The organism is Chromobacterium sp. Rain0013 (assembly GCF_015291765.1).
GTDB lineage: Bacteria > Pseudomonadota > Gammaproteobacteria > Burkholderiales > Chromobacteriaceae > Chromobacterium > Chromobacterium haemolyticum.
Window position 1 is genome coordinate 4,595,629 of record NZ_CP031514.1, and the last position, 57,671, is coordinate 4,653,299.

Consider the following 57,671-nt stretch of genomic DNA (forward strand, 5'->3'; position numbering starts at 1 on the left):
CGTGCGCTGGCGACGGCTTTCCGACAGCACCATGCCGGCGGATACCGACACGTTCAGGCTCTCCACGGTACCGAACATCGGAATGGACACCAGCACGTCGCAGTGTTCGCGGGTCAGCCTGCGCATGCCCTCGCCCTCCGAGCCCATCACCCAGGCCAGCGGGCCGGCGGCGTCGCAGTGATAGAGGTCGGTGTCCGCCTCCATGGTGGTGCCGGCAATCCAGATGCCGGCGTCTTTCAGGTCTCGCAAAGTGCGCGCCAGATTGGTGACCGTGATATAGGGAATCACTTCCGCCGCGCCGCACGCTACTTTGGACACAGTGGCGTTGAGGCCGGCGGAACGGTCCTTGGGCGCGATCACCGCGTGCGCGCCCATCGCGTCCGCCACCCTCAGGCAGGCGCCCAGATTGTGCGGATCAGTCACGCCGTCCAGAATCAGCAGCAAGGCCGGCTCGCTCAGATTGTCCAGCACGTCGTCCAGGTGCACGAAATTGCGGCTGGCGTCTATGGTGGCCGCCACGCCCTGGTGGCGGGCGTTGCCGGTCATGCTGTCCAAACGTTCCTTATCGACGATGTGCAGCTTGATGCCTTCCTCGGCGGCCTTGTCTATCACCGCCTTGGCGCGGGCGTCGTGGCGGCCGCCGGCCAGCCAGATTTCCAGCAGGCTCTTGGGGTTCTGCCACAAACGGGCATTGATGGCGTGAAAGCCGTGGATCAGGCGTTTGTTGCTCATGGCGATTCTCTAATGACAATCCCGCCATTTTAGAGCGCGCGGCGGTTCAGGGCAAAACCGGCTTGCTTTCAGCTGCCCAGCACGTCCACGCCGGACATCAGCTCCAGTTGCCGCTGCTCGCCCACGGCGACGATGCCGGCCAGCAAGGCAGGCAATTCTGCCGCCGGCACCGGGCGGCCGAAATGATAGCCCTGCAACAAGGCGCAACCCTTGCTGGTAAGGAATTGCGCCTGGCGCTCGCTCTCCACCCCCTCCGCCACCACCTGGAATTGCAGCTTGCGCGCCATCGCCAGGATGGCCTCGGCGATGGCGGCGTTGTCGCCGTCGTCCGGCAAGCCTTCGACGAAGGATTGGTCAATCTTCAAGGTGTCCAGCGGGAAACGCTTCAGATTGGACAATGAGGAATAACCCGTGCCGAAATCATCGATGGACAAGCCCACGCCCAAGGCCTTCAACTCGCCCAGTTGGCGCACCGCCTCCACCGGGTTGAGCATGATCATGCTTTCGGTGATTTCCAGCTCCAGCCGCGCGGCGGACAGGCCCGCGGCCCTCAGCGCGTCCGCCACCTTGAATGGCAGCATCTGCTGTTCAAACTGGCGCGCGGACAGGTTTACCGCCAGCCGCGGCACCGACAAGCCCTGGCGGTCCCAAGCCGCCAATTGGCGGCAGGCCTCTTGCAGCACCCAGTCTCCGATGGGCTTGATCAGGCCGGTTTCCTCGGCCAGCGGAATGAAGCGGCCCGGAGACACCAAACCCAGTTGGGGATGGCGCCAGCGGATCAGCGCCTCCGCGCCCAGCACCTGGCGGCTGACAGCATCCACCTGCGGCTGGTAGTGCAGCTCCAGTTCGCCCCGCTCCAAGGCCAGGCGCAAACCGTTCTCCAACAGCAGGCGTTCGAAGGTCTGGGTGTTCATTTCCGCGGCAAAGAACTGATAGGTGTTCTTGCCCGCCTCCTTGGCGCGGTACATCGCCACGTCCGCGTTCTTGAGCAGGGTCTGGGCGTCGGTGCCGTCGTTGGGGTAGACGCTGATGCCTATGCTGCCGGTAACGTAGACCTCGTGATTTTCCAGCCGCAGCGGCTGGCCCAGCGCCGCCAGCGTGTCCTCCGCGGCAGCCACCAAGGCGGCGGCGTCCTTGAACCCTGTCATCACCAGAGTGAACTCGTCGCCGCCCAGCCGCGCCAGCAGGCCGCGCGCGCCCACCGCCCGCTGCAAGCGCAATGCCGTCTCGCGCAACAATTCGTCGCCGGCCTGATGGCCGAAGGAGTCGTTGATCAGCTTGAAGCGGTCCAGGTCGATGAACATCACCGCAAGCGAGCCGCTGACGCAATCCAGGCTGATGATGGCTTCATCCAGCCGCGCGGTCAGACTGCTGCGGTTGGGCAGCTGCGTCAGCGGATCGTGATTGGCCAGGAACTGCAAGCGTTCCTCGGATTGCTTGCGCAAGGTGATGTCGGAAAACACCGCCACATAATTGCTGAGCGCGCCGCCGGCGTCGCGCACCGCCGAAATCGCCAGCTCCGCCGGATACCACTCGCCGCTCTTGCGGCGGTCCAGCATCTCGCCCTGCCAATGGCCGCCGCCCGCCAGCGCTTCCAGCATCGCCTGCCGGCCCAGCAGCTTCTGATCCCCAAAGATGCGCGACACCTTCCCCAGCGCCTCGGCCTCCGTGTAACCGGTGATCCGACTGAAAGCGTGGTTGACCGCGATGATGCGCGCCTCGGCGTCCATCAGCAGAATGCCTTCCGCCGAGTTTTCAAACACCTTGGCAGCCAGCCGCAGATTGGCGTCCGCCGCCAGCCGTTCGGAAATATCCATCACCACGCCGATGATGGCTTTCTTGCCCTCGTAATCGAACAAGCGGCTGTGAATCTCCACATCCACCACCACGCCGTCCTTACGCACCGCGCGGGTGCCGTATTGCAGCACCGCGATGTTCTCGCGGTAGCGCTTGACGATTTGCTGGCGGATGCGCGCCGCCTCGCCCGGCACCAGCAACAGATCCATCGCCATGCCTTCCAGCTCCTTGGGCTGATAACCCACAATGGCCGCCAGCTTGGGGTTGGCGTAGATCAGCTTCTCGTCCTGCAAGATGTAAATGCCCACCAGCGATTGCTCCACCAGCGCGCGGTAACGCTCCTCCGCCTCCCGCTTGGCCTTTTGTTCCTGGCGGGTCTGAGTGATGTCGGTGTCCACGCTGCCCACCCCGGCCGGGCGGCCATGAGCGTCGAACAGGGGAAACTTGGTGACCAGCAAATGGCTAAGCACCCCATTGAACAGGAAGCTCTCTTCAAACTGGCGCGGCTCCAGGCAGGACAGCACCACCGCGTCCTGCGCGCGGATTTGCGCGGCGTCCGCCGCGTCGAACAGCTCTTCCACCGTCAAGCCCTGCATACCCTGCGGCGAGCGGCCCACCCGACGCGCATAAGCGGCGTTGGCCAACAGAAAGCTGCCGTCCAGCCCCTTCAGCGACATCATATTGGGGCTGTTGTTGACCAGGGATTCCACCCTGGCGCGAAATTCACGCAACGCGCTCTCGTTCTGGCGATGGCCATCGGCCAACACCGATACCAGCAGAGTCGCGCAACTCAAGGCCAAGGTCAGCGCCACCTCGCTGGCGCCGTTGAGCACGCTGGCGTGCATGGTCAACTCCGGCGCCAGCACGTACAGCGACAGCAGACCGAGCACCCAGACGCCAACCAGCGCCGCGCCGCGGAAACCCACGCGGAATGCCGCCCACAACATAAGAGGAAAGAACACCAGTTGGCAGGGCAGCGAATAAGCGAGGCTACTGCCCAACAGGCTAAGCCACGCCACGCTGGCCAAAGCCAGGATCAGGCCGGTTTCCAACACCTGACGCCGCGTCGGCGTTGCGCCGGACGCATACAAGGCCGGCGGCACGCACAAGGACAGGGCCAGACCGGACACGCCCCAAGCCTGCGCCGCCCACGACCACAAACCCTCCATGCCGAACCAGCGCCATCCGGCGCCGGCGGCCAAACCGGCCAGCAGCACCGACGGATAGCAGGCCAAGCGCAGCAGCAGCCGCAATAAGTCCGCCGGCTGACGCACCGCCAGCCCTCCGCGCAAGCCGGCCGCGTACAGACCGGGCGCCAACGCGTACAGGCTGATCAGCAGCAGAGCGGCCCATTGCGGTGACGACCATTGAGCGGCCAGGGCGGCGGCGGCCACCGGCCACCACCAGGACTGCCGCCAGCCGCGACGCAAAAGACGATAACTCCATACGCCGTGAGCCAGAAAGGCCGCCAGCGAAAACCCCAATACCGGCTCGCGCGGCCAGAATGCCGTGCACGCCAAAAACCCGAGAAACACCGCCGCGTCCCGGCAAGCCGATCCGACTGTCACACCACCCCGCCCCCGTTCGCGCCGGCGCTCTGCCGCGCGCCGCAATTAACTTTGCATTAAAAAATCAAATGCATATATGCCAAATGAAAAACAAAACCACCCGACTGACATACAATATATGCAATTGCCGGATGCAGCCAGACAATGCCGATGAAAATATTCACCCCGCCGAACACAAGCCGCGCCGACCTTGCGCAAGCCCAGCGAACGGCGCGCGGCGGACGGCTGCTATAATCCCGAAACCGCCAAGCCCGAAACCGCCAAAACTAGTGAAGCAGCATGTTGGATAATCTCCCGCGGATACCTCCCGCCAGTCAGAAAACTCGTCACGGACGCCTGCCCGCCGGGCTGGACGCCAACATCGTCGCCCGCCTCGCAGCCCAGCGGCGTCCGCTGCTCATCCTCGCCGCCGACGCGCAATCCGCCCAACGCCTGCAAGCCGAGGCCCCATTCTTTGCGCCCTCGCTGCGCGTGGCGCTGCTGCCGGACTGGGAAACCCTGCCCTACGACCACTTCTCCCCCCACGGCGAACTGGTCAGCGAACGGCTGGCCACCTTGTGGCAGATCCATCAGCGCGAATGCGATGTGATCATCGCCCCGGTCGGCACTGCGATGACACGGCTGGCGCCGATAAGCTATTTGCTGGGACGCACCTTTTTCCTGCAAGCCAAGCAGCGGCTGGACGTGGAGCAGCTGCGCGCCAATATGGTCACCGCCGGCTACCACCACGTCACTCAGGTGATGGCCCCGGGAGAATTCTCCATCCGCGGCGGCTTGATCGATCTGTTCCCAATGGGCTCGGCGCTGCCTTACCGCATCGATCTGTTCGACGACGAAATCGACAGCCTGCGCACCTTCGATCCGGACAACCAGCGTACCCTGTACCCGGTACCGGAAATCCGGATGCTGCCGGCGCGCGAGTACCCGGCGGATGAAAGCGGCGTCACCGCCTTCCGCCAGCGCTACCGCGAACGCATCGAAGGCGACCCCAGCAAAAGCCGCATCTATAAAGACGTCTCTCAAGGCCTGTGGCCGGCCGGCATCGAATACTTCCTGCCGCTGTTCTTCGACGACACCGCCACTCTGTTCGACTACTTGGGCGACGACGCGCTGATTGTGTTGCACCATGATGTGCAACACGCCGCCAATGTCTTCTGGCAAGACGTGGAAAGCCGCTACGACATGGCGCGCGGCGATCTGGAACGCCCGGTACTGCCGCCGGCCGACATTTTCCTGCGCCCGGACGAACTGATGGCGCGGCTCAAACCCTACGCCCGCATCGAACTGGCCGGCGACGGCGAACTCGCGGAAGGCTGCGCTCCTCTGCCGGAGCTGGCGGTGGAACGCCGTGCCGAGCAGCCTCTGCATAAGCTGGACGCTTTCATCCACAGCGGCCGTCAGCGCATCCTGATTACCGTGGAAAGCCTGGGCCGCCGCGAAACCGTCCACCAGTTCCTGCAAGAGCACGGCATTAAGCCGCGCCCGGTGGACGGCTGGGCCGAATTCATCGCCGGCGACATGCCGCTGGCGCTCTGCGTGGCACCGCTCTACACCGGTTTCGCCCTGCCCGGCGCCGGCATCGCCGTAGTCACCGAATCCGAGTTGTACCAGCATGTGGCGCGCAGCCACGCCCGCCGCAAAAGCGCGCGCGCCGGTTCCGACTCCATGCTGCGCGACCTGGCCGAAGTCAAGGCGGGGGATCCGGTGGTGCATGAGCAGCACGGCATCGGCCGCTACGTGGGCCTGGTGTCCATGGACCTGGGCGAAGGCGAAACCGAACTGATGCAACTGGAGTACGCGGACAGCGCCACCCTCTATGTGCCCGTCAGCCAACTGCACCTGATCTCCCGCTACGCGGGCGGCGCGGCTGACCAGATCCACCTGCACAAGCTGGGCAATCCAGCCTGGGAAAAAGCCAAGAAACGCGCCGCGGAAAAAGCCCGCGACACGGCCGCGGAACTGCTCAACCTCTACGCGCAACGCGCCGCGCGGGAAGGCCACAGCTTCAGCCTGTCCCATCAAGACTACGACGCCTTCGCCGCCGGTTTCGGCTTCGAAGAAACCCCGGACCAGGCCAGCGCCATCGAAGCCGTGGTTCAAGACATGTGCTCCGGTAAGCCGATGGACCGGCTGGTCTGCGGCGACGTCGGCTTCGGCAAGACCGAAGTGGCGCTGCGCGCCGCCTTCGTCGCTGTCCTTGGCGGCAAACAGGTGGCAGTGCTGGTGCCCACCACTCTGCTGGCGGAACAGCATTTCCAGAATTTCTCCGACCGCTTTGCCGACTGGCCGGTGAAAATCGCAGAACTCTCCCGCTTCCGCAGCGCCAAGGAAAGCAAGGCTTCGCTGGCCGGCCTGGCCGATGGCAGCGTCGACATCGTCATCGGCACCCACAAGCTGGTGCAGCCGGACATCCAGTTCAAGAATCTGGGCCTGGTCATCATCGACGAGGAGCACCGTTTCGGCGTGCGCCAGAAAGAACAGCTCAAACGGCTGCGCGCCAATGTGGACGTGCTGACGCTGACCGCGACGCCGATTCCGCGCACCCTGTCGATGGCGCTGGAAGGGCTGCGCGACTTCTCCGTCATCGCCACCGCCCCCAGCCGCCGGCTGGCGGTGAAAACCTTCGTCAGCCCGATGGCCAACGGCGTGATACGCGAAGCGGTACTGCGCGAACTCAAGCGCGGCGGCCAGGTGTTCTTCCTGCACAATGAGGTGGACACCATAGAAAACATGCGGGAAAAGCTGGCGGAACTGGTGCCGGAAGCTCGCATTGGCGTGGCCCACGGCCAATTGCGCGAGCGCGAGCTGGAACAAGTGATGCGCGACTTCCTGCAGCAGCGCTTCAATGTGCTGCTGTGCTCTACCATCATTGAAACCGGCATCGACATCCCCAACGCCAACACCATTCTGATCAATCGGGCCGACAAGTTCGGCCTGGCCCAACTGCACCAGCTGCGCGGCCGCGTCGGCCGCAGCCATCACCAGGCCTATGCCTATCTGCTGACCCCGGAAGGCATCACCAAGGACGCGATGAAACGGTTGGAAGCCATCCAGATGTCCGAGGAGCTGGGCGCAGGCTTCTACCTGGCGATGCACGACCTGGAAATCCGCGGCGCCGGCGAGGTGCTGGGCGAAGGCCAATCCGGCGAAATGCAGGAAGTGGGTTTCTCTCTGTTCACCGAAATGCTCAAACAGGCGGTGCGCGACCTCAAAAAAGGACGCACTCCGGACCTAGACGCGCCACTGGGCGTCACCACTGAAATCAATATGCACAGCCCGGCGCTGCTGCCGGACGGTTATTGCCCCGACGTGCACGAACGGCTGGTGCTGTACAAGCGGCTGGCCACCTGCGAGAGCGAGCAGGAAATCGACGACATCCACGAAGAACTGATCGACCGCTTCGGCTTGCCGCCGCAAACCGTCAAGACCCTGATAGACAGCCACCGCCTGCGCCTGCTGGCCAAGCCGCTGGGCGTGCAAAAGCTGGACGCCAGCGAGGTGGCCATCCAGGTTCATTTCGTCAAGAACCCGCCGATAGACCCGATGAAGATCATCCAATTGCTGCAAACCAAGCGCAATTACCGGCTGGCGGGCCAGGACAAGCTGCGCGTGGAGGCCGATATCCAGGACGTGGCGCTGCGCGTGGTCAGGGTCAAGGAACTGCTGAAGGAGCTGAGCTCCTGAACATCTGTTTACGATCTGCTACGCGTCGGCGATACGGCGTTGCGGCGGATCGTGAACCAAGCCCCAAAAAGGAAAATTCCGGGCTCTGCCTAAACGCGGACAGGGAAATCCAAAAGCATAACCGGCCAACAAAGCCAACCCGCCGGCATCCGGTTCGGATGAAAGAAGAAAGCGCTTACTTGAGCAATATCAAGACAAACGAGGACAGCGACTCTGAGGGAAAAGGCCTTGTCCCTTGTTTTTACAGGAAAAACTATTGTCACATGATTGAAACGGAAAACCCTGTGGATAACTTTGTTGATAAAACTGTGCAAATATGCTCTCAAGCCAAGCACCAAGCCGTTTTTAGGCTCAGCCCTCCCTGGATAAGAAAACAATCAAGTTATTGATTTTATTGAATTTTTTAGAGATATCAAACGCTACGCAAGCCAAGACTCAACTCGCTTTAGCTGAAAATATTTTCCACCCCCCGCTGTGGATCACTTGACAACCATGTTTTTTACCACACCCCAGAACGACGTCATCAGCGTCTCCTCCCTCAACCGCATGGCGCGCGATCTGCTGGAAAGCGGACTGCCGCCGATGTGGATAGGCGGAGAGATTTCCAACCTCACCCTGGCCGCGTCCGGACACGCCTATTTCTCCTTGAAAGACGGCGGCGCCCAAGTGCGTTGCGTGATGTTTCGCGGCAAAGTGTCGCAACTGCCCTTCCGCCCGGCGGAAGGCATGCAGGTGGAGCTCAAGGGCACCGTCACCCTGTACGAGGCACGCGGCGATTTCCAGATCAACGTCGATCAGATGCGTTCCGCCGGCCTGGGCCGTTTGTACGAGGCTTTTGAAAAGCTCAAGGCCAAGCTGCAGGCGGAAGGCTTGTTCAACCCCGCGCACAAGCGCCCGCTGCCGCCGCACCCCGCCGCCATCGGCATCGTCACCTCGCCGGCCGCCGCCGCCTTGCGCGACGTGGTCAGCACCCTGCGCCGCCGCATGCCCGGCATTCCGGTCATTCTCTACCCGGCCCAAGTGCAGGGGGAAGGCTCCGCCCAGCAAGTGGCCGACGCCATCCGGCGCGCCGGCGAGCGGCGCGAAGTGGACGTGCTCATCGTTTGCCGCGGCGGCGGCAGCATCGAAGACCTGTGGTCGTTCAACGAAGAAATCGTCGCCCGCGCCGTGGCCGCCAGCCCCATTCCCACCGTCAGCGGCGTCGGCCACGAAACCGACTTCACCATCTGCGACTTCGTGGCCGACAAGCGAGCGCCCACGCCCACCGCCGCAGCGGAGCTGGTCTCCCCCAGCCGCGAGCACCTGAGTACTCAGCTCGAAACCGCCAAGCGCGGGCTGGAGCGCGCGCTCGGCCGCTTGCTCACCGACAAGTCTCAGCAACTGGACTACCTTGCGCGCCGGCTAGCTCACCCGGGCGAAAAGCTGCAACGCCAGCGCGAGGCGCTCCAGCGTCAGCAAGAGCGGCTGCAACGCCGGCTGAGCGGTCTGTTTGAACAACGGCGCTGGGCGCTGCAACTGGCGGACAGCAAGTTGCAACGCCGTCGGCCGGACCTGGCGCATGCAGTCCAAGCCATGGACCGTTTGCAAACCCGGTTGCAACGCGCGCGCCAGGACCTGCTCAACCGGCAAACTCAGAAGCTGGACACCCTGGCCGCCACCCTGCTGGCGCTCAACCCTGAAGCGGTGCTGGCCCGCGGCTACGCCATCGTGCAAAAACAGGACGGCACCGCGGTCAAATCCCCGGAAGAGCTGCGCAACCGCGAGCGAGTCTCCCTGCGCCTGGCCGAAGGCAGCACCGAAGCGCTGATCGATCATCCGCAAGGCGCGCAGCCCAGCTTGTTCTGAGAACCTGTTCTAAGAGCCTGTTCACGATCTCGCGAGCAAGAGCGAGACAAGGCGAAAACGAGCGAAAAAGCGGAATGTACGAGTGGTACATGAGCATTTTGAGCTTGTTTTTAACGCCGTATCGCCGCAGCGCAGCAGATCGTGAACAGGTTCTAAGACTCGCTCTTGCTAGCGAGACTTTGCACAGGCCCTAAGTCCTAGCGCCGTCAACGCGGCCAAAAGCGAATGGGGTAATGACCCCATTCGTGACCGCGCCGGTGCCGCTTAAAAATATCCCAGCGGCCGCTCGGCCAAGGCGAGCAGCACGTCTTCCCACAGTTCCGGCGCGCATCGCGCCATCCCCACCGCCTTGCCATGCGCTTGCAAAGACTGTGGCAGGGGCATGAAACCCAAACGCTGATAAAACCGCCATTCAATATCCGCGAACAACAAGAACACCTCTACCCGGCAATGCCGCCGATATCCTGCGAGCAGGCCGTTCAAGGCCAGGCTGGCACAACCCTGGCCACGCCATTCAGGCCCCGTGGCCACCGACCCCAAACCCAATGTCACCCGTCCCGCCAGTCGCGGCAGCTGATAAGCAATCGCCGAACAGAGCAAGCCGCCGCCCGCGTCCGCCAACACATGCCAGCGGCCGCGCTGGTATTTGCGCGAATCGCGACACAAACGCAGGTAGTCGGCCTCGGAGCATCCCTCGCCCCAGGCATCCTTCCCCATCAGGTAAACCGCCTCCATCTCCGACATGGCGGCCGACCGCAAGGTCAAACCGTCGCGGCTCTGTGCCGGCAAGGCCGGCGCCGGGCGTAGCCAGTCAAACGCCATCCGCCCACCTCCCCATCTAAAAACCCACGAAGAATGACTTTGGATTTTCATATCCGCCATATTTACGCAAGGAAGCTTGAACTGTGCTAGCATCCGGCGCGGCAAAACGCCCATACGCGTCCCGCCCATCCATCTTGAGCCTGTTCTAAAGTCTCGCGAGCTAGGGCGAGACGAGGCGAAAACCAACGCCCCTTTCTATCCATCCCGCCGAAGCGCGGCTGACTTTGAACAGGCTCTTACCGCCGTCAGGGAAGCTTCATGTCGCCAGTACACAAATGGGAAATCACCGTCGCCGCCGGCGGCTATTACCCCGATCTCGCCCACAACTTCTTCGGCAACGACATCGATCTGGGCTATGAAAACGATCACATCGGCATGCAGTTCTACGCCTATTCCCGCCATATCGACGACCTGGACGATCCCGAGCACGTATCCCAACGTCTCTACAGCCTGCAGCTGCTGCTCAACGGCGCCCTGCGCGCCACCACTGGCGATATCAACAGCATGCCGATCCAGTTTCTGGGTTTCAGCGCCTACGAGGACGGCGGCTTTCACTCCATCAGCGCTCAGCAGATAGAAGAAGACCCGTTCAGCCGCAACCCCAGAATCGACCAGGTCCACACCCGTTACGAAAACCCGCGCCAACGCTACCCGTCCTACCTACTCTACCTGTGCAAGCGAGATCCCGATTTACGCGACCTGCTATTCCTGCTGGGCCTGATATCCACCTGCACCACGCTGGAAAAAGTGCTGACCTGGGGCACCTTGTACAAGATACTGGACAGCGTCAAACACCATGCCAAGTCCATAGGCGCCGCCATTGACACCTTCGCCGACCCGGAGCAGCTCAGCCTGTTCACCGCCGCCTGCAACAACACCAGCATCCTCGGCATCTACGCCCGGCACGGCGCCTCGGAAAACCCGCCGCCCAAGCGCGTGATGACCGACATCACCGAAGCCAGCACGCTGATCGCCGGCATGACCGCGCGCTTTTGCCGCAGCTATATCGCGGCGAAACACCCTTGAACCGGTTCACGATCGTTTATCAGTGCCTTGAAGCGTTGCGCAGAACATCTTGGGTCCGACACGTCCAGGGGCCAAATGTTGGCTAGCCAGAAACTTCGCTAGAGCGCCTTGTCCATCTCCCGGCAGTCCATTTCCACGCCATCGGCCAGCGGCTGGCGCGCCGCCGCGCCCAGCCTATACCCCATGGCCAGGTAAAAGCCCAATGCGTTCAGCGATGCCTTGAGCGTGACGCGGGCACAGCCGGTTTCCCTCACCGTCTCTTCCGCCGCGCCAAGCAAGCGTTGGCCCAAGCCCAGGCCGATGCAGGCCGGGTCCACGTACAACGCCTGCAACAAACCCTGTTCCGGCGCGCAGATGGCGAAACCGCCCAAGCGCCCCTCGGCCGCAGCCAGCAGCACCCGACGTTCCGGAGTGGCAATCGTCTGCCGCATCCACGCGGCGCGCGCGGGACTGGGCGGCGGCGACCAGGCTGCGCGCACTGACGACGAGTAGAACGATGGCGCTATCGCCTGCACCGCGCGGAAATGTAGCCGGATCAAACCTTCGGCATCCTCCGCCAGCGCGGAACGGATTTGAAACAGCGACGGTGATTCGGAGTGAAGCAAGGACATGGCGATACCGGGAGCGAATGAGCGATGAACCTCACCCTAAGGCAAGCCGCCACATACGGCAACGCCACTTGCATTGTCTCCCCCTTGCCACCGGACGCTTGCGGCAATGACGTCTGCGTTTCTATGATTAGCCGGAGCAAGGACCCCATCCCCATCAAGGAGCCCGGACATGCAACAAGCGCACAGCGCTTTTGAACAACTGCTGGCGGCTTATGGCGCCGCGGTGTTCGCCAAGGATGCCGCGGCGTTCGCCGCCCTATACAGCGACGATGTGCATGTGTTCGATATATGGGAGCGGGATTCTCTGCGCGGCATCGCCGCCTGGCGCAGCATGGCCGAGCAGTGGTTTCAGTCACTGGGGGAGAACAGGGTTCAAGTCAGCGCGCAGGCAATCGAGTCCTGTGAAAACGCGGAACTGGCCATAGGCCACGCGCTGCTGACCTATACCGCCCTGTCGCCGACGGGGGAAACGCTCAGGTCGCTGAGCAACCGCATCAGCATGGGCTTGCGTCGCGAGCAGGGCCAGTGGAAGGTATTTCATGAACATAGCTCCTTGCCGGGGCGACAGGAATAAGCCCGCGGCCGCGCATGGCCACCGTCTGCTCTTTAGCACAGGAGCCAAAACATTTTCCTGGTCTAGGTTTAGTGGGCGCCGGGCGCCACCTATTCAATACGAATAAGCGCCCTCGCATCCTCTATCACCGGTTTCATTAGCCAGGAGAAAATCATGGCGCCGTTTCCTACCAAAGTCAGCCAGGTCCGCATTTACCCCTATATCCCGAATTCGCTCATCGTCGTGCCCGCGGTGTTCACCGGCGGCGCGGGCACCTACTCGGTGGGCACCCTGGGAAGGAATGTGTTTTACAACCTCGATCTGACTTCGGGCGAGCCTCAGCACGGCGGCGTCCATTCGGGCAACCGCTACTACGCCATCTGCACCAATCCGGAAGGCAGCGAGTTCACCACCATGTGGCTGACTTGCCTCCAGGGCGGAGAAACGCCCAGATTCGGCCGCACCATCACCCATGGCCGCCCGCGGCCGCAGGTGCGCGACGACGCCGATCTCCATGAGGATATCGCTTACCAGATCCACCTGAACGACGTGTCGGTCAGCGCTTACATCCCGCCCAACGAGCCGCTATCGATTCCGCTGATTGAAAACGGCAAGGGCATCGCCACCTTTGCCGGCCTGCTGCCCGGCGGCATGTGGTCGGTGACCGTGGCAGGCGGGGAGCGGCCAAACCACCTGCAAGAAGGCATGACCGTCACCATCGCCGGCACCAATGTCGCCACCGGCAAGCCCTTCCACATTCCAGCGGTCTTCGAGACCAAGGAAACCGGCGATCCCGCCGAGTTCGTGGAATGGCGCGTGCTGCGGGAACTGTAAGCGGACGAAACGGCCGGCTGTCCGCCGGCCGCCTTTGACGTCTCTTTGCGGACGGCAGCTTAAGCTGTCGTCCGCAACGGTTTCCAAAGCGCTTACTTGACTTGCAGCAGGTCCGCCAGATGGACGTCCACGCCGCCGGCCGCGCCCACCGCGTTGACGTGGTCGAAATAGTCGTACCAACCGCTGGCGCGAATGCCTGCCAGCATCGCCTCACAGGCCTCTTGGTTCGGCAGGCTCCACACCCCCAGAAAACGATAGGGCGCAGCCTGATCGGCGTCGGCGGCGATCTGGCTTAAAGTCAGCAATTGAATACCCAGGCCGGGCAGCGCCTCCATATTGGTTTTGATCTGGTCCAGAAAGTCGGTGCGATGCAAAAAACTCAAAGCCAGCCAAGCCGGCTTTGGACTGTACAGTTCCACCAGATAGTGCGCCATTGAGGATCTCCATGAGTATGAACAACCGAAGCCGCGTTCTGCGATTAAGCCCCGCTCAGCTTCGCATGTCATTGCGTCTTATTGCCAGCTGAAAAACTTTGATGTTATAAAAAGCATCCGACCGCTCCCATTAAATTTTCGGTGAGCGGCTCACAGCCACCGCGGCTACCGCCGCGTCAGCCATATCCCCAACAAGAGCATTCCGCGCGCCTTGTCTGCCTGGCAGCAGCCGAGCGTCAGCGGCATTGCCACCGCAGGACAAAGATTCATCATGCAGTGTAGACACGCCCTATTCCTGTCGCTGGCCGCCTTGAGCGCGAGCCTGACGGCGGCTCCCCTGCCTTCTTACGACTTCGCCTTGAAAGATCCGTGGGACGCTCGCGTCAAGCCGTCAATGAAGCCGACGGATAAAAAGAACAAGCCGCTCAAGTTCAAAAGCGCGGTGCAGTTGAAAGACCTGGACGCCGGCCCGGATTTTTCGGTCAAAGCGGATCTGAACACACCCAGCTTGCGGGAACGGATGCAAAGAGAGCAGATGCAGCATTGCATCGGCATCAACCCGCCTCCGGGCTGCCCCAGCGTCGGCTTCAACCCGCTGCCGCGTTGCTTCGGCCAGAGCAACTGCGAACAACACGCGCCCCCGCCGGCTTATCCGCTCAGCGGCCCCACCCGGCAGCAGCCGGGCGATTACTCGCTGCGCGGCAGCTGGCTGCCGCGTTGAGACGCAAAAAAACCCGCTCCTTGCGAGCGGGTTTTTCATTGCGGCTGGAAACGGGCAAACGTCAGCGGGCGTTTTGCGCCAGCCGCGCCACTTCCTCGGCGCTGCGCTTGTGGTAGCCCAGCAGATAGTAGGCCACCACAAGGAAGGCCAGCCAACCCGGGCCAATAATCAAGGCGATGCGAGTGTCCGGGAAGTAAGCCATCAAGCCCACCACCAGGATCAAGAACCCCATGGCGATGTAAGAACCATACGGCCAGAACGGCATCTTGTAGGCCAGCGCCGCCAACTGCTCGCGGCTCAGAGTGCGGCGGAAGCGCAGCTGGGCCAGCAAAATGATCACCCAGGTCCAGATCGCCCCAAAGGTGGAAATCGCGGTCAGCCAGGTGAAAACCTCCTTGGGCGCCAGGTAGTTGAGCAGCACGCCCATCAGCAGCGCGAATACCGACATCAGCAACGCGAATACCGGCACGCCCTGGCGCGACACCTTGGCGAACACAGGCAGCGCCTGCTGTTGCTGAGCCAGGTTGTACAACATGCGGCCGGTGCTGAAAATCCCGCTATTGCACGAAGACAGCGCGGCGGTGAGCACCACGAAGTTGATGATGCCGGCGGCGGCCGGGATTCCCAACTGCTCGAAAGTCAGCACGAAGGGGCTGCCGCGGGTACCCAGTTCATTCCACGGGTAAATGGCCAAAATGACAAACAGCGCGCCGATGTAGAAGATCAGAATGCGCCAGAACACCGAATCCACTGCGCGTGCCAGCGCTTTCTTGGGGTTTTTGGCTTCGCCGGCGGTCAGTCCCAGCATTTCCACGCCCAAATAAGCGAACATCACCATTTGCAGCGACATCAGCACGCCGCTGAAGCCGTTGGGCATGAAGCCGCCGTGACTCCACAGATTGGAGATGCCGGTGGCCACTCCGCCATGGCCCAGACCGAACACGATCATGCCCAGGCCGCCGATGATCATCAGCACAATGGTGACGATCTTGATCAGCGCGAACCAGAACTCGAATTCGCCATAGGCCTTGACCGCGATGAAGTTAACGCCGCCCATGGCCACCAGCGCGGCCAGAGCCCAATACCAGGCTGGAATGTCCGGGAACCAGATGCCCATGTAGACCCCGACGGCGGTGATTTCCGCCATGCAAGTCACCAGCCACAGGAACCAATAGTTCCAGCCGGTCAGGTAGCCGGCCAAGGGGCCGAGGTAATCCAGCGCGTAACGGCTGAACGACCCGGCCACCGGATTATGGATGGCCATTTCACCCAGCGCTCGCATGATCAGGAAGATGGCAAAGCCGCCTAGGGCGTAAGCCAGCATGATGGCGGGGCCGGCCATTTTGATAGCGGTGGCCGATCCCAGAAACAGGCCGACGCCAATGGTGGCGCCAAGAGCCATGAGGTTGATATGCCGCTCTTCCAGTCCCCTGTGCAGGGAGTCCTGAGCAGGTTGCATAGTTGCTCCTTTAACTGTCTTTGTATTGCGTAAGGGTTGTGGCCTTGGCGCTTATTAACCCGGTTACGATCTGCTGCGCTTCGGCGAGACCGCGTTGAAAACACCCTAAAAATGCTCATGTACCACGAGTACATTCCGCTTTTTCGGACGTTTTCGCCTTGTCTCGCTCTTGCTCGCGAGACCGTAAACACGTTCTTTAGAGCCAGTTCACGATCTCGCGAGAGCATTTCGAAGAGGCACTCACGGTGTAACGCTCCGCAACACCCAGCTGGTCGTAAACAGGTTCAAAGGCAGCGCCGCCGCCGATGTTATGGCTTGGGATTGTCGTTGTGGCCCATAACACATGGGGCAGGAGATTACCTCAAGACCTTTGTCATGTCATGTTTCAGAATATAGCTACGCGCAAAAGGCATAAACACGGCGCTTAATGCCGGCTCTCCCGCATCCGTGCCAGCAGCCCCCAGCGCCCTCCCCTCCGCCGATCTTGATCGGCGGCATCCCACAGTCCGGCCAAGGCCAACAGGTGCTATCAATAAAGCGTTGAATCGGTTTATCGAGCCGGGAGCATGCACCTATGCGGCACCACAGCATCAGCCTGAAGCTCAACCTGGCCTTCATGCTCATCATGTCCGCCCTGCTGGCGGCGTTCGGCGCGCTGGACTACTGGCGCACCCAACAGGAGTTGCACCAGACGCTGGACAGCGAAATCGCCGCGATCGGCGCACGGCTGGCGGCAAACCTGGCCGGGCCAATGTGGAATTTCGACAGTGCCCAAGGCTTGCGGGTACTGGAAGCGGAGATGGGAAAACGCGCCCTCCGCGGCGTTTTCGTCCGCGACGCCAACGGCGCGCCGTTCGCCGGCTACCGCCGCGAGGCCGACGGCTCGCTGCTTCGCGTCGGAAAGCCGGCCTCTGATGCGGATATGACCCGCGAACGCATCGTGGTCTTTCACGACGGCGCGACCGCGCGCACTGTCGGCAAACTAAGCCTGCAAGTGTCTACAGAAGAAATCCGCGAGAAACTGCACGCTGTGCTGTGGCGGGTATCGGCGGAAATCCTGCTGCTGGATCTGGTCACCGTCATGGTGCTGTCCCTGCTGGTGCGCCGCCTGCTGCATCAGCCCATCCGCGAAGTGAGCCAAGCCCTGCACGCCATCGCCGATGGCGATCTGACCGCGCCGCCGCGCTACACCAGCCAGGACGAGCTGGGCGACCTGGCAGAATCCACGCGCCGGCTGGTGGCTAAGCTGGCCGGCATTCTGGGGCATATCGACGCCTTCTCCTCTGACCTGGCCAACGCCGCGCGTCAGATCAGCCAGGCGGTGGACACGCTGAGCCAGCAAGCGGCAGAGCAGGCCAACAACATCGACAAGAATAGCGCCAGTCTCGAACAGATCTCCGCCTTCGTGTGGAAGAACCGGGACGATGCCCGCACCACGGACCAGATGGCCAGCGACAGCAGCAGACACGCGTTGGCCGGCGGCCAAGCGGTGGACGAAACCATTGCCGCGATGTGGGACATCGCCAACAAAGTGCTGATCATCGACGATATCGCCTATCAAACCAATCTGCTGGCGCTGAACGCGGCGATAGAGGCCGCCCGCGCCGGCGAGCACGGCCGCGGCTTCGCGGTGGTGGCTGGGGAAGTGCGCAAACTGGCGGCGCGCAGCCAGCAGGCGGCCAAGGAAATCAGCCAGCTGACGCAAAGCAGCGTGCGCCGCGCCGAACACGCGGGCGAACTGTTCAACCAGATGTTGCCGGCGATACAAAGCACCGCCAGCTTCGTGCAGGAGATCAATCAATCTTCCAACCAGCAAGCGCTGCAGGTGGAACAGATCAATCAGGGGGTCAGCGAAATCAGCCGATCGATGCAAGCCAACGCCGCGGCGTCGGAACAACTGACCGCCACCGCGCGCGGCATGAGCGAGCAGGCGGTGGAGTTGGCGCAGACCATAGGCTATTTCAAATACTGAGCCGGCCGTTGCGCAAAGAAAAAACCGCCGGGCTGACGCGCGGCGGCTTGACGGACGGCAGCGGGGCTCACACCGCCTTAAGCTTGCCCTTGGCCGGGCGCGCCTCGGGCTTGGCTTCCGCGCCCGCCTCTCGCTCCCAACTCTCCTTGTAGGCGCGGCCGTAATAGCTGTCCAACAGCAGCTGTTTCAGTTCGCTGATCAGCGGGTAGCGCGGGTTGGCGCCAGTGCACTGGTCATCGAAAGCAGCCTCCGCCAGCAAGTCCACCTTGGCCAGGAAGTCAGCCTCGGCCACACCGGCGGCCTGAATGGACGCCGGAATGTCCAGCGTGCGCTTGAGCGCGTCCACCCATTCGATCAGCTTCTCCACCCGGTCGTGGTCGCGGTTGGCCTCCAGGCCCAGGTGGCGGGCGATTTCAGCATAGCGCGCCACACTCTTGGGCCGGTCGTACTGGCTGAAGGCGGTCTGCTTGGTGGGCACATCGGCGGCGTTGTAGCGAATCACATTGCTGATCAAGAGCGCGTTGGCCAGGCCGTGGGCCAAGCCGAATTCGGCGCCGATCTTGTGCGCCATCGAATGGCAAACGCCGAGGAAAGCGTTGGCGAAGGCGATGCCGGCGATGGTGGCGGCGTTGTGCACCTGCTCGCGCGCCTTGGGATCGCCCGCGCCGTTGCGATAGGCGGACGGCAGGTAATCCTTCAACAGCTTCAGCGCCTGCAAAGCCTGTGGGTCCGAATACTCGTTGGCCATCACCGAAACGTAGGCTTCCAGCGCATGAGTCACCGCGTCGATGCCGCCGAAGGCGGTCAGCGACTTGGGCATGTTCATCACCAGGTTGGCGTCCACGATGGCCATGTTCGGCGTCAGTTCGTAGTCGGCGATCGGGTATTTGACCCCGGTGTTCTCATCGGTGACCACGGCGAACGGCGTCACTTCCGAACCGGTGCCGGAGGTGGTGGGCACCGCCACCAACTCCGCTTTGCGCCCCAGTTTAGGGAACTGGTAAATCCGTTTGCGGATGTCCATGAAGCGCAGCGCCAAGTCTTCGAAATGCACTTCCGGATGCTCATACATCACCCACATGATCTTGGCCGCGTCCATCGGCGACCCGCCGCCCAAGGCCATGATCACGTCAGGCTTGAAAGCATGCGCCAGGTCCGCGCCCTTGCGCACCACCGCCAACGTCGGATCGGCCGGCACCTCGAAGAACACCTCCACCTCCAAACCCATTTTCTTCAGCAGGCGGATAGGCTCGTCCACGAAACCATTGTCGAACAGATACTGGCCGGTGACGATCAGGCAGCGGCGTTTGCCGGACAGGTCTTCCAGCGCCACCGGCAGGCAGCCGCGGCGGAAGTAAATGGACTTGGGCAGCTTATGCCACAGCATGTTTTCGGCCCTCTTGGCCACGGTCTTCTTGTTGATCAAGTGTTTGGGGCCTACGTTTTCCGAGATCGAGTTGCCGCCCCAGGAGCCGCAGCCCAGGGTCAGCGAAGGCGCCAGGCTGAAGTTGTAAAGGTCGCCGATGCCGCCTTGCGACGACGGCGTGTTGATCAGGATGCGCGCGGTTTTCATCTTGTCGCCAAAGTAGCGGATGCGTTCCCCTTGCAAGTCCTGATCGGTGTACAGCGCCGAGGTGTGGCCGATGCCGCCCATCGCCACCAGCGCCGCGGCCTTGTCGCAAGCGTCGATGAAGTCGCTGGCGCGGTACATCGCCAACGTCGGCGACAGTTTTTCATGGGCAAAGGCTTCGGCGGCGGATACATCGCTGACTTCGCCGATCAACACTTTGGTGGCCGGCGGCGTTTCGATGCCGGCCATCGCGGCGATCTTGGCCGCGCTCTGGCCAACGATGGCGGCGTTGAGGCCGCCGTCTTGCAGAATCACTTTGCGCACCGCCTCCGCTTCGCGTTTGGACAGAATGTAGCCGCCGTGCTTGGCAAAGCGTTCGCGCACCGCCTCGTAGATTTCGTCGACAATGATGACGGACTGCTCCGACGCGCACACCACGCCGTTGTCGAAGGTCTTGGACATCAGGATGGAGGCGACGGCGCGCTTGATGTCGGCGGTTTCGTCTATCACCGCCGGAGTATTGCCGGCGCCCACGCCGATAGCCGGCTTGCCTGAGGAGTAAGCGGCGCGCACCATGCCCGGCCCGCCGGTGGCCAGAATCAAGTTGAGGTCAGGGTGGTGCATCAGCTGATTGGACAAGGCTACCGAAGGCTCGTCTATCCAGCCGATGATATCCGGCGGAGCGCCGGCCGCCACCGCCGCCTGCAACACCAAGCGCGCCGCTTCGCAAGTGGAGCGCTTGGCGCGCGGGTGCGGCGAGAAAATGATGCCGTTGCGCGTCTTCAAGGAAATCAAGGCCTTGAAAATGGCGGTGGAGGTGGGGTTGGTGGTGGGCACGATGCCACAGATCAGGCCGATCGGCTCGGCGATGGTGATGGTGCCGAAGGTGTCGTCCTCGGCCAGCACGCCGCAGGTTTTATCGTCCTTGTACTTGTTGTAGATGTATTCGGAGGCGAAGTGGTTTTTGATCACCTTGTCCTCCAACACGCCCATGCCGGTTTCCGCCACCGCCATCTTGGCCAGCGGTATCCGCGCGTCCGCGGCGGCCAGCGCCGCCGAGCGGAAGATGTGATCCACCTGCTCCTGGCTGAAGCCCGCAAACACGGCTTGTGCTTTTTTCACCCGCGCCACCAGCGCGTCCAGTTCCAGTTCATTGCTAACGGTCATTTCAAGTCTCCCAAACAGTTAAACCTGTTGCGGCGAGAGAATGACTAATTGGTGACAATTTATTTTCATTTATGAAAATACAATCTAGACAATATTATTGTCCATTCACCGCTCATTCTCATCGCTTAAAAACTTTTTTGTAGCAAGCGCATTACATCAATACGCTTTCAGCGCGGAAAAACCCTGTCGCTCGCAAACGCGAAACCGTAGCGGCGGCATCAATAAGCTCATGCTAAGCGAAAAAACGATATTCGTTTTTGCGCATTGCCAAACAAATACGGATTAAGCGGAGAAAAAATGTCTCAGCCGGAATCATGGAGGGAAATCAGCGCACGCCGGCTGTAATGACGGCGCTACCGCGCCCGCGCCGCGCAAATAAAATGGCCGCCTGACGGCGGCCATGACGGCGAAGCGAAAAAGCTGCGCGCGGCTATTTCATAAAGCTGTACTTAAAGAACTGGCCGGCGCGAGTCATTTCGCGGATCTTGGCCGGATCTGTCTCGCCGTTCAGATTAGTGATCACCAGCTTGCCGTAGCCTTGCTTCAGATCGTTGCGGAAATCGTAGAACGCGCCCAGCACCGCCAGCTTGCCCCCCTCCACCTCCCCGGCGAAGGTCATGATCGCGGTTTCCACCTGGTTGTTGACGTTCAATAACGCGCCGTTGGTGGGGTCAATGCCCTTGGGAATATCGATGGTGGCCAACTCTTTGCGTATCGCCGGTTCCAGCCCGCCGTAGTCGCCGGAGGCGGCTTTGATCGCGCCGCAAGCGGCATGGCCGATGATGATCAGCAAGGGGGTATGCAAATGCCGCACCCCGTATTCGACCGAGCCCTCGGCGGTGGCCAATTGATTGCCGATGTCACGCACCATGAACAGGTCGTTGACCGCATCGCCGTGGAAGGCGTTGGTTTGCACCCGTGAGTCCGAGCAGGTCACCACAGTGGCGCGCGGGCTCTGATGCTCGGCGAAGCGCTCGAAATAGGCCTTGTCATGCGACTTCATATAGCGGGCGTTGGCTTCGACGATGGCGTTCACCACGCTGCGCACCTGCTGGGCCTCGGAAGCCAGATGCGCGTCGCCGTGCTCGACCGGCACCGCCTTGCGCTTGGGCTTGGCCGCGCGGCGCTTTTTCACCGGCGCATGCACTTCCGGGCTGGGCTCGCTCAAATTCTTGGCCGTCGGCGGCGGCGCCATCTTCACCGCCGGCTCCATTTTTTCCGGCGGCTTGGATTCGGCCTGTTTGGCTTCAGCCGGCTTGGCTTCCGCGTGTTTCGCTTCGGGCTTGGCCTCCGCCTTGGCGGCCGGTTTGGCTTCGGTCTTATGTTCCGCCGCCGGCGCTGCCGGCTTGGCCGGTTCCGCCTTGTGGGCATCGGGCGCCGCCGCCTTCAACTTCAGCGGCAACTTGATCACCGTCTTGGGCTGAGACCCTTCGGCCGGCGCGGCCTCTTCCGCCCAAGCCTGAGCTGTCAACAACAGCAGACAAAGCGCCAGTTGGCGCTTGCGTCCAAGCATCCCCATGTACAACTCCTTATTGTCATCTTGGCGGTCATTATATTTATGCAATATCGGCCATGTTTGATAAAACTGAAAGACGATATTAATTGACCTGCAATTAACACATAATTATGACAAAAAGTTAATCAATAGATGCGCGGCATGCAAGCGGCGACGACAGCTCAGCTGCTTTGTATCCAATACTCAACAATACGCCCCTTCTCCACCCGATAGCAGGCGCTGCCGATTTGGCGAACCGGCTCGCCGCTCCCGGCCAGGTTCCGCCCAATCTGAGTCCAGCGCGCGTACGCCTTGTCTCCGTCGACCAGCAGTTCGTCCACCCGAAGTTCGAAAGCGCCGTAGTCGCGCAGGAACTCGCGCACGTGAGCCGCGTAATCCGCCGGGCTGCGCTCCAGCGTGTACGGCGACTCCGCCACCAGTTGATGCGCCAATACCTTAGCCGCCAGATAATCGCTCGCCGCATCCGGATTGCGTCCGGAACGCACCTCGTTCAAAAACCCCGTCACTATCGCTCTGGTATCCTGCATTTTCGTTTCTCCTCGATTCAACATCACGGTTAATGAAATACTCGTCGGTTCCGGGCGCAATCGACCGGATTGGCGCACTGCCGCCCCCCACTCGACGCCGCATACCTCACGCGCTCCAGCTCCTCGGTTTCGTCGCGAAGCGCACGCCGTGCGTGGGCCTGCATGCCCTGCCACCACAAGCGGCCCAGCCACCTCCAAAACCGGCTCCACCTCTCCTTGGCTCCCCATGTCATGATGCGCTCCAATTGTTCTGCTATTGATCACGCAAGCATGCTAATCTACATGCCCATACAATAAAATCCGTGAAATACCCACACACTGTTCTGAAATGAAAACAAACCACCCTCCCTCTCCAGATGCTCTGCTGGCTTTCGACGCGCTGGCCCGCCACGGCAGCTTCACCGCGGCGGCCGACGCGCTAGGGTGCGCCAAAAGCCGCGTCAGCCAATTGGTCAAACAACTGGAGCTGGAGCTGGGCACGGTGCTGGTGCTGCGCAATACCCGGCGCGTGGCGCTGACCGAGGCCGGCCAACGGCTTGCCATACACGCGCGCCAATTGCGCGAGATGCTGGACCGGGTGCGCAGCGACGTGGGCAATGTTCAGGATTGCGTGGAAGGGCCGCTGGTGATCAGCTCCGCCTCGGCCTTCGCCCAGTTCCTGCTGGTGCCCATCTTGTCGGAGCTCTCCAATCAGTACCCGGGGCTGGAGATGCAGTTGCAAGTGGAAAACCGGCTGCAAGACCCTGTGGCCGAAGGACTGGATTTTTGCGTGCGCACCCGTAATGTCTACGACGACGGACTGGTGGCCAAACCGCTGGGCTTCATGCGCGAAACCGTCTACGCCTCCCCCGGCTACCTTGCGCAAGCCCCCAGGCTGGAACACCCGGAGGACTTGTGCCTGCACCGTGTGCTGTACGACTCCAGCAAGGCTCCCAGCGAAACAGTGGAATGGGCGCTGGAAAAAGACGGCGTCTATGTGCGCATGCCGGTACGGCCGGTGCTCAGTTGCAATCAGTATTCTCCGCTGGTTTCCGGCGCGGTGGCCGGCTGTGGCCTGGCGCTGCTGCCCCACTACGTGGCCAACAGCTTTCTCTCCACCGGCCAGTTGGTGCCGGTGCTGCCGGGCTGGAGCCACGACTGCTGGCCGGCTTTTCTGGTCTACCCTTACCGGCACCCGTTGCCGCGCAAGAACGAGGTGTTCATCCAACACGTGGTGCCGCGGCTGCGCGCGCTGCTGGCGGCGGAACCGCAAACGGCTTGATCCAGACCAAGACGCGCGGCGCCTCCTCTGGGCTATGCTGGCGCGCGACCCGGCGCTCGGGGAAAGCGCGGGCAAACGATTGGAAAGGGATTTATGCAACACAGCGATATTCTCATCGTCGGCGGCGGCATGGTGGGCTCGGCGCTTGCCGCCGCGCTGTCCGGCCACGGCCTGAACATTGCGGTGCTGGAGCAGACGCCGCCCGCCCCGTTCGACGCGACTCAGCCGCCGGATCTGCGGGTTTCGGCGATCAGCCCCGCATCGGCGCGTTTTCTGGCGGGCATCGGCGCCTGGGACGCGGTCCTGGAAATGCGCGCGGCCCCCTATCTGCGCATGCAGGTGTGGGAAGGAGAGGAAGCCGACGGCACGCTGTTCACCGCCGAGGAGGCCGGCGAAGCGGCGCTCGGGCACATCGTGGAAAACCGAGTGGCGCAATTGGCCGCCACCCAAGCCCTGCTGGGAAAAGCGGACATCGACTATCTGGCGCCGGCCGCCATCCGCCGCATCGTCTACCAGCCCTTCGCCTCGCGCGTGGAACTGGAGGACGGCCGTCAGTTGAGCGCCCGCTTGCTGGTCGCCGCCGACGGCGCGCGCTCATCGGTGCGCGATGCCGCCGGGATCGGCGTCACCAGCTGGGATTATCCAATGCACGCGCTGGTGGCCTGCTGCGAGCAGGAACAAACACAGCAGGACATCACCTGGCAACGCTTCACCCCCACTGGTCCGCAAGCCTTTTTACCGCTGACCGGCCAATACGGATCCTTGGTCTGGTATCACCGCCCTCCGGAAGTCCAGCGTTTGCTGGCGCTGGACGAGGCGGAACTGGCCGCGGCCTTTCACGCTGCCTTTCCGCGCAAGCTGGGCAATATCCGCCGCATCGTGGCCAAGGGCAGCTTTGCGCTGACCCGCCGTCACGCGCAGCGCTATGTCAAGGACGGCGTGGCTCTGGTGGGCGACGCCGCCCACACCATCCACCCGCTGGCCGGCCAAGGCGTGAACCTGGGCTTCCAGGACGCGGCCAAACTGGCCGAAGTGATCCTTGAAGCCGCGGCCCAAGGCCGGGATTTTGCCGCCGTCGACGCGCTGCAGCGCTACCAGCGCGCGCGCAAACCGGCCAATCTGGCCATGCAAACCGCGATGGACGCCTTCTGCTATGGTTTTGGCAACGACATTGCCCCGCTGCGGCTGGCGCGCAAACTGGGGATGCGCCTGGCCAATCACGCCGGCCCGCTGAAGCGCGAAGCGATACGCTACGCGCTAGGGTTGAGGGGCGGCTGACGCCACACGCATTTCTCCTTGCTCGCCACGGCGTCATCGCGGTTTAGCGGCTATGCTGAAGCGTTCGGACTTCATCCGCGCCGGCGCCGCTTTCACGGCTGGCCGGCCACCGTTCAAGGAGACTGCCCAATGAAACGCCTGCCCTTGCTAACCGCGCTGGTTTGCGCCTTAGGTTCGCTGTCCACGCCTGCCTTGCCCTTCTCTCCTCCACACGGCCCGCTGTTCAGCCAGGCAGGTGGCAGTGGACATGACGGCGGAGGCGGAGGTTCCGGCGGAGGTGGACATGAAGGTGGCGGCGGCGGTTCCGGCGGAGGTGGACATGACGGCGGAGGCGGCGGTTCCGGCGGAGGAGGACATGACGGCGGAGGCGGCGGCTCCGGCGGAGGTGGACATGAAGGTGGCGGCCCAGGCTCCGGCGGCAATCACGAGGGAGGCCCGCAAGGCGGCCATGCTCCCGGCAATGCCGACGGCGGCCCGCAACATGGAGCCCCTCCCGGCGGAGCGCCTCATGGCGAACCTCCGGGAGATCGTCGCGCGGCGCCAGGCGCCGACGACGCGGCCGCTCAGAACAAGGGCCAGCAATAAGCCGGCGGATAGCACAAGGCCGCGCCTAAGGGCGCGGCCTTGTTTATGGTCCGGAGGCGATAGCTACCCCCCTCTCAGACCGCCTCCACATTGTTATGAACCTCGCTATCGCGCAACACTACCTGCGCCCATACCGCGGCATCCATATAGTACTGGTTGACCAAATCGACGTCGAAATCCAACACCTTGGCCAGCGCCTCGATCTGTTCAGTGTCACCCTGCTCGCAAGCCAGCGCCATCGACAGGAAAGGCGCGAACATGCCGCGTTGTTCCACCACCGCCTCGCGCACAGGCGAGGCCAGCTCCAGCGGGTCCAGTACATCGGGGAAAGGCGCGCCCAGCAAAACGTCCAGCATGGAAAACATGCCGGTGAGGAATAGATGCTCGGCCTCCACACGGTTGCCGCGGTAGCTGCCCATGCGCTCCAGCAAGCGGGCGCGGATCAGTGATTTTTCCAGCAGCGACACCGCGGTGCCGTCGTCCTTGCGCGAGGTGAACAGCAGCATGGACAGCCACTTGAACAAGGTTTCCCGGCCCAGCAGCAGCAAGGTTTCCTCTATGGTCTGCACCTTGCGCGACAGGCCGTGCACCGGCGAATTCATGAAACGCAGCAATTTGAACAGCAACACGGAGTCCAGCTTGAACTGGGTTTCGATCTCGGCGGCCGCGGCATTGGCGCGCAACATGCGCATGATTTGCAGCACCCGGGTCTGGCTGGCATCCACCTTGCCGCCTTCCAGCGCGCGGACGGTGGCGATGAAAGGCCCGTGGAACAAGGCGAAGCGATTATGTCCCGGCCCGCGCAGACAGACATCCAGATCCTCCGCGGTGCCGACATTGCGCGCCATCCAGCGCACAGTGGGGTAACGCTTGGGCAATTGATCCAGGATGGGCTCCAACACCTTGGCCGACGGCGCGTCGAAATCCAGAATCATGAAGTCCATGCGGCTGAAAAGATCGTTCTGCAGATGGGCCGGCAAGCAGCCCGGATCATAGGCGGCCGGCTCCAGCGCGAAACGCATCGCTTTTTGCTTAAGCGCGTCCAGCCGCTTGATCATATCCTCGGACACCGAACCGGTCTGCGACGGCTCCAGCACGAAGATCACGCTGCTGGCCGGCATATTCGACAGCATCGGCTCGTCCAGGGTGTCGATGGAGATATGGACAAAGGCGCGGCGGAAGGCCAGCAAGCGGAAAATGTCCATATTCTGCAGGGTGCTGAGCATCAGCCTGTCAAACTCCTGCTGCTTGCCGGCTGCGATATTGCGCTTGCCCTGACGCACAAAGAAATCGTAAGCCACCACCCGCTGCAGCCTGTCCATCACCGGCTGATGCGAAACGAAGCCCAAAGTGGGCGGCAAATCCAGCGGCGGCGCGTTCTCCAACTGCCGGCTGGCCGGCGAGTCGTGAGCCAGCTCGGTGAACGGCGCGGGCACAGGCTGTTCGTCGCTCGTGGAGTCCGAAGATTTCTTCATACGGCCGGTCAGGCCGCTGATCAGATTTTTCAGCATGTTCCATCCTACCGGATATGCCGGCGTCGTCCCGGCTTACGGTTTACAGTCTAGCCGATTCGGCCGGCAATTCTGGGAGTATCTACCGAAACATCGCCGCATTGCGCGCGATGACGCAAAGCGTGGTCGATCAACACCAGCGCCAGCATCGCCTCTGCGATGGGGGTGGCTCGGATGCCGACGCAAGGATCGTGGCGGCCGTGGGTTTCCATGGTCAGCGGCTGGCCTTGCTTGTCTATCGAGCGGCGCGGCTGGGCGATGGAAGACGTCGGCTTAATGGCGATGGACACCTCGATGTCCTGGCCGGTGGAGATCCCGCCGAGCACGCCGCCGGCGTGATTGCTGGCGAAGCCCTGTGGCGTCAGTTCGTCGCCGTGCTCGCTGCCGCGCTGGGTCACGCAGCCAAAGCCGGCGCCGATTTCCACGCCCTTGACCGCGTTAATGCTCATCATTGCGTGGGCGATGTCGGCGTCAAGACGGTCGAACACCGGCTCGCCCCAGCCCACCGGCACGTTCTCGGCCACCACCCGCAGCCGCGCGCCGATGGAGTCAAGACTCTTGCGCACGCTGTCCATATAGCTCTCCAGCTGCGGCACCACCTCGGGGTCTGCTGCAAAGAAGGGATTGCCGGACACATGCTCCCAGGCTTTGAAGGGAATGGCCACTTCCCCGATCTGAGTCATATGGCCGCGGATAACGATGCCGTAGCGTTCATGCAGCCATTTCTTGGCGATGGCGCCGGCGGCCACCCGCACCGCCGTTTCGCGGGCGGAAGAACGGCCGCCGCCGCGCGGGTCGCGGATGCCGTACTTATGCCAATAGCAATAATCCGCATGACCGGGACGGAAGGTGTCGGCGATATTTCCGTAGTCCTTGCTGCGCTGATCAGTATTGCGGATCAGCAGCGCGATCGGCGTGCCGGTGGTCTTGCCCTCGTACACGCCGGACAGGATTTCCACCGAGTCCGGCTCGCGGCGCTGGGTGACGTGACGGCTGGTGCCGGGCTTGCGCCGGTCCAGTTCCGCCTGGATGTCGGCTTCGTTGATCTCCAGCCCCGGCGGGCAGCCGTCCACCACGCAGCCAATGGCCGGGCCGTGGCTTTCGCCGAAGGAAGTCACCGTGAACAACAACCCCATGGTATTGCCTGACATCTTCACTGTCCTTTGTATGCGGAATCCTTGGCGAAGATTCTAGCACGACCCGCCAGGCTACCAGCCGGCCGCCGTCGCCATGCGGCGGCGAAACCAACCGGTGATGGACAAACGCTGCCGGCCGGCCGGCAACACTTCATGCCAGAAGCGGTCGGACAAAAACAGCGCCAGGGTGCCGGCTTCCGGCCGGACATCGACATGACGCTCGCCCTCCTCGTCCAGGTACAGGCGCATCTCGCCGCCGGCCTCGGCCGGCCAGTCATCGTTCAGATAAAGCACCGCCGTCAGCGCGCGCGCGTCGTCGTCGCGAAAGCGGTCCAGGTGTTTTTTATAGAAAGCGCCCTGCGGATACACGGCGAAGTGGGACTCCAAGTCTTCCAGGCCCATGTAAAACGCCTGGTTGACCGCCTGTCGGACGGCATCCAGCTTGGAGAAATACAAGGAGGCGGCGGAGTCCGCTTGCTCCGGCTCCAGCCACAGCACCGAATCCGAACGGATTTCACTGCGGCGGTTCTGCTGCGCGGCGCGCCCAACGGCGGCCTCATGGAATTTTCCCTGCTGCCAGTTGATCAGGCACTCCTCGCGCAGCAGACGGATTTCTTCAACGGTGAACAGGCTGCGGTCCACGACCCAGCCCTGTTCGGCAAGGTTGTCGATAACGGGCCCTAGCAAATAGGGCGAAACTTCAAAGTCTTGTGTCATGGTTCATTCTCCCAGGCGCGATTTCTACCACAGCCGCGCGTCCAGGAAAATGTGATTTATCAGTAATTTTCGACGACCTCCTCATACCGCCCATGCAGCCATGCCAATACCAGCGGGAAATGGTCCCGGATGGCATCAGGATGAGTCAATAATGACACATGGTTGTAGTCGTGCAGGTGGCCGGCGCGCCGCGACAGCAGACGCAGCCGCGACAGATGCGGACCGGATTCATCGCGAAAACGGCGCACGTCTTCAGGATGGCCGCGACAGGGATCGTTGCCGGCGGCGAAATACAAGGCCGGCGGCAAGCGCGCGCTTTGGGCGGCGGCGCCGTAGTCGAAGCCGTCGTCGCTATCCACCCAGGGCTTGGGCTGCGCCCACAGCTTGCTTTGCAGATGACTCTTGTCGCTCTCATCGTCCGCCCCCAGCCGGATGCGCCGCGCCGGCAGGTAGCCGAACAGGCGTATCAACACACGCGAGGCGATATTCCACATGAAGTCCACCTCCACCAGCTTGTTCAGATTGTGCACCCTCACGCTGCGCTTGCTGCCGAAGTAGACCAGGCTGGCCACTTGCTCCGCCAGCTCGGGAAAACGGATCAGTGAGCTGGACATGTGCACCCCGCCCCAGGAATGCGCCATCCAATGCAACGGCGCGCCGTTCTTGAGTTCGCGAATGTGGCGATGCAGCGCCGGCAGATCCTCGCAAATGGTCTCGGTCTGCCCGTGGCGCGAAGCCCGGCTGATCTTGGGCAGGCTGCGGCCGCGACCGCGCAGGTCGGCCACAAATACATCGCAGCCAGCCTCGGCCAAATAATGGGCCAGCCCTCGACCGGACTCGCTGTAAAAAGTGCGGCCGTTGGCCATCACCCCGTGCAGCAGCAACACCGGCGGGCCGTCCTCCCGGCAATAAATGCGTTTCAGATATAGTTGCTCGTCGCCCACCGCGACAAAGTGGTCTTGCTGGCGCTTTTCCATGCGTTCTCCTCGTATCGGCGTCTGCTTCGTCGTCTGCGCGACGATTCAAACAAGCGCTTGATCATGACAAAAAAGTCGTCAAAGAGAAAGCTCGCCACGCGTCACAACCGGTACTCCATCTCGCAAGCCAAGACGAAAACGGCGGAGAAAACGGAACGTACACCCCGTACATGAGCATTTCGAAGGGGTTTTCAGCGCCGTATCGCCGACGCGCAGCAGATCGTAAACAGGTTCTCAGATCTTCAAAGCCGCAGCCTGCCAGCACCCGATGCTCCGGGCCTGTCGCAAGGCCTCGCCGCGCAACGCCAGCCACCAAGCCAGCATGCACAAGCTCGCCATCACAGCGAACAACACCCCGCCGGACGCGCGGGCCAACATCCAGCCGGCCAACATCGGCCCCAGCGCCCCGCCCAGGCTGGCCAGGTTCTGCGCGCCATAGTAGACGCCTTTGCAGTCCTCCGGCGCGATCGCGTCTATGTACAGGTATTCGGCCGGCACCAGCACGATCTCTCCCACGGTGAACACCAGCATCGCAGCGCACATGCCCAGCAGCCCGCCGGGCGCCCAGCCCAAGCCCAAAGTCCCCAGCCCCAGCAGGAGGAAGCCGGCGCCGATGGCTTTCATCAAACCGGAGCCCCCGATCCGCCGGCCCAGCGGATATTGCAGCAAAACCACGCCAACCGCGTTGCAGCTGATCAGCGCCGACATCCAACGCAACACCTCGGCCTCCGGCAGCGACTGCATCAGATACAGGGGCAGATAGCTGGAAAAGCGGGCGTACACCAAGTTGGCCAAGGCACAGCTCAGGGTGAACAAGACCAGCACCCGGTCTTGCCGCAAACGGCCCAGCGTCGCCAGAAAGCCCGGAGCCGGCGCGCCGGCCTCCCGGCGAGGCGAACAGGAGCCGCGCGGGGTCGCCAGGCCTCCCGCCGCGGCCAACACGATCGCGCACCAGAACGGCCAGTCGCCTCCCCAGGCCAGCAGCAGGCTGCACAGCAGCGGCCCCAGTGCCCAGCCGACATTGGCCAGGGTGTAGCGCAAGGAGAAAGCCTTGCCGCGCCGCTCCGGCGGCAACAAATCGCTGATCAAGGCCTTGATAGCGATGCTGTGCACCGCCTGGCCGATCTCGCTGAGCGCCAGCGCCAACGCGCTCCACCACAACTGCTGGCTCAGCGGCAGCACTAGATAATTCAGCGCGATCAACGCCACGGAGCCCAACAGCACCGGCCGCCGCGGCCAATGATCCAGCAAATGGCCGCCGTACAAGCCCATCAAGGCCGACAGCAGCAAGACTCCGCCCAGCAGCAAACCGGTCTGCTCGCCGTTCAAGCTCAGTTGCCGCCCCAGAGTCAGCACCAGCAAGGGCGCGATCACCGCCCGGCTCATCGTCAACAACCAGGAGCTGGCCAGCAAGCAACGCACCTGGATTTCTTTTTCGTCAATCATGCCAACGCCTATGCAAACAGGAAGTGCCCCCAGTATCCTGCTAAAAGCGGAACGCAAAAATGGATGAAAACAGAACAAATCGCTTCCGCTTTTAGCGGAGTCCTCAGCGGGAAGCAAACATGAAGCTGGAACAACAATATCAGGCGCTGCATCAGGCCTACGCCGACCGGCAGCCCGCGCAGCCGGGGCTGGCCGAACTGTGCGCGCTGTGGAAGTGCAGCGAGCGCAACGCCCGTTTGCAACTGGCCAAGATGCGCGCGCGCGGCTGGCTGTCCTGGGAGCCGGGCCGGGGACGCGGCCGCAAATCGCGGCTAAGCCTGCTCTGCCGGCCGGAGCAGTTGGAATGGGAGCGTCTGCAGCACCTGCTGCGCGACGGCAAACTGGAGCAGGCTTTCGCCCAATTGCCACCGCAGCGGCGTGAACAATTGCTGAGCGCGCTGCCACAATACCTGGGCAGCGCCGCGCAAGGCCGCTGCCTGCGCATCCCGATACCGCATGCGCCGTTGAGCCTGGACCCGATCACCGTCAGCGGCCGGCTTGAGTCCCATCTGGTCCGGCAGATTTTCGACCGGCTATGCCGCTTCGACCGCGCCTTGCAAAGCCTGCAGGGCGGCCTGGCTCACTACTGGGAAAGCGACGCCGAGGCCCGACGCTGGCGCTTCTGGCTACGCCCCGGCCTGCAATTCCACGACGGCTCGCTCTTGCAAGCCGACGCCGTGGCCGCCAGCCTGTTGCGCCTGCGCGAACCGGACAACCCCTATCAGCGGCAATACCGCCACCTGAGCTCGGTCGAGGTCCACGACACGCTGTCCTTCAGCTGCCGCTTGGACGACGGCGATTTTCTCTGGCCGCAGCGGCTGGCCACCGCCAACAGTTCCATCGTCCCCTTGCGGCGCAATGCCGACTTCGACCGCCTCCCGATAGGCAGCGGGCCGTTCCGGGCGCTGCGTCACAGCGAGCAGCGTCTGAGCCTGGCCGCCTTCGCCAACCATTACCGCGAACGGGCGCTGCTGGACGAGATCGAACTGTGGTTCATTCCCTCCGGCAACGACGGCCAAGACTTCCACCTGCGTCTGGATTACGCCAACGACGACGCCAACGGCAGGCTGCAATCCGCTTGCACTTATTTGCTGCTGAATCCGGCGCTGCCTGACAGCGAGCGCGCACCGCTGATGCGCTGGCTGGCGGAGCCGGCGCTGGTCCAGGCCAACGACGCCCTGCAAACACCGGCGCTAGGCCTGCTGCCAGGCTGGCGCCATCCCTTGCCGCAAGCAGAGCGCCGGCCTCGGCTCGACCACACCCGGCTGCGCCTGTTCCATTACGACCTGCCCTGCTTCCCGCCGCTGGCCGCCGCTATCCGTCAACGCCTGGCCGGACTGGCCATTGAGTTGGAGATCCACGCCCTCAGCCGACGCGCTTTTTTTCACGACCAGGACTGGTGGCGACAGGCCGATCTCATGCTGTGCAGCGAGGTACTGCACGACGATCGCGACTATAGCTGCCACGAGTGGCTGGGCACCCGGCAGCCGTTGCAGCGCGGCCTGAGCGCGGAGGCGCAGGCGCGGCTGAACGCACAGTTGCGGGATATTCAGCGCCAAGCGGACAGCAGGCGGCGCATGGCCGGATACGCCGCCATCGGAGATTGGCTGTGCGCGGAAGGCTGGGTGCTGCCGCTGTCTCATGAGCGCCAGGGACATCAGGCCAGCCCGCAACTGGCCGGCCTGCAAATGAGTGAAAACGGCTGGACCGATTTCGCCGGCCTGTGGCTGCGGCCTGTCCAATCGGACTGGCCGGCATGAATCCCGATGAATTTTCCCTTCTTGGGGACTTGAGAATCCTAGCGACGTCCCTATATCGACAACAGGGCCCGTTTTACACCTAAACCATTGATCGAAAAGGAGAGTAAGATGAATATCCTACCTTCCCGCGGCAATGTTAGCCTGTTTGACGAACTGTTCCGCGACTTCACCCCAGGCTTCTTCATCAAACCGCTGCACGGCGATCCGCTGCCCAGCCAGATCAAGATCGACGTGAAGGAGTCCGAAACCCAGTTCATCGTTCACGCGGATATTCCCGGCGTCAGCAAAGACGACATCCACGTGGAAGTGGACGGCCCGCTGGTTACCATTAAGGCGGAGGTGCGCCAGACGGACAGCGAGCGCAAGGACGAACGCCAACTACGCACCGAGCGTTTTTACGGCGCGGTATCACGCAGCTTCCAACTGCCGGCGGAAATCGAACGCAACGCGGCCAGCGCAAAATACGAAAACGGCGTGCTCAGCCTGACGCTGCCGAAGAAGCAAGGCAGCCAAGGCGGGCAGCGGCTGCGCATAGAATAAGCCTCGCGGCAAATATGCCTCGTCGGCCATGAAAAAAGCCCCGGTTTGAAACCGGGGCTTTGTTTTCAGCAGCGCGAGGCGGCTCAGGCTTCCAAAATCTTGGACACGATCTCGTACACGTCCTTGGACAGCGGCTGCCCGGCCAGACGCTGCAATTGCTCGCGCATCAGCGCCTGACGCGCAGGCTCCAGCTTTTTCAGCCGGCGGAAGGCGTTGACGATGCGGCTGGCCACTTGCGGATTGATCGCGTCCAGCGCCAGCACCTGATCGGCCAGGAAGCGGTAGCCGCTGCCGTCGGCGGCGTGGAACAAGGCCATATTGGCGCCAAAGGTGCCAATCAGCGCGCGCGCCTTATTGGGGTTCTTCAAGGTGAAGGCAGGATGCTGCATCGCCGCCTGCACATGCTCCAGCGTGCCCGGCAGCTGGCTGCCGGCCACCAGCATGAAGAACTTGTCCATCACCAGGGCGTCACCCTGCCAGCGGGAGGCGAAAGCGGTGAAGCAATCGTCGCGTTCGGCGCCGTCGCGATCACGCAAGGCCAGCATCGCGCCCATCTGGTCGGTCATATTGTCCGCCTCCCGGCACTGCTTGGCGGCGGCTTCCGCCGGCCAGGCGTCGTCCAGGCGGTTCAACATGGCCAACGCGCGGTTTTTCAGATCGCGCTTGCCCGCGTCTTGCGGCTTGTAATCGCGGGTCTGGCTCAACTCGTACGCCTCGCGCCACTCGCCGCGCAACGCCTGCGCCAACTCGTCCAGCACGAAATCGCGTACCTGATGGATGCTTGCCGGATCGGCCTCCTCCACCATCTCCAGAATTTCCGCCTCGGAAGGCAGGGCCAGCATCAGAGCCTTGAACGCCGGATCGGCGACATGATCCTTAAGCACCGCGCGGAAAGCGGCGACAAAGGTCTCCGGCAGCTTCAGTTCGCCGCCGGCGGCCAGCGTCGCCAACAGCTGCTTGAACAGACGCTCGGCCAAGGTTTGACCGGCTTCCCAACGGCTGAAGCTGTCGCTGTCGTTGGCCATCAGGAAAGCCAGTTGGTCGTCGCGCCAATCGAAATCCAGCTTCACCGGCGCGGAGAAACCGCGCAGCAGCGAAGGCACCGGCTCGGCCGGCACGCCGACGAAGGTGAAGCTCTGCTCCGCCGCCTTGACGTCCAGCACGCGGGTGCCGCCCTGCGCTTCGGCTTCGCCCTCCAGCTGCAGCGGCAGGTCGGCGCCGTCGGCGCCCACCAGACCCAAAGCCAGCGGGATGTGGAACGGCTGCTTCAGTTCTTGCCCCGGCGTGGGCGGGCAGGATTGACGCACATTCAACGTGTAGCTACGCGCCACGCTGTCGTAGCGGCCGCTGACGCTGAGCACCGGGGTGCCGGCCTGGCTGTACCACAAGCCGAACTGGCCCAGGTCCACGTCGTTGGCGTCGGCCATTGCCGCCCGGAAGTCGTCGCAGGTCACCGCTTGGCCGTCATGGCGCTTGAAATACAAGTCCATGCCCTTGCGGAAACCCGCTTCGCCCAGCAGAGTGTGATACATGCGCACCACTTCCGCGCCTTTTTCATACACCGTCATGGTGTAGAAATTGTTCATCTCGATATAGCTGTCCGGGCGGATGGGGTGGGATGTGGGGCCCGCGTCCTCGGGGAACTGGTGAGCCCGCAGGCCCTTGACGTCCTCGATGCGCTTGACCGCGCGGCTGCTCATGTCGGCGCCGAATTCCTGGTCGCGGAACACGGTCAGCCCTTCTTTCAGCGATAGCTGGAACCAGTCTCGGCAGGTCACGCGGTTGCCGGTCCAGTTGTGGAAGTATTCGTGGCCGATCACTCGCTCCACGCCTTGGAAGTCGGCGTCGGTGGCGGTGTCCTTGCGCGCCAGCACGTACTTGGTGTTGAAGACGTTGAGGCCCTTGTTCTCCATCGCCCCCATATTGAAGTCGCCGACGGCGACGATCATATAGATGTCCAGGTCGTATTCCAGGCCAAAGCGCTGCTCGTCCCACTTCATCGAGTGCTTCAGGGACTCCATCGCATGCTGGGTCTTGTCCTGATCGGCGGGTTCGGTCCAGATCTCCAGCGCCACTTCGCGGCCGCGCATGGTGACGAATTTGTCCTTCAGCGCCGTCAGTTTTCCGGCTACCAAGGCGAACAGATAAGACGGTTTCTTATACGGATCCACCCACTTCACCCAGTGGCGCTTCTTGTCCACCATGCCCTCGCCCACCTTGTTGCCGTTGGAGAGCAGCACCGGGAATTTGTGCTTGTCGGCCATGATGGTGGTGGTGAACTTGGCCATCACGTCGGGACGATCCAGATAATACGTGATCTTGCGGAAGCCCTCCGGTTCGCACTGGGTAAACAGATTACCGTTGGACGCGTACAAACCCATCAGGCTGGTGTTAGCCGCCGGATCAATCTCGGTCTCCACCTCCAGGATGAAGCTGTCGGGCACGCCGCGCACGGTCAGTTGTTCATCGGCCAGCGCGTAGCCGCTTTCGTCCAGGCGCTCTCCGTCCAGCGTTACCGCCACCAGCGCGGCACTGCCGTCCAGCACCAGATCGTCCTGGCGCGCGGCCTTGTCATTACGGGTTACCACCAAGCGCGCGTGCACGCGGGTGGCGTCGTCTTCGATGTCGAAGCTCAGATCGACCCGGTCAATCAGAAAAGCGGGGGCTGCGTAGTCGTTGCGGTACTTGACTTGCGGCTGTTGAGCCATGTCTACGTCTCCTTCGATGCCGGCTGCGCCGGTCTTGGCTGGAGGGGAGCGGCGCCTGGGAACGGCGCCGTCCCGATGAATGTTAGCGGCGCAGCCACCGGGCGCCGTCGTCCTGCAACAGCAACCGGCAGGCGTCGGCAGGCGCGGCTTGCAGCTCCACTTGAGCGCTGATCAGTTCGTCGCGGCGGAACCAATGCAGTTTAAGCTTATCGCCCGGCTGATATCGCGCCAGCGCCTTGTCCAGGTCCACCGCTTTGAGCTTGTCTATCGCCACGATCACGTCGCCCCCGGACAGGCCGGCGCGCTGCGCCGCGCCGCCGTCGTAGACGTTGATCACGCGCACGCCCTGGGCCTCGGCCACCGCCTTGACGCCCAGGCTGGCCGGAGCCGGCTTGCCGTTTAACGCCAGGCCGCCGCGATCGCCGGCGTTGGCGGCCGGCTCAAAGCGCAGTTCCACGCCCTGGGTAGCCAGCAGCTGGGCCAGCGGCAAGGGCTCGACGCCGCGCAATGCTTGATCGAAGAAGGCTTTGAGATCCAGGCCGGTAACGGCCTGCGCCTGTTTTTCCCACTCGTCCTCGGCCAAACCCTTGCCGTCGTCCAGCCACTTGCGCCACAGCGCCCGCATCACATCGTCCAGCGACTGACGGCCCTGGCTGTCGCGGCGTATGGTCAAGTCCAACGCCAACGCGGCCAGCGCGCCCTTGGTGTAATAGCTGACGATGCTGTTGGGGCTGTTTTCGTCTTGCCGGTAATACTTGGTCCAGGCTTCGAAACTGGATTGCTCCAATGTCTGCTTCAGGCGGCCGGCGCCGCGCTCCACGCCGCTGATGGTTTCCGCCAGCAGGCCCAGATAGCGCTTTTCATCGATCAGACCGCAACGCACCAGGCTCAGGTCGTCGTAATAGGAAGTGATGCCCTCAAAGGCCCACAACAAACGGGTGTAGCCTTCCTGGTTCAGATCATAGGGCGTGAACGCCGCCGGCTTCATCCGCTTGACGTTCCAACTGTGGAAGTATTCGTGGCTGATCAGACCCAACAGTTTCAGATAGCCGTCGCCGATCTCCTCAACGCCCTGTTGCGGCAAATCGTCGCGATTGGCCACCAGCGCGGTGGAAGCGCGATGCTCCAGACCGCCGTAGATGTCTTTGCCGACGAAAAGCATGAACACATAGCGTTCGAACGGAGCCGGCTCGCCAAACAATTTGATCTGGTATTCGCAAATTTTCTTGGTGTCGCGCGCCAAGCGCTTGAGGTCGGCGCGGAAACGACCGGAGACAACGAATTCGTGCGGTACGCCGCAGGCTTTGAAGCTGACTCGCTCGAAGGCGCCCAACTCCACAGGATGGTCGATCAACTCGTCGTAGGAAGCCGCCTGATAGCCGCCGAAGCCGGTTTTCTTGTCCGCGCCGCGCGCCGGCAGACTGGTCGCCACTTTCCAATCGGCGTAGGCCTTGCCCTCCGGCGGCAGGATCTCCACCGTGCAGGCCTCGTTTTCATAGCCGTCCACCGCCAGGAAAACGCTGCTGCCGTTATAGAAGCCGCGCTCCACGTCCAGATACGCTCCGCGCACGGACAGATCAAACGCATAAACTTTATAGCGCAGAACCAGCACGCCCTTGACCGGCGCGGCTTGCCAGCTGTTTTTTGTCAACTGGACCAGCTGCACCGCTTTTCCCGCGGATTCCGCGCGAATTTCCACAATATGCCTGGAGAACTCCCGGATCATGTAACTACCGGGAATCCAAGCCGGCAAGGAGAAAATCTGGCCGTTCTTTGCGGGTTTGGAAACGGTCAGGACGACCTCGAAAAGATGCGCCTCAGGGGCGCGGGGACATAGGGTGTAGCGGACGGAAACGGTCATGATCTGCCTGCAATCGTTGCAAAACCTTCTGATTTTAGCACTTGCCGCGGGTAAACGCTGCGTTTTATGACATCTTGATCCAGGTCAAGAAGGCTGGGCCGCCAGACAATACAATCTCGCCAGTAGCAACAGTATTTGCAAGAACTGTCACGCTCGCTTGAGACATAAATAAAGACAAATGGGAAAGCGACATCCCCGGCCGTCCAAACTGGCCCGATATGGGTAATTGATTTAGAATGCCGGGTTAACTAAATGGGGAAATTGCGCTGTCGCAATACGGGATGAACTGCTAATACAGACATCAGTACCGCTGCGATCTGGGTCAAGCGCTTGATTTTAATAAAAGTCGTTTTCCCTACGGCTTCGTCTGGATACAGTCACATCAGTACAGATTGGGACAGTCGCCCGGACTTCAAGCCGTCGATTAGATATGTCACGTTCTGAGTTAGCAACCTTGGAGAAAACCCTAAATGGAAACGCAATCCACTTATAACTATAAGGTGGTGCGCCAATTTGCCATCATGACCGTCGTGTGGGGCATTGTCGGCATGTTGGTGGGCGTCATCATTGCGGCCCAACTGGTCTGGCCCGATTTGAACTTCGGCCCCTGGTTCCACTTCGGCCGCCTGCGCCCGCTGCACACCAATGCGGTCATCTTCGCCTTCGGCGGCTGCGGTTTGTTCGCCACTTCCTACTACGTAGTGCAGCGTACCTGTAACGTCCGGCTGATCTCCGACAAGCTCGCCGCCTTCACCTTCTGGGGCTGGCAGCTGGTGATCGTGCTGGCCGCCATCACCTTGCCGCTGGGCCTGACCACCAGCAAGGAGTACGCCGAGCTGGAATGGCCGATCAAGCTCCTGATCGCGGTGATCTGGGTTGTTTACGCCATTGTTTTCTTCGGCACCATCGCCATCCGCAAGGTCAAGCACATCTACGTGGCCAACTGGTTCTACGGCGCCTTCATCCTGGCCGTGGCCCTGCTGCACATCGTCAACTCCGCCTTCGTGCCGGTGTCGCTGTGGAAATCCTACTCCGCCTACTCCGGCGCCGTGGACGCCATGGTGCAATGGTGGTACGGCCATAACGCCGTGGGCTTCTTCCTGACCGCCGCCTTCCTGGGCATGATGTACTACTTCATCCCGAAACAGGCTGGCCGTCCGGTTTACTCCTACCGCCTGTCCGTAGTGCACTTCTGGGCGCTGATCTTCACCTATATGTGGGCCGGCCCTCACCACCTGCACTACACCAGCCTGCCGGACTGGACCCAATCCGTAGGCATGGTGTTCTCCCTGGTGCTGCTGGCTCCGAGCTGGGGCGGCATGATCAACGGCATCATGACCCTGTCGGGCGCTTGGCATAAGCTGCGCACCGACCCGGTGCTGAAATTCCTGGTGGTATCGCTGTCCTTCTACGGCATGTCCACCTTCGAAGGCCCGATGATGTCGATCAAGACCGTCAACGCCTTGTCTCACTACACCGACTGGACCATCGGCCACGTGCACTCCGGCGCGCTGGGCTGGGTGGGCTTCATCACCATCGGTTCCATGTACTACCTGATTCCCCGCCTGTTCGGCCGCGAATCCATGTTCAGCCTGAAGCTGGTTGAAGCCCATTTCTGGCTCGCCACCGTCGGCGTGGTGCTGTACATCGCCGCATTGTGGATCTCCGGCGTGACCCAGGGCCTGATGTGGCGCGCGCTGAACCCGGACGGCACCCTGACCTACGCTTTCGTTGAGGCGGTCAAAGCCACCTATCCGTACCACTTCGTGCGTCTGCTTGGCGGCTTCCTGTACCTGCTCGGCATGTTCCTGATGGCCTACAACACCTTCCGCACCGTAACCGCGGGCCGTGCCGTAGACGCCAAGATTCCGGCCATCACCGCCCACGCTCATTGAGGCGCAAGGAAACATCATGGATAAGATACAAAAACTGATCGAAGAACACGTCGGCTATCTGATCGTGTTCACCCTGCTGGTCGTCAGCGTGGCCGGCCTGGTGGAAATCCTGCCGCTGGCCTTCCAGAAATCGACCACTCAGCCGGTGGCCGGCGTCAAGCCCTACACCGCCGTGCAGCTGGCTGGCCGCGACATCTACATCCGCGAAGGCTGCCACACCTGCCACACGCAGATGATCCGTCCGTTCCGCGCTGAAACCGAACGCTACGGCCATTACTCCGTTGCCGGCGAATCGGTTTACGACCACCCCTTCCTGTGGGGCTCCAAGCGCACCGGGCCGGACCTGGCCCGCGTAGGCGGCCGCTATTCCGACGAATGGCATCGCGTGCACCTGGTCAACCCGCGCGACGTGGTGCCTGAGTCCAATATGCCGGCCTTCCCGTGGCTGGCCAAGAATCTGGCCGACGCCGACAGCGTGCCGACCAAGATGAAGGCGCTGCGCCTGGTTGGCGTCCCATACACCGACAAAGACATCACCGAAGCCAAGGCTCAGGTGGAGGGCAAGTCGGAAATGGACGTGCTGGTCGCTTACCTGCAAGGCCTGGGCCTTGCCTTGAAGAACGTTCGTTAAGCCATGGACTGGGTAACCATCGGACGCTCGCTGTTCACGGTAGTGTGCTTTGCATTCTTCATCGTGGTGCTGGGCATCGCCTACAGCAAGCGCTCCAAGAACCGGTATGAGGACGCAGCCAACCTGCCCTTCCTCGACGACGACAAGGTGCAGGAAGCGGAACAAGACCAAGCTTCCAACGGAGCAAAAAAATGAGTGATTTCGTGAGCGAATTCTGGAACATCTGGATCACCGCGATCGTGCTGGGCGGCCTCGTATGGCTGACCTATCTGGTGTTTTCACAATCCAAGATCAAGGTGCAAAAGGGCGAACAGGTTGAGATCACCGGCCACGTGTGGGACGGCGACCTTTCCGAATACAACCACCCGCTGCCGCGCTGGTGGATGTTGATGTTCTACGTGACCCTGGCCTTCGCCGTGGTCTACCTGATTCTGTACCCTGGCCTGGGCACCTGGAAAGGCGTGTTCGGCTGGACTTCGGTAGACCAGTACAAGAAAGAGCGCGCGCAGGCGGAAGCCAAGTATCAGCCGCTGTACGACCAGTTCCTGAAACAGGACGTCAAGGCCGTGGCCGCCGACCCCAAAGCTCAGGAAATGGGCAAGCGCCTGTTCCAGACCTACTGCGTGCAGTGCCACGGCTCCGACGCCCGCGGCGCCAAGGGCTTCCCCAACCTGACCGACAGCAAGTGGCTGTGGGGCGGCGACGTCAAGGACATCCACACCACCATCTCCGAAGGCCGCCACGGCCAGATGCCGGCCTGGGGCGCGGCGTTCGGCGAGGAAAAGGTCAAGGACGTCGCCAACTACGTGCTGTCGCTGTCCAAACGCAAGCATGACGCTGAACGCGCGGCTCGCGGCAAGGAAACCTTCGCCACGGTCTGTGTCGCCTGCCATGGCCCGGACGGCAAGGGCAACCAGCAGTTGGGCGCGCCCAACCTGACCGACAACAACTGGTTGTACGGCGGCAGCGAGAAAACCATCATCGAAACCATCACCAACGGCCGCAACAACCAGATGCCGGCCTGGAAAGACTTCCTGGGTGAAGGCAAAGTACACCTGTTGACCGCTTACGTCTGGGGCTTGTCCAACAACCCCAAAGCGCCGCAATAAACCGGTACTGATCTACTGCCCGCTCATGCGGGCAGTATTCTTTCGCGAGGATGTTATATGATTTCATATAACATCTCCGCTCCGATGCAGCCGCGCATTTCGCCAAGCCCATACCCCCATGGCCTTGGCCAAATCCGCAGAGAAGGAAACGCCCATGTCCGATTCGCTCAAGGAAATCCCGATCAAGGTAGAACCGCCGCGCCAAGCCGGCTCGCAGCCCGAGGCCACCGAGACCGTTTCTCTGTACGAGTCGCAAACCAAGATTTATCCGCGTGCCGTCAAAGGCCTGTTCAACAATCTGCGCGTGCTCTTCGTCGTCGGCACCCAGTTGGTTTTCCTGGGCTTGCCCTGGCTGAACTGGAACGGACGCCAGGTGCTGCATTTCGATCTGATCGAGCGCAAGTTCTATCTGTTCGGTCTCACCATCTGGCCGCAGGACTTCGTCTATCTGGCCGCGCTGCTGATGTGCTGCGCCTTCGGCCTGTTCACTTGGACCACCATCGCCGGCCGGCTCTGGTGCGGCTACTCCTGTCCGCAGACGGTTTACACCGAAATCATGCTGTGGATAGAACAATGGGTGGAGGGCGACCGCGGCAAGCGCATCAAGCTGGACAAGGCGCCGATGAGCGCGCGCAAGTTCCGCCTCAAATTCACCAAGCACGGCCTGATGATCCTGTTCTCGCTGTGGACTGGCTTCACGCTGGTGGGCTACTTCACGCCGATCCGCGATCTGGTCGCCGCCGCGCCCCGCTTCGACTACGGGCCGTGGGAAACCTTCTGGATGTTCTTCTACGCCGGCTTCACCTATCTGCTGGCCGGCTTCATGCGCGAACAGGTCTGCAAATACATGTGCCCGTACGCGCGCTTCCAGAGCGTGATGTTCGATGCCGACACCCTGATCATTTCCTACGACGAGAAACGGGGCGAGCCGCGCGGAGCGCGCAAGAAAGGCAGCGACCCCAAGGAGCAAGGGCTGGGTGCCTGCATCAACTGCAGCATCTGCGTTCAAGTCTGTCCGGTGGGCATCGACATCCGCAACGGTCTGCAATACGAGTGCATCGGCTGCGCCGCCTGCATCGACGCCTGCGACGAAGTGATGGACAAAATGGCCTATCCGCGCGGCCTGATTCGCTACACCACGGAAAATGCGCTGGAAGGCAAATACCCTGAGAAAGCCATCGCCTCCCGGCTCAAGCGTCCTCGCGTGATACTGTATACGCTGGTGCTCGCCATCGTCATCGCCACCGCCATCGGCTCCATGTGGATGCGCAAGCCGTTCAAAGTGGATGTGATCCGCGACCGCGCCTCGCTGGTGCGTGAAACCGATGCCGGCTGGCTGGAAAACACCTATATCATTAAAATTATCAATACTACGGAACAGAATCAGCATTTCAGGATCACAGCATCGGGCTTGCCCGGCCTGAAAGTGCAGGCCGACCGCGGCGATATCGCCGTTGCCGCCACCGGCAACACCGACGTCACCGTCCACGTGCAGGCCGACCCGCAGTACGCGACCAAAGGCAGCCATGAAATCCGCTTCCTGATCCAGTCCATCAACCACCCTTCCCTGCAAGTGGAAGAGAAGTCCAGCTTCATCGGAGAGTAATACATGCAGCATACCGCCCCCGCTCCGCGCCCCTGGTACCGCGAACCCTGGCCCTGGATTCTGTTCGGCCTGCCGCTGGTGTCCGTCATCGTCGGCGTGATGTTCCTCGCCACCGCGATACGCACCGACGACGGCCTAGTCACCGACGACTACTACAAGAAGGGCAAGGCCATCAATATGGAACTGCGCCGCGACAAGCAAGCCTTCAATATGGGCTTGAGCGCGCAGCTGATGGTGGGCACGGACCAGCGCACGCTGCGGCTGATCACCACCAGCAAGGTGCCTCTGCCCGCCGTCATCACCATGCGCATGGTTCACCCGGCGCAGGACGACTTCGACCAACAGGTGGAAATGCGCCAGGCCGGTCCCAACCTCTACCAGGCCGTGCTGCCGGCGGTGCCGGTCAAGGCCAATCATTGGTACATCCTGCTGGAAGACCAGGCCAAGCAATGGCGGCTGCAGGGCGAATGGAAACCTGCCGAAGGCCAGACCGTCTCCCTCGGCCATCAAAACCTGGAGCCGGCGGACTGATGATGAAGCGACTGACCCGCTCCCTATGCGCATTGGCTCTAGGCCTGGCCTTGAGCGCAGCCCACGCCGGCGGTTTCGTGCCAGCCTATCTGACCGGCAATATCGCGCCTCAACAGAGCGCCACGCTGTCCCAGGCCAAGGACGTGCTCGTCAAAGTGCGCCTATTGGATCAAAGCCGCCAAGACGCGCCGCCCCAACTGCTGGCGGAGCAGATCCTGGAAAAACCACGCAGCATTCCGGCGGACTTCTCCCTGTGTTACGACAAGCAGGCGATCAAGCCCGATGGTCGCTATGTGGTGGAAGGCCAGATCTTTGTGAACGGCGAACTGCGCTACAACAGTAGCCGCCAGACCGAGGTGCTGCGCGCCGGCGCCGACGAACATCCGCAACTGAGGCTGGACACCGTCGGCGGCAACTAAGCCGTCCGCCTCCCGGCCCTGCCTCTGGCAGGGCTTTTTCTTTGCCCCTCCTCCACCGCCCAGATGAGTGTTGCTGTTTTGCCTCAGAGTCGGCGAATCGAAACACAACCCGTTCCGCACGCCTCCATCCAGCTGCAAATACGCATAAACCCCTCTCCCAACGGGATTTTCGACAATAGCCCAAATACGAACCCTCACTGCATTCATGTCATTTTACTTACAAATAAATATGACAAATGAGGACAGTTGGTGACGCATTTACTCTATTAATTACGATTGTATGGCAGTAAAGATTAAAAAATTTTCACATACAAACATTTCCTAGTTATTATCAAAAATTGCCTACAAAATCCAAGGCAATTAAAAAATACAACAACACCTCACTCGACCTTGCTCGTTCAAGTGGTGTCACTCAAGTCACACAAGGAAATAATCTATGTCGACCACTTCGCATCCCAAAGGGCTCTACCTGCTTTTTGTGACCGAAATGTGGGAGCGCTTCAGCTATTACGGCATGCGCGCCATTTTCGTGCTGTTCATGATCAAGGCCCTGATGTTCGACAAGGCTCACGCCGCCGACATCTACGGCACTTATACCGGCCTGGTCTATCTGACTCCGCTGATAGGCGGCTATATCGCCGACCGCTACTGGGGCAACCGCCGTTCCATCCTGGTGGGCGGCGTATTGATGGCCATCGGCCAGTTCATGCTGTTCTTCTCCGGCTCTTTGCACGACAGCAATGTGCAAAGCGCCGCCTGGCTGCTGTACGGCGGCCTGGGCATGCTGATCGCCGGCAACGGCCTGTTCAAGCCGAATATTTCCTCGATGGTGGGCCAGCTCTATCCTGAGGGCGACAAACGCGTCGACTCCGCCTTCACCATCTTCTACATGGGCATCAACGCGGGCTCGCTGATCGCGCCCTTGGTGTGCGGCACCCTGGGCGACACCGGCCACCCCGCCGACTTCAAGTGGGGCTTCATGGCCGCCGGTTTCGGCATGCTGCTGAGCCTGGTGATCTTCTCGCTGTTCAAGAACAAATATCTGGTGACCCCGCAAGGCAAGCCCATCGGCATGGCGCCCAAGCGTCACCACGACAGCGGCGAGAAAGTCGTACACGCCCCGCTGACCCGCGTGGAGAAGGAGCGCCTGGCGGTGATCCTGCTTGTGTCCGCCTTCGTGATCTTCTTCTGGTCCGCCTTTGAGCAGGCAGGCGCCTCGCTGACCTTCTTCGCCGAAGAACAGACCAATCGCAATGTGCTCGGCTTCACCGTGCCGGCCTCCTACTTCCAGTCGATCAACCCGATCTCGGTCGTGATTTTCGCGCCCATCTTCGCCCTCATCTGGACCAAGCTGGGCCAGAACAACCGCGAGCCGAACTCGCCGGTTAAAATGGCGCTGGGCCTGTTCTTCCTTGCACTGGGCTACTTGGTGATCGCCTTCGGCGTCGAAGGCCTGGAGCCGGGCGTCAAGGTCAGCATGCTGTGGCTGGTCAGCCTGTACGTGCTGCACACCTTCGGCGAGTTGTGCCTGTCCCCCATCGGCCTCTCGCTGGTGGTGAAACTCTCCCCGGCCCGCTTCACCGGCCTGATGATGGGCATCTGGTTCCTGTCCAACGCCGCGGCCAACAAGTTCGCCGGCACCTTGTCGGAGCTGTACCCGGATCCAAGCAAGCCGGTGCCGCACTTCCTCGGCTACGCCATCAACAATCTGCATGATTTCTTCATGCTGTTCGTGGCCATGGCCGGCGTCAGCTCGCTGGTGCTGTTCGCACTGTCGTACAAACTGAAGAAAATGATGCACGGCCTGCAATAAGCGCCGCGCGGCCCCGCAAGCCGGGGCACCAGCAAGATCCCAAAGCCGGCCTCCGCCGGCTTTTCGCTTATTCCGCCATCCACACAGGAGCGGGAAAAGGCTTTATCATACGGAGCTTCCGGCTCCTGACTCATACTCGCCGCCGCGCCCGCGCGCGCCGACGGCACCGCATCCCGAATGAAACTATCGACCCTTCCCCGCTGGCAGCAATGCGGCATCGCCGTCTTGCTGCTGTTGCTGCTGCTCCGTCTCATCGGCCTGTGGACGATTCCGCTGACCGACACCACCGAGGCGCGCTACGGCGAGATCGCCCGCAAGATGCTGGAAACCGGCAACTGGGTAACACTGTGGCACGATTACGGCATCCCCTTCTGGGCCAAGCCGCCGCTTTCCAGCTGGCTGTCCGCCGCCGGCATGGCGCTGTTCGGCGTCAATGAAGCCGCGGCGCGGCTGCCCTCGCTGCTGCTGGCCATCGCCACCCTGGGACTCTGCGCTCACCTGATGCTGCGCCGCAGCGGCCGCGAAGCCGCCATGGCCGCCGCGCTGATCCTGGCCAGCAGCCTGCTCTTCCTCGGCGCCGCCGGCACGGTGATGACAGATCCGGCGCTGTTGTTCTGTGTAACGCTGAGCCAGGCCGCCTTCTGGCACGCTCTTGCACGGGGCAGCCGTGGCTGGGGCTATGTGTTCTTCGCCGGCCTGGGGCTGGGCTTGCTGGCCAAGGGGCCGCTGGCGGTAGTGCTGGTGGGCATGCCCATCTTCTTCTGGGTATTGCTGCGCAATCAGTGGCTGGCGCTGTGGCGCAAGCTGCCATGGATCCGCGGCACTCTGCTGATGTTCGCCATCGCCGCGCCTTGGTATGCGCTGGCGGAACTGCGCACGCCTGGCTTCCTGGATTACTTCATCATGGGCGAGCATGTCAGCCGCTTCCTGGACTCCGGCTGGAAGGGCGACAAATACGGCTTCGCCCACGCCACCCCGCGCGGGATGATCTGGCTGTACACACTGGGTGCCATTTTCCCCTGGTCCGTCGCCATGCTGGCCTGGCTGACGCACCACGGCGCCAAGCTGCCTCGCTTTCGCCGCGACGACGACGGCTGGCTGCTCTATCTGGCCTTGTGGACGCTGATGACGCTGCTGTTCTTCAGCCTGTCCGGCAACATCATCTTCCCCTACTCGCTGCCCATGCTGCCCGGCTGCGCGCTGCTGTTCGCCGAGCTGTGGCACCGCGCGCGCGGCGGCGACGCCAAGCGCAGCGCGCTGCCCGGGATAGCCGCGATCGGCGCACTGTTGATGCTGGCGCTGCTGGCCTTCAACCACTACGACGGCAACCGCTACCTGCGCACTCAAAAACAGGTGGTCGCCGCCTGGCAGGCACAACAGCCCAGCGCGGACAGCGCCCTGATTTATTGGAGCGGCCGCCGTGAATTTTCCGCGGAGTTCTACTCCCACGGCCGCGCGCGCACCACGCAGGACCCTCAGCAACTGCGCGCTTGGCTGGCCGGCAAGGCCGGCAGCTTCATCGTCTGCGACGTCAACGATCTCGAACGGCTGCCCGCCGACGTTCGCGCTCGTTTCACCGAGCGCGCCCGCTTCAACATCATGAGCGACACCATGCTGCTGCTGGCCGATACCGCGCCGGCGGCCCCGACCGAGGCCCATTAATATGAGCAACGCCTTCGTCCCGCCTTATCTGCTTGGCCTTCGCGCCAAAGAGCGCCCGGCCGATCCGCTGGTCAGCTGCGTGGTGCCCGCCTACAACGAATCCGCCAACATCGTGCCGATGCTGCAGACCCTGCATCAGTTGCTGAACGACGCCGGCTACCGCCACGAACTGGTGGTGGTGGACGACGGCAGCCGCGACGACACCGTGGAGCAGGTACTGACCCACGCCGCGGAACTGCCGGTGACGCTGATCCAGCTGTCCCGCAACTTCGGCAAGGAGATCGCGCTCACCGCCGGCGTCGACCATGTCCAAGGCGACGTCGCCGTGCTGATCGACAGCGACTTCCAGCACCCGCCGGAGATGGTGCCGGTGTTTCTGGAGGAATGGCGCAAAGGCTACGACATGGTCTACAGCGTGCGCAGCAGCCGCGAAGACGAGCCGCTGGCCAAACGCCTGTTCACCCACGCCTTTTACCGCCTGGCCAACAGCGGCAGCCGCCATAAAATGCCGGCCGACACCCAAGACTTCCGCGTGCTGGACCGCTGCGTGGTGGAGGCCTTGCGCCAGATGCCGGAGCGCAACCGCTTCATGAAGGGTTTGTATCATTGGGTGGGCTTCACCCAACGTCCGATGCCGACTCAGACCCGGGAGCGCCGCGCCGGCCAAAGCAGCTTCAACTACCGCCGGCTGCTGGACTTGGGCATCACCGGCCTGACCGCCTTCTCCAATATGCCGCTGCGCATCTGGACCGTGATTGGCTGCCTGATTTCGCTATGCTCCATCGCTTACGCGGCCTGGGAACTGATTCATACCCTGCTGTTCGGCAATCCGGTCAGCGGCTGGCCAACCCTTGCGGTGGCCATCAGCTTCCTCGGCGGCGTGCAGCTGCTGTCCATCGGCATCCTCGGCGAATACGTCGGCCGCATTTTCGACGAGGTCAAACAACGCCCCACCTATCTGGTCAGCCGCATCAGCGGCCAGGGTGCGAGGGATGCGGGGAACTCCGACGAATGAGCCGCGAATTGTTCTGGTTCGGCGTGGTCGGCGTTTCCGCCATGCTGGTGCACTTCGCCATGGTGGCTTGGGTGCTGGTGCCGCTCGGCATGGCGCCGCTGCTAGCCAATGTGCTGGGCTTCCTGATCGCTTTCCAGGTCAGCTACTGGGGTCACCGGCAGCAGACCTTCCAGGCTCGGCATATCCCCCATCGCCAGGCCTTGCCGCGCTTCTTCGGCGTTGCCTGCCTGAGCTTCATCGTCAACGAGGCGATGTACGGCCTGCTGCTGCGCTTCACGTCGCTGAACTATCGCGCCGCGCTTTTGCTGGTGCTGATCGTCGTGGCGGCGCTGACCTTCGCGCTCAGCAAGTTGTGGGCCTTCCGCGGCGCGGAGCCGATACAAAAACCACACATAAACCCTTAATTTCCAGCACAAACGGATATAAAACTTTATCCGCTTGCCCCGGTCACACCCCCATGACAAAACGACTGACACTCTGCGCCGACGACTTCGCACAGTCCGACGCCATCAGCGCCGGCATTCTGGAGCTGCTGGCCGCCGGCCGCCTGTCCGCCACCAGCGTGATGAGCCAGGCGCCCAGCTGGGCCAGCCACGCCTCCGATCTCAAAGCCTTCGACGGCAAAGCCGACATCGGCCTGCATTTCAACCTGAGCCATCCCTTTGGCGATCAGGCCCGCCCCTTATCGCACTGGCTGATGAAGAGCCAGTTGCGCCAGCTGTCGCGCCCGACGCTGCGCGATGCCGCCGCCATGCAGATCGATCTGTTCTGCCAACATTACGGCCGGCTGCCGGACTTCATCGACGGCCACCAGCATGTGCACGCGCTGCCGGTGGTTCGCGACGCCTTGTTCGAAGCCATTACCCAACGCTGGCAGGGCCAGGCGCTGCCCTATTTGCGCGCGCCGGATCGTCTTGGCCACCCCGGCGACAACCGGCTCAAGGCGCTGGTGCTTCGCAGCGTCAGCACCGGTTTCGACGACGGCGCTCGCGAGCAGGGCTTCAGCACCACGCCTTGGTTTGGCGGCATGTACTCGCTGACGCCGCAAGCGGACTTCGCCGGGCTGATGCAGCAGTGGCTGGCTCGCAGCCCCGACCGGGGCCTGATCATGTGCCATCCCGGCCACTTGGCCGTGGATAAAGACGACCCGATTGCCGCGACGCGGGACAAGGAATTCCGCTTCCTCGCCAGCCAGGCCTTCGCCGATCTCTGCGGCCAGTACGGCGTGGAGTTGGCCCGTTTCGACAAGGCCGCTCCCACCACTACGCTGGCGGCCTGAGCAGGCCGCGGCCGGCCCTCACACTGCCGGCCAGTTCAAATCCCAGGGGGCGCCCAAGCCTTGCAACACCGCACCGCAGGCATCGGACAGGAAGGCTTCGCCCTGGCTCGGCGGACAGACAAAGCTGAATTGCTCTCCCTCCAGTTCAAAGCGCAAGGCGTAGGCGTGTAGATAACCCCTGTCCGCCGGCGCGCCGCCGTAGAGCAGATCGCCCAGGATAGGCGCCGATTGCGATTTCAAAGCCACTCTCAACTGATGGGTCTTGCCGCTGCGCGGCCGCAACAGGAATAAGCGCAGACCCGGCTGCAACGAATAGCTGAAGAACTGCGTCACCGCCGGGTTTTCCTGACTGTTCAGCAAACGCCAGGCGCCTCCGCGCCCCTTGCCCATGTCCCCCGCCACCTTGCCCTGTTTCTTGCTCGGCTTGCGGTCAGACAGCGCCAGATAATATTTCTCGATCTCTCTCCCGGCGAAGGCTTGGCCCAGCCGCGCCGCCGTCTCTGCCGAACGCGCCACCAGGATCAAGCCGGAAGTGATGCGGTCCAAGCGGTGCACCGGCCACAAAGCCTCGTCGCCCAGACCGGCGCGCAAGGCCTCCATCAAGCCGGCCTCCTCGCCGTCTCGGTGAAAGCTGACGCCGGGCGCCTTGTCCACCAGGTAGAAGCGCGGCTCCGCGTGCAAGAGGGTGAAAGCCGCCTCAGGCATCGGCCCCGTCCTGGCTGGAGGCTTGGCGCATGCGCTGCTCGGTTTCCATCCGCATCTTCTTGCGGATTTCCGCATCGCGGAAACGGTGCTGCTGCTCCGCCGTTTCCAACGACAGCGGCGGCACCGGCACCGCTTTACCGTTTTCAAACGCCACCATGGTGAAGTAGCAGCTATTGGTGTGGCGCACCGTGCGCTTCTGAATGTCTTCCGCCACCACCTTGATGCCCACCTCCATCGAGGTGCGCCCCACGTGATTGACGCTGGCGAGAAAGGTCACCAGTTCGCCAACGTGAATGGCCTGCTTGAACAGCACCTGATCCACGGACAGCGTCACCACGTAACAGCCGGCGTAACGGCTGGCGCAGGCGTAAGCCACTTGGTCCAGCAGCTTCAACAGTACTCCGCCGTGGACATTGCCGGAAAAATTGGCCATGTCCGGCGTCATCAACACCGACATCACCAGCTCGCGCTGACTCGCCTGTTCCACTTGCTGCGCCATGTTTCGCTCCCAAAAAATCCGAAACCGCCTATTGTGCCCCCATCCCTCCTTTTTAAACAGTTTTTGCCCATGCTGCTTGGTAAGACTTTTGATTTGGGCAAAGCCGGCCCATAGCGGCTAAACTGAGAAATATCAAGCTAAAACCGTGAATTCATGAGCCTTTCCGGAATATCCAGCTACGGCGGTTATGGCGGCTACGCATTACAGACCAGCCACGGCCCCAACTGCCAGTGCCCGGCTTGCCAGCAAAACCTGGCAAGCGCCGCGGCGCCGGTGGGGATAGCCGCATCCGGAAACCGCGCCGGCAACGCCGATGCCGCTCCAGATCAACCGGATCAAGCCAAACCCAACGCCGCGCGCGGCATCGACGGCAAGCCGCTGGACGAGCAGCAGCAAAAACAAGTGGAAGCGCTGAAGGCCCGCGACAGCGATGTGCGCCAGCACGAACAAGCCCACCTGGCGGCCGGCGGCGCGCTGGCCGGCGGCGGCGCCACCTATAGCTATCAGCAAGGCCCGGACGGCAAGCAATATGCGATAGGCGGCGAAGTCGGCATCCGCCTGGCGCGGGGCAGCACCCCGCAAGAAACCATAAGCAATGCCCAGACCGTGCAGCGCGCCGCGCTGGCGCCGGCCGACCCCTCCGGCCAGGACCGCGCGGTGGCCGCCGCCGCCGCGCAGATGGAACAGCAGGCGCGCATTGAACTGATGCAGCAGCAAGCCGGCAAGCAGGGTTTGAGCCCGCTTCAAGCGCGGCAGAAAATCAACAGCCCCGAGCAACAAGGCCCGGGGCTGGGGTCCAACATCGATACCTACGCCTGAGAGCCTGTTTACGCTCTGCTACGCTGCGGCGGGATCGTCAGGCAAGGGCGTCGAAACCCGCTTCAAAGTGCTCATATACCGCATGTACATTCCGCTTCTTCGGCGGCAAGCCCTTGTCTCGCCCTAGCTCGCCAGATCGTAAACACGTTCCAGATTCAGGCGGCATCCCACGCAATCTCCCTCACTCCGCCTTGCGCACGCCGCGCGCCAGCCGCAGACCGTTGGCGATCACCACCAGGCTGGTGCCCACATCGGCGAACACCGCCATCCACAAGCTGGCCATACCCAGCATCGCCAATACGAAGAACACCAGCTTGGTCAACAAGGCCACCGCGATGTTCGCTTTCAGCACCCGCGAAGTGCGCCGGGCGTGGCTGAGCAAATCAGCCAGCTTGGCCAGCTTGTCGTCCATCAAGGCCACGCCGGCGGTTTCCAGCGCGCTGTCGGAACCGGCCGCCCCCATGGCGATGCCCAGGTCGGCCCGGGCCAGCGCCGGCGCGTCGTTGACGCCGTCGCCCACCATCGCCACCATCTTGCCGGAGGCTTGCAAACGGACAATGCGCTCCAGCTTGTCTTCCGGCAACAAACCGCCGTGGGCTTCTACGATGCCGGTCTGCGCCGCCACCGCCTGCGCCACCTGCTGGTTGTCGCCGCTCAACATCACCGTCGCCACGCCCAACTTGGCCAATTGACGCAGAGCCGCCGGCGCTTCCGGACGAATCCGGTCCGCCACCGCGATCACGCCTAGCGCCCGCTCGCCCTCCAGCAACACCAAGGCGCCCTGTCCCGCCAATTCCAAGCGCGACAGCTCGGCCTGCAAGGCATCGCTCAACGCCCCCTGCTCCCGCGCCAGCCTGCTGCTGCCCAAAGCCAGCTTCCGGCCGTCCGCCAAGCCGCTGACGCCGCGCCCGGCCTGCTCGCTGACCTGTTCCGCCTCCGGCCAGGATAGGCCTCGCGCGTTCGCCGCCGCCAGCACCGCCTTGGCCAGCGGATGAGTGGAATGCGCGTCCAGAGCCGCTGCCCAACGCAACAACTGGTCCTGATCCGCCTCGGCCAGCGTCACCACGCCCGTCACTTGCGGCTCGCCCTCGGTCAGGGTGCCGGTCTTGTCGAAACACACCGCGTCTATCCTGGCCGCCATTTCCAGCGGCGCGCCGCCCTTGATCAGCAGGCCGTGCTTGGCGGCTGACGCCAAGGCGCTGACCACGGTCACCGGCGTGGCGATCACCAGCGCGCACGGGCAGGCGATCACCAGCATCACCAGCGCGTTGTAGACCGCCTCGTTCCAGCTCAGCCACCCCAGCATAGGGGTAGCCACGGCAAACAGCAGCGCGGCCGCCAACACCACCGGGGTATAAACCTCGGCGAAGCGGTCGATGAAACGCTGCGTCGGCGCCTTGCTGGCCTGAGCATTGCGCACAGTGTCGATGATGCGCGCCAACACGCTGCCGTTGGCCCCCGCCATGGTCAGCACTTCCACCACGCCGCTGCCGTTGATGCTGCCGGCGAAGACCGCTTCGCCCGGAGACTTGTCCACGGGCAGGCTCTCGCCGGTGATAGGCGCTTCGTTGAACGCGCTGTGGCCTTGTTCGATGCGGCCGTCCAGCGGCACTCGCTCGCCCGGACGCACCCGCACTCGGCTGCCCGGCGCCACGTCGGCGGCCGGGCGCTCCACCCATTCGCCGCCGCTCTGCACCCAGGCGGTTTCCGGCGCCAGCGACATCAAGGCTTTGACCGCTTCGCCGGCGCGCGCCAGCGACATCGCCTCCAGCCGCTCGGCGATGGCGAACAGGAACAACACCATCGCCGCCTCCGGCCATTGGCCGATCAGCATCGCGCCTATCACCGCCACCGACATCAGGAAATGGATGTTGAGCGTGCGGGTGGACAGCGCGATCCAGCCCTTTTTCAGCGTGGGCATGCCGCCCAGCAAGATGGAGGCCAAGGCCAGCGCCGCGCTGCCCCAGCCCTGGTCCGCTCCGCTGAGCCAGGCCACGCCTTCCGAACCCGCCGCCGCCAGGCCGGATAGCGCCAGCAGCCAATTGCCCCGACGCGAAGCCTTGGGCTGCTCCACCAGCGCCGAGGCGTCATTCAGCTCCACCGCCTTCATGCCCACCTTGGCGATGGCTTGTTTAACGCCCTCCAGATTGGGCAGGTCGTGACGCACCAGCAGCACCCGCTCGATAAAGTTGAACTCCAGCGCGGCCACCCCGGCCATGCCGCCCAAAGCCTTTTCAATCAGCTTGGCCTCGGTCGGGCAGTCCATCGCCTGGATATGCAAGCGCGCTTGCTGCCGGCCGCCCTCTCCCAGCGCCACCGCGCGCGGCGCTTCCGCGCCGTGATCATGGCCTGAGCAGGACTTGCCGGCATGATCGTGGCTGTGGCCATGCTCGTGGTCATGATCACGCGCCGGCATCGCCGCCTCTAATTTGTGGCCGCAGCAATCGTCCGCCTGGCGCGGATCTGGCTTGCCCTCTCCGCCCCGGCAAGAAGCATGGCCGGCATGCGGCGCACGCCGGCGTCGCTGTTTTTGCGCTGCTTGGAACATGGAGGCCTCCCTTGGTCGGATTGATATAGCCTCATTGCAAACCCTATAGTCGCTACAAGGTCAAGCTTTTTTGCTAAAATTCCATCATCCGGCGGAAAATCGCCGCCATCGCCCCATTGCCGGGCGTCTTGCGGGAGGACTGAGATGCTGATTGGAGAGCTGGCGCGCCAGACTGGCTGCGAAGTGGAAACCATACGTTATTACGAGCGTGAAGGCCTGCTGTCCGCGCCGCTGCGCAGCGCCTCCGGCTATCGCCGCTACAACGCCGAGCAATTGGGCGAACTGAATTTCATCCTGCACTGCCGTTCCTTGGGCATGTCGCTGGCCGACATCCGCCAGCTGGCCGCCTTCAAGGCCGACTCCTCGCTGGCCTGCGACGACATCAACCAACTGATAGACCGTCAGGTCAGCAAGGTCCATCAGCAAGTGGAAAGCTTGCGTCTGCTGGAACAACAGCTGCTGGCGCTGCGCGACCGCTGCCACGACCATCACACCGTGGCAGAATGCGGCATTCTGCAAACCCTGGTGGAAGCGTCCGAAGGCGAACCTTGTGTCTGTCACACGCCCTTCGGTCAGGACCCGCACCCTCACCCCCATTCCGTGGAGAAGCAATGACCCGTTTGTTCAAGCCCGCCACCGCCGCCGCGACTCTAGCCGCGCTGGCCCTGTCCGCCTGCACCACCAACCCTCAAACCGGCCAGACCGAAATCAGCAAGACCGCGCTCTACGGCCTGGGCGGCGCGGCGGCCTGCGGCCTGGTGGGCGCGCTGACCCATGGCGGCAAAGGCGCCCGCAATTCGGCGCTGGCCTGCGGCGCGATCGGCGCCGGCATCGGCGGCTATATGGATTACCAGGAAAAACAACTGCGCGAAAAGCTGAAGAACAGCCAGATCGCGGTCGAGCGCATTGGCGACCAGCTAAAACTCTCCCTGCCCGACAACATCACCTTCCCCACCAACGGCTATCAGTTGAACGCCAGGGTGCAAAAGCCGCTGGGCGATATCGCCGGCGTGCTGGTGCAATTCCCCGACACCTCGATCACCGTGGCCGGCCACACCGACAGCACCGGCGCCGCCGCCTACAACCAGACGCTGTCGGAGAAACGCGCTCAGTCGGTGACCGAATACCTGCAGGGTCAGGGCGTCAACTCGGTGCGGGTGCGCACCATGGGCTACGGCGCGACCCAACCGGTGGCCAGCAACGCCAGCGAAAGCGGCAAAGCCAAAAACCGCCGCGTGGAGATCATGATCACGCCGCAGCAAATGGGTTGAACCCGCGGCAGGCATCCAAGCCCGGCTCCGGCCGGGTTTTTTCACGCCCCAGGCGGCTGATGGGCAAAAAAAATGGGCCAACCCATTGGGTCGGCCCTAACAACGCTCGTTTGGGGAGATGAGGAGAAACCACCGCACGCCACCCCACGGGAATGCGGGTCACAACAAGTACACACACAAACTACAACAACAAACCTATCAGCGGCGCGGCGAACACCGTCGCCAAACCGCCCAGCATCATGGTCAGGCTGGCCACCACGCCTTCTTCCGCGCCCAGCTCGCTGGCCTTGGCGGTGCCGGCCGCGTGGGCGGCGGCGCCGAACAAGGCTCCGCGCGCCAGACTGGAACGCAGCGGCATCCAAGCCAGCATCACTTCGCCCAACAACATGCCGCACACCCCGGTCATCACCACGAACACCGCCGTCAGGTCCGGCGAAGCGCCAATGCCGGAGGCCGTGGCCAAAGCGAACGGAGTGCTGATCGATCGCGGAGCCAGGCTGCGCTGCAACAAGTCGGACAAGCCCAGCAGTCGCGCCAGCCAGATCGAGCTGAACACCGCCACCGGCATGCCCACCAGCACGCCGCAGCTCAGCGACAACCAGTGCCGGCGTATCATCGCCCGATGCTCGTAGATCGGCACCGCGAAAGCCACCGTGGCCGGCCCCAGCATCCAGGTCAGCCAACGGGTGTCTTCGAAATACACCCGGTACGGCACCTTGGCCAAGACCACCAGCGCAATCACCAACAGCGGCACCGCCAGAATCGGGGCGCTCCACCAGCTGCGCTTTTTCAGATAAAACTTTTTGACCAGTCCGTACAAAACAACGGTAATCAGCAAACTGGCCAGTGCAATCTCATGCTCCATGCGTCTTCACCTGTTTCTGGCGGCCATGCCAGCGCAGGGCCACTTCCAAGCGATAACATTTATCCACCACCCAGGAGGTCGCCGCCATCACCAACAAGGTGGACAACACGATGACCGCCACAATCCGCAGCCCGGCGGCCATGATCACGTCCGGGTACTGGATCACCGCCACGACGGCGGGGATGAAGAACAACAACATTTCAGCCAACAACCAGCGGGCGCCGCTGCGGCACCAGGCCAGTGGCAACCAGCCCAGCCAGAGCGCCGCCAGCACCAGGAACATCCCTAGCACGCCGGCAGGCACCGCTGGCAGGAAATGGCTGCTCAACTGGCTGGCCGCAATCCAC

Annotated in this window: 48 protein-coding genes (2 of these 48 only partly in view); 26 read left to right on the forward strand and 22 right to left on the reverse strand. The window is 62.6% G+C overall.

What is annotated here, in order from left to right; translation table 11 throughout:
- Positions 1-732, reverse strand: the 5' portion of a protein-coding gene (gene rlmB / locus DXT74_RS21045) for a 23S rRNA (guanosine(2251)-2'-O)-methyltransferase RlmB (protein WP_019103594.1). 24 nt of this gene lie to the left of the window's left edge; only the first 732 of its 756 coding nucleotides appear in the window; the start codon lies at positions 730-732; its stop codon lies beyond the left edge, outside the window.
- Positions 733-800: 68 nt separating this feature from the next.
- Entirely contained in the window at positions 801-4,064 is a 3,264-nt protein-coding gene (locus DXT74_RS21050) for an EAL domain-containing protein (RefSeq protein ID WP_231138236.1), read from the reverse strand.
- A 312-nt stretch (positions 4,065-4,376) separates the two neighbouring features.
- On the opposite strand from DXT74_RS21050, the gene mfd reads away from it, so the two are divergent.
- Positions 4,377-7,781: a transcription-repair coupling factor gene (gene mfd, locus DXT74_RS21055; protein ID WP_194426938.1), complete on the forward strand. Its 3,405-nt coding sequence runs from the start codon at positions 4,377-4,379 to the stop codon at positions 7,779-7,781.
- Positions 7,782-8,273: 492 nt separating this feature from the next.
- Entirely contained in the window at positions 8,274-9,626 is a 1,353-nt protein-coding gene (gene xseA, locus DXT74_RS21060; protein WP_194426939.1) for an exodeoxyribonuclease VII large subunit, read from the forward strand.
- 264 nt (positions 9,627-9,890) lie between these two features.
- Here xseA and DXT74_RS21065 read toward each other — a convergent pair whose 3' ends face one another.
- A complete protein-coding gene (locus tag DXT74_RS21065; RefSeq protein WP_194426940.1) occupies positions 9,891-10,448 on the reverse strand; it encodes a GNAT family N-acetyltransferase in 558 nt (185 codons plus the stop codon).
- Between the two features lie 258 nt (positions 10,449-10,706).
- Here DXT74_RS21065 and DXT74_RS21070 point away from each other — a divergent pair, with 258 nt between their 5' ends.
- Positions 10,707-11,474, forward strand: a complete 768-nt coding sequence (locus tag DXT74_RS21070) for a hypothetical protein (protein ID WP_194426941.1) — start codon at positions 10,707-10,709, stop codon at positions 11,472-11,474.
- A 98-nt stretch (positions 11,475-11,572) separates the two neighbouring features.
- Here the strand turns inward: DXT74_RS21070 and DXT74_RS21075 are convergent, their stop codons facing one another.
- Positions 11,573-12,085, reverse strand: coding sequence for a GNAT family N-acetyltransferase (locus DXT74_RS21075; RefSeq protein WP_194426942.1), 513 nt, complete (start codon positions 12,083-12,085; stop codon positions 11,573-11,575).
- A gap of 169 nt (positions 12,086-12,254) precedes the next feature.
- Between DXT74_RS21075 and DXT74_RS21080 the strand changes: the two genes are divergently transcribed.
- A complete protein-coding gene (locus DXT74_RS21080) occupies positions 12,255-12,659 on the forward strand; it encodes an SgcJ/EcaC family oxidoreductase (RefSeq protein ID WP_194426943.1) in 405 nt (134 codons plus the stop codon).
- Between the two features lie 153 nt (positions 12,660-12,812).
- Positions 12,813-13,472, forward strand: a complete 660-nt coding sequence (locus tag DXT74_RS21085; protein WP_194426944.1) for a hypothetical protein — start codon at positions 12,813-12,815, stop codon at positions 13,470-13,472.
- A gap of 92 nt (positions 13,473-13,564) precedes the next feature.
- Here the strand turns inward: DXT74_RS21085 and DXT74_RS21090 are convergent, their stop codons facing one another.
- Entirely contained in the window at positions 13,565-13,906 is a 342-nt protein-coding gene (locus DXT74_RS21090) for a DUF6616 family protein (RefSeq protein ID WP_043632398.1), read from the reverse strand.
- 271 nt (positions 13,907-14,177) lie between these two features.
- On the opposite strand from DXT74_RS21090, the gene DXT74_RS21095 reads away from it, so the two are divergent.
- The gene (locus DXT74_RS21095; protein WP_143330138.1) at positions 14,178-14,627 is read left to right on the forward strand and encodes a hypothetical protein; all 450 of its coding nucleotides are present in this window, start codon (positions 14,178-14,180) and stop codon (positions 14,625-14,627) included.
- A 61-nt stretch (positions 14,628-14,688) separates the two neighbouring features.
- On the opposite strand, the gene DXT74_RS21100 is transcribed toward DXT74_RS21095, so the two are convergent.
- Positions 14,689-16,086, reverse strand: coding sequence for an amino acid permease (locus DXT74_RS21100; RefSeq protein ID WP_043592678.1), 1,398 nt, complete (start codon positions 16,084-16,086; stop codon positions 14,689-14,691).
- Positions 16,087-16,660: 574 nt separating this feature from the next.
- Here DXT74_RS21100 and DXT74_RS23175 point away from each other — a divergent pair.
- A complete protein-coding gene (locus DXT74_RS23175; RefSeq protein ID WP_052370285.1) occupies positions 16,661-18,058 on the forward strand; it encodes a methyl-accepting chemotaxis protein in 1,398 nt (465 codons plus the stop codon).
- Between the two features lie 67 nt (positions 18,059-18,125).
- Here the strand turns inward: DXT74_RS23175 and adhE are convergent, their stop codons facing one another.
- The 3 genes from adhE to DXT74_RS21120 form a co-directional block, all read right to left on the reverse strand.
- A complete protein-coding gene (gene adhE / locus DXT74_RS21110; RefSeq protein WP_194426945.1) occupies positions 18,126-20,795 on the reverse strand; it encodes a bifunctional acetaldehyde-CoA/alcohol dehydrogenase in 2,670 nt (889 codons plus the stop codon).
- A 430-nt stretch (positions 20,796-21,225) separates the two neighbouring features.
- Entirely contained in the window at positions 21,226-22,314 is a 1,089-nt protein-coding gene (locus DXT74_RS21115; RefSeq protein WP_019102665.1) for a carbonic anhydrase, read from the reverse strand.
- Positions 22,315-22,472: 158 nt separating this feature from the next.
- Positions 22,473-22,838, reverse strand: coding sequence for an ester cyclase (locus DXT74_RS21120; RefSeq protein ID WP_019102666.1), 366 nt, complete (start codon positions 22,836-22,838; stop codon positions 22,473-22,475).
- Between the two features lie 328 nt (positions 22,839-23,166).
- Between DXT74_RS21120 and DXT74_RS21125 the strand changes: the two genes are divergently transcribed.
- Complete coding sequence (locus tag DXT74_RS21125; RefSeq protein ID WP_194426946.1) at positions 23,167-24,099, forward strand: LysR family transcriptional regulator; 933 nt, start codon at positions 23,167-23,169, stop codon at positions 24,097-24,099.
- A 93-nt stretch (positions 24,100-24,192) separates the two neighbouring features.
- A complete protein-coding gene (locus tag DXT74_RS21130) occupies positions 24,193-25,377 on the forward strand; it encodes an FAD-dependent monooxygenase (protein WP_194426947.1) in 1,185 nt (394 codons plus the stop codon).
- A gap of 168 nt (positions 25,378-25,545) precedes the next feature.
- Here DXT74_RS21130 and DXT74_RS21135 read toward each other — a convergent pair whose 3' ends face one another.
- The 6 genes from DXT74_RS21135 to DXT74_RS21160 all read right to left on the reverse strand — a co-directional run bounded on the left by DXT74_RS21135 (position 25,546) and on the right by DXT74_RS21160 (position 31,749).
- On the reverse strand, positions 25,546-25,887 hold the full coding sequence (locus DXT74_RS21135) for a hypothetical protein (protein ID WP_194426948.1): 342 nt from the start codon (positions 25,885-25,887) through the stop codon (positions 25,546-25,548).
- A 149-nt stretch (positions 25,888-26,036) separates the two neighbouring features.
- Complete coding sequence (locus DXT74_RS21140; RefSeq protein ID WP_043592691.1) at positions 26,037-27,473, reverse strand: EAL and HDOD domain-containing protein; 1,437 nt, start codon at positions 27,471-27,473, stop codon at positions 26,037-26,039.
- Positions 27,474-27,523: 50 nt separating this feature from the next.
- Positions 27,524-28,624: a chorismate synthase gene (gene aroC / locus DXT74_RS21145; RefSeq protein WP_039755621.1), complete on the reverse strand. Its 1,101-nt coding sequence runs from the start codon at positions 28,622-28,624 to the stop codon at positions 27,524-27,526.
- A gap of 57 nt (positions 28,625-28,681) precedes the next feature.
- Entirely contained in the window at positions 28,682-29,326 is a 645-nt protein-coding gene (locus DXT74_RS21150; protein WP_052052151.1) for a 2OG-Fe(II) oxygenase, read from the reverse strand.
- Positions 29,327-29,385: 59 nt separating this feature from the next.
- On the reverse strand, positions 29,386-30,303 hold the full coding sequence (locus DXT74_RS21155; protein ID WP_194426949.1) for an alpha/beta fold hydrolase: 918 nt from the start codon (positions 30,301-30,303) through the stop codon (positions 29,386-29,388).
- Between the two features lie 234 nt (positions 30,304-30,537).
- On the reverse strand, positions 30,538-31,749 hold the full coding sequence (locus DXT74_RS21160; RefSeq protein WP_194426950.1) for an MFS transporter: 1,212 nt from the start codon (positions 31,747-31,749) through the stop codon (positions 30,538-30,540).
- Positions 31,750-31,868: 119 nt separating this feature from the next.
- Between DXT74_RS21160 and DXT74_RS21165 the strand changes: the two genes are divergently transcribed.
- Positions 31,869-33,548, forward strand: a complete 1,680-nt coding sequence (locus tag DXT74_RS21165) for an SgrR family transcriptional regulator (RefSeq protein ID WP_194426951.1) — start codon at positions 31,869-31,871, stop codon at positions 33,546-33,548.
- Positions 33,549-33,656: 108 nt separating this feature from the next.
- Positions 33,657-34,088 carry an Hsp20/alpha crystallin family protein gene (locus DXT74_RS21170; protein WP_019102677.1) on the forward strand — a complete coding sequence of 144 codons (432 nt, stop codon included), beginning with the start codon at positions 33,657-33,659 and terminating at the stop codon, positions 34,086-34,088.
- Between the two features lie 83 nt (positions 34,089-34,171).
- Here the strand turns inward: DXT74_RS21170 and pepN are convergent, their stop codons facing one another.
- Together pepN and DXT74_RS21180 are read right to left on the reverse strand one after the other, a co-directional pair.
- Positions 34,172-36,796, reverse strand: a complete 2,625-nt coding sequence (gene pepN, locus DXT74_RS21175; RefSeq protein ID WP_194426952.1) for an aminopeptidase N — start codon at positions 36,794-36,796, stop codon at positions 34,172-34,174.
- Between the two features lie 82 nt (positions 36,797-36,878).
- Positions 36,879-38,657 (reverse strand): M61 family metallopeptidase, encoded by a 1,779-nt coding sequence (locus tag DXT74_RS21180; RefSeq protein ID WP_194426953.1) that lies wholly within the window; start codon positions 38,655-38,657, stop codon positions 36,879-36,881.
- Positions 38,658-39,127: 470 nt separating this feature from the next.
- On the opposite strand from DXT74_RS21180, the gene ccoN reads away from it, so the two are divergent.
- The 12 genes from ccoN (at position 39,128) to DXT74_RS21240 (ending at position 50,617) form a co-directional block, all read left to right on the forward strand.
- Positions 39,128-40,552, forward strand: a complete 1,425-nt coding sequence (gene ccoN / locus DXT74_RS21185; protein WP_019102680.1) for a cytochrome-c oxidase, cbb3-type subunit I — start codon at positions 39,128-39,130, stop codon at positions 40,550-40,552.
- A gap of 16 nt (positions 40,553-40,568) precedes the next feature.
- A complete protein-coding gene (gene ccoO / locus DXT74_RS21190; protein WP_043632373.1) occupies positions 40,569-41,183 on the forward strand; it encodes a cytochrome-c oxidase, cbb3-type subunit II in 615 nt (204 codons plus the stop codon).
- Between the two features lie 3 nt (positions 41,184-41,186).
- Entirely contained in the window at positions 41,187-41,378 is a 192-nt protein-coding gene (locus DXT74_RS21195) for a cbb3-type cytochrome c oxidase subunit 3 (protein WP_019102682.1), read from the forward strand.
- Positions 41,375-42,292, forward strand: a complete 918-nt coding sequence (gene ccoP / locus DXT74_RS21200; protein ID WP_043632371.1) for a cytochrome-c oxidase, cbb3-type subunit III — start codon at positions 41,375-41,377, stop codon at positions 42,290-42,292. Before DXT74_RS21195 ends, ccoP begins: the two co-directional genes overlap by 4 nt.
- Positions 42,293-42,446: 154 nt before the next feature.
- Complete coding sequence (gene ccoG / locus DXT74_RS21205) at positions 42,447-43,898, forward strand: cytochrome c oxidase accessory protein CcoG (protein ID WP_194426954.1); 1,452 nt, start codon at positions 42,447-42,449, stop codon at positions 43,896-43,898.
- Positions 43,899-43,901: 3 nt separating this feature from the next.
- Positions 43,902-44,429: a FixH family protein gene (locus DXT74_RS21210; RefSeq protein WP_019102685.1), complete on the forward strand. Its 528-nt coding sequence runs from the start codon at positions 43,902-43,904 to the stop codon at positions 44,427-44,429.
- On the forward strand, positions 44,429-44,848 hold the full coding sequence (locus tag DXT74_RS21215; RefSeq protein ID WP_019102686.1) for a YbaY family lipoprotein: 420 nt from the start codon (positions 44,429-44,431) through the stop codon (positions 44,846-44,848). Before DXT74_RS21210 ends, DXT74_RS21215 begins: the two co-directional genes overlap by 1 nt.
- A 436-nt stretch (positions 44,849-45,284) precedes the next feature.
- Entirely contained in the window at positions 45,285-46,661 is a 1,377-nt protein-coding gene (locus DXT74_RS21220) for a peptide MFS transporter (protein WP_019102795.1), read from the forward strand.
- 177 nt (positions 46,662-46,838) lie between these two features.
- The gene (locus tag DXT74_RS21225; protein WP_194426955.1) at positions 46,839-48,323 is read left to right on the forward strand and encodes a glycosyltransferase family 39 protein; all 1,485 of its coding nucleotides are present in this window, start codon (positions 46,839-46,841) and stop codon (positions 48,321-48,323) included.
- A 1-nt stretch (position 48,324) separates the two neighbouring features.
- Positions 48,325-49,338 carry a glycosyltransferase family 2 protein gene (locus tag DXT74_RS21230; protein WP_081554339.1) on the forward strand — a complete coding sequence of 338 codons (1,014 nt, stop codon included), beginning with the start codon at positions 48,325-48,327 and terminating at the stop codon, positions 49,336-49,338.
- A complete protein-coding gene (locus tag DXT74_RS21235; protein WP_081554340.1) occupies positions 49,335-49,742 on the forward strand; it encodes a GtrA family protein in 408 nt (135 codons plus the stop codon). Before DXT74_RS21230 ends, DXT74_RS21235 begins: the two co-directional genes overlap by 4 nt.
- Positions 49,743-49,795: 53 nt before the next feature.
- Positions 49,796-50,617: a ChbG/HpnK family deacetylase gene (locus tag DXT74_RS21240; protein ID WP_194426956.1), complete on the forward strand. Its 822-nt coding sequence runs from the start codon at positions 49,796-49,798 to the stop codon at positions 50,615-50,617.
- A gap of 18 nt (positions 50,618-50,635) precedes the next feature.
- Here DXT74_RS21240 and DXT74_RS21245 read toward each other — a convergent pair whose 3' ends face one another.
- Both DXT74_RS21245 and DXT74_RS21250 read right to left on the reverse strand, forming a co-directional pair.
- Positions 50,636-51,322, reverse strand: coding sequence for a TIGR01621 family pseudouridine synthase (locus tag DXT74_RS21245; protein ID WP_043632350.1), 687 nt, complete (start codon positions 51,320-51,322; stop codon positions 50,636-50,638).
- A complete protein-coding gene (locus tag DXT74_RS21250) occupies positions 51,315-51,821 on the reverse strand; it encodes an acyl-CoA thioesterase (RefSeq protein ID WP_019103425.1) in 507 nt (168 codons plus the stop codon). Before DXT74_RS21250 ends, DXT74_RS21245 begins: the two co-directional genes overlap by 8 nt.
- A 153-nt stretch (positions 51,822-51,974) precedes the next feature.
- On the opposite strand from DXT74_RS21250, the gene DXT74_RS21255 reads away from it, so the two are divergent.
- Positions 51,975-52,640: a putative metalloprotease CJM1_0395 family protein gene (locus DXT74_RS21255; protein ID WP_194426957.1), complete on the forward strand. Its 666-nt coding sequence runs from the start codon at positions 51,975-51,977 to the stop codon at positions 52,638-52,640.
- Between the two features lie 181 nt (positions 52,641-52,821).
- On the opposite strand, the gene DXT74_RS21260 is transcribed toward DXT74_RS21255, so the two are convergent.
- On the reverse strand, positions 52,822-55,188 hold the full coding sequence (locus DXT74_RS21260; protein ID WP_231138237.1) for a heavy metal translocating P-type ATPase: 2,367 nt from the start codon (positions 55,186-55,188) through the stop codon (positions 52,822-52,824).
- Between the two features lie 144 nt (positions 55,189-55,332).
- Between DXT74_RS21260 and DXT74_RS21265 the strand changes: the two genes are divergently transcribed.
- Together DXT74_RS21265 and DXT74_RS21270 are read left to right on the forward strand one after the other, a co-directional pair.
- A complete protein-coding gene (locus DXT74_RS21265) occupies positions 55,333-55,803 on the forward strand; it encodes a Cd(II)/Pb(II)-responsive transcriptional regulator (protein WP_019103421.1) in 471 nt (156 codons plus the stop codon).
- On the forward strand, positions 55,800-56,459 hold the full coding sequence (locus DXT74_RS21270) for an OmpA family protein (RefSeq protein WP_114152214.1): 660 nt from the start codon (positions 55,800-55,802) through the stop codon (positions 56,457-56,459). The genes DXT74_RS21265 and DXT74_RS21270 overlap by 4 nt, the downstream gene beginning before the upstream one ends.
- A 181-nt stretch (positions 56,460-56,640) precedes the next feature.
- Here the strand turns inward: DXT74_RS21270 and DXT74_RS21275 are convergent, their stop codons facing one another.
- Positions 56,641-57,324 (reverse strand): LrgB family protein, encoded by a 684-nt coding sequence (locus DXT74_RS21275; RefSeq protein WP_052370280.1) that lies wholly within the window; start codon positions 57,322-57,324, stop codon positions 56,641-56,643.
- Positions 57,314-57,671, reverse strand: the 3' portion of a protein-coding gene (locus DXT74_RS21280; protein ID WP_019103418.1) for a CidA/LrgA family protein. Its footprint extends 74 nt past the window's final position; the window shows 358 of its 432 coding nt (coding positions 75-432); the start codon falls outside the window, past its right edge; its stop codon occupies positions 57,314-57,316. Before DXT74_RS21280 ends, DXT74_RS21275 begins: the two co-directional genes overlap by 11 nt.

What these genes read in the sequence shown, in the direction of transcription:
- ccoO (WP_043632373.1), top strand. Translation starts at nt 40,569, where the DNA reads ATGGATAAGATACAAAAACTGATCGAAGAACACGTCGGCTATCTGATC.
- DXT74_RS21195 (WP_019102682.1), top strand. Translation starts at nt 41,187, where the DNA reads ATGGACTGGGTAACCATCGGACGCTCGCTGTTCACGGTAGTGTGCTTT.
- DXT74_RS21080 (WP_194426943.1), top strand. Translation starts at nt 12,255, where the DNA reads ATGCAACAAGCGCACAGCGCTTTTGAACAACTGCTGGCGGCTTATGGC.
- pepN (WP_194426952.1), bottom strand. Translation starts at nt 36,796, where the DNA reads ATGGCTCAACAGCCGCAAGTCAAGTACCGCAACGACTACGCAGCCCCC.
- DXT74_RS21115 (WP_019102665.1), bottom strand. Translation starts at nt 22,314, where the DNA reads ATGGGGATGCTTGGACGCAAGCGCCAACTGGCGCTTTGTCTGCTGTTG.
- DXT74_RS21160 (WP_194426950.1), bottom strand. Translation starts at nt 31,749, where the DNA reads ATGATTGACGAAAAAGAAATCCAGGTGCGTTGCTTGCTGGCCAGCTCC.
- DXT74_RS21095 (WP_143330138.1), top strand. Translation starts at nt 14,178, where the DNA reads ATGCAGTGTAGACACGCCCTATTCCTGTCGCTGGCCGCCTTGAGCGCG.
- DXT74_RS21070 (WP_194426941.1), top strand. Translation starts at nt 10,707, where the DNA reads ATGTCGCCAGTACACAAATGGGAAATCACCGTCGCCGCCGGCGGCTAT.
- DXT74_RS21235 (WP_081554340.1), top strand. Translation starts at nt 49,335, where the DNA reads ATGAGCCGCGAATTGTTCTGGTTCGGCGTGGTCGGCGTTTCCGCCATG.
- DXT74_RS21255 (WP_194426957.1), top strand. Translation starts at nt 51,975, where the DNA reads ATGAGCCTTTCCGGAATATCCAGCTACGGCGGTTATGGCGGCTACGCA.
- mfd (WP_194426938.1), top strand. Translation starts at nt 4,377, where the DNA reads ATGTTGGATAATCTCCCGCGGATACCTCCCGCCAGTCAGAAAACTCGT.
- DXT74_RS21100 (WP_043592678.1), bottom strand. Translation starts at nt 16,086, where the DNA reads ATGCAACCTGCTCAGGACTCCCTGCACAGGGGACTGGAAGAGCGGCAT.
- DXT74_RS21225 (WP_194426955.1), top strand. Translation starts at nt 46,839, where the DNA reads ATGAAACTATCGACCCTTCCCCGCTGGCAGCAATGCGGCATCGCCGTC.
- DXT74_RS23175 (WP_052370285.1), top strand. Translation starts at nt 16,661, where the DNA reads ATGCGGCACCACAGCATCAGCCTGAAGCTCAACCTGGCCTTCATGCTC.
- DXT74_RS21230 (WP_081554339.1), top strand. Translation starts at nt 48,325, where the DNA reads ATGAGCAACGCCTTCGTCCCGCCTTATCTGCTTGGCCTTCGCGCCAAA.
- DXT74_RS21250 (WP_019103425.1), bottom strand. Translation starts at nt 51,821, where the DNA reads ATGGCGCAGCAAGTGGAACAGGCGAGTCAGCGCGAGCTGGTGATGTCG.
- DXT74_RS21150 (WP_052052151.1), bottom strand. Translation starts at nt 29,326, where the DNA reads ATGACACAAGACTTTGAAGTTTCGCCCTATTTGCTAGGGCCCGTTATC.
- DXT74_RS21155 (WP_194426949.1), bottom strand. Translation starts at nt 30,303, where the DNA reads ATGGAAAAGCGCCAGCAAGACCACTTTGTCGCGGTGGGCGACGAGCAA.
- DXT74_RS21180 (WP_194426953.1), bottom strand. Translation starts at nt 38,657, where the DNA reads ATGACCGTTTCCGTCCGCTACACCCTATGTCCCCGCGCCCCTGAGGCG.
- DXT74_RS21130 (WP_194426947.1), top strand. Translation starts at nt 24,193, where the DNA reads ATGCAACACAGCGATATTCTCATCGTCGGCGGCGGCATGGTGGGCTCG.
- DXT74_RS21260 (WP_231138237.1), bottom strand. Translation starts at nt 55,188, where the DNA reads ATGTTCCAAGCAGCGCAAAAACAGCGACGCCGGCGTGCGCCGCATGCC.
- DXT74_RS21275 (WP_052370280.1), bottom strand. Translation starts at nt 57,324, where the DNA reads ATGGAGCATGAGATTGCACTGGCCAGTTTGCTGATTACCGTTGTTTTG.
- DXT74_RS21090 (WP_043632398.1), bottom strand. Translation starts at nt 13,906, where the DNA reads ATGGCGCACTATCTGGTGGAACTGTACAGTCCAAAGCCGGCTTGGCTG.
- aroC (WP_039755621.1), bottom strand. Translation starts at nt 28,624, where the DNA reads ATGTCAGGCAATACCATGGGGTTGTTGTTCACGGTGACTTCCTTCGGC.
- adhE (WP_194426945.1), bottom strand. Translation starts at nt 20,795, where the DNA reads ATGACCGTTAGCAATGAACTGGAACTGGACGCGCTGGTGGCGCGGGTG.
- xseA (WP_194426939.1), top strand. Translation starts at nt 8,274, where the DNA reads ATGTTTTTTACCACACCCCAGAACGACGTCATCAGCGTCTCCTCCCTC.
- DXT74_RS21120 (WP_019102666.1), bottom strand. Translation starts at nt 22,838, where the DNA reads ATGCAGGATACCAGAGCGATAGTGACGGGGTTTTTGAACGAGGTGCGT.
- ccoN (WP_019102680.1), top strand. Translation starts at nt 39,128, where the DNA reads ATGGAAACGCAATCCACTTATAACTATAAGGTGGTGCGCCAATTTGCC.
- DXT74_RS21125 (WP_194426946.1), top strand. Translation starts at nt 23,167, where the DNA reads ATGAAAACAAACCACCCTCCCTCTCCAGATGCTCTGCTGGCTTTCGAC.
- ccoG (WP_194426954.1), top strand. Translation starts at nt 42,447, where the DNA reads ATGTCCGATTCGCTCAAGGAAATCCCGATCAAGGTAGAACCGCCGCGC.
- DXT74_RS21085 (WP_194426944.1), top strand. Translation starts at nt 12,813, where the DNA reads ATGGCGCCGTTTCCTACCAAAGTCAGCCAGGTCCGCATTTACCCCTAT.
- DXT74_RS21165 (WP_194426951.1), top strand. Translation starts at nt 31,869, where the DNA reads ATGAAGCTGGAACAACAATATCAGGCGCTGCATCAGGCCTACGCCGAC.
- DXT74_RS21140 (WP_043592691.1), bottom strand. Translation starts at nt 27,473, where the DNA reads ATGCTGAAAAATCTGATCAGCGGCCTGACCGGCCGTATGAAGAAATCT.
- DXT74_RS21075 (WP_194426942.1), bottom strand. Translation starts at nt 12,085, where the DNA reads ATGTCCTTGCTTCACTCCGAATCACCGTCGCTGTTTCAAATCCGTTCC.
- DXT74_RS21240 (WP_194426956.1), top strand. Translation starts at nt 49,796, where the DNA reads ATGACAAAACGACTGACACTCTGCGCCGACGACTTCGCACAGTCCGAC.
- DXT74_RS21270 (WP_114152214.1), top strand. Translation starts at nt 55,800, where the DNA reads ATGACCCGTTTGTTCAAGCCCGCCACCGCCGCCGCGACTCTAGCCGCG.
- ccoP (WP_043632371.1), top strand. Translation starts at nt 41,375, where the DNA reads ATGAGTGATTTCGTGAGCGAATTCTGGAACATCTGGATCACCGCGATC.
- DXT74_RS21065 (WP_194426940.1), bottom strand. Translation starts at nt 10,448, where the DNA reads ATGGCGTTTGACTGGCTACGCCCGGCGCCGGCCTTGCCGGCACAGAGC.
- DXT74_RS21245 (WP_043632350.1), bottom strand. Translation starts at nt 51,322, where the DNA reads ATGCCTGAGGCGGCTTTCACCCTCTTGCACGCGGAGCCGCGCTTCTAC.
- DXT74_RS21220 (WP_019102795.1), top strand. Translation starts at nt 45,285, where the DNA reads ATGTCGACCACTTCGCATCCCAAAGGGCTCTACCTGCTTTTTGTGACC.
- DXT74_RS21170 (WP_019102677.1), top strand. Translation starts at nt 33,657, where the DNA reads ATGAATATCCTACCTTCCCGCGGCAATGTTAGCCTGTTTGACGAACTG.
- DXT74_RS21215 (WP_019102686.1), top strand. Translation starts at nt 44,429, where the DNA reads ATGATGAAGCGACTGACCCGCTCCCTATGCGCATTGGCTCTAGGCCTG.
- DXT74_RS21265 (WP_019103421.1), top strand. Translation starts at nt 55,333, where the DNA reads ATGCTGATTGGAGAGCTGGCGCGCCAGACTGGCTGCGAAGTGGAAACC.
- DXT74_RS21135 (WP_194426948.1), bottom strand. Translation starts at nt 25,887, where the DNA reads ATGAGGCGCTCCGCCGGGAGGGGCTCCATGTTGCGGGCCGCCGTCGGC.
- DXT74_RS21210 (WP_019102685.1), top strand. Translation starts at nt 43,902, where the DNA reads ATGCAGCATACCGCCCCCGCTCCGCGCCCCTGGTACCGCGAACCCTGG.